This window comes from Wolbachia endosymbiont (group B) of Chorthippus parallelus (assembly GCF_947251815.1).
Taxonomy (GTDB): domain Bacteria; phylum Pseudomonadota; class Alphaproteobacteria; order Rickettsiales; family Anaplasmataceae; genus Wolbachia.
This window is the reverse complement of the sequence record NZ_OX366390.1, coordinates 922,745-980,415: the sequence shown is the minus strand read 5'-3', so window position 1 is coordinate 980,415 and position 57,671 is coordinate 922,745. Positions and strand designations below refer to the sequence as shown.

Here is a 57,671-nt window from a genome sequence, read left to right as displayed (position 1 = left end):
AATTTTTGAGTTGCATTGGGTAAGTAGTTAAGTATGTTTTCTATAGACTTTCTATCCAAATCTTTCACTATGGCTACTATGTCTTCTATATCAAGAAGCATTAGTAACTTTGCTGTATTTTCTATTCCCAATATTTCTATGATCTCTACTTGTAAATCTGGTACTACATGTACTAAGGCATCACTTAACAAATGTTGATCGAGGATATTAACTAATTTCTCCCTGTGATCACTGATCGAAGTAGATAAAAAATAAGCTAACTGAACGCTATCTATCGTTTTTACAATATTACGAACACTTTCTAATTCTTGATTATCGAGAGACTCTATTAAATCATCAATAGCCTTTTTGTCTAAACCATAATGAGAACTTGTTTTAATATTCATTACTTTACCTTATTTTTTTAATAAATATACACACTTGATTTTATTGAACATTCAAGTATAATAAAATTATTTTGAATTAACTATTATATGGTTAAATTTCTATTTTGTTTGCTGTTATTGTTAGTGATAATAAATATATTAAAGTCTAAAGTATAATGAAAACCCATCCAGAAATCCTTGAATACTTTCAAGGCTTAAATAAAAGTATTTCTCTTATCAGGAGGTGTCTTTGACATAGAAAAATTGAAGTTGCGTCTTGAAGAGCTGGATTCTCAAGCATCGAATGATAATCTGTGGCAAGACAATCAAAAAGCACAAGAAATTTTAAAAGAACGCTCTAAAATTAAGCATGACATAGAATCGTTTTCAAAGCTAGAAAGCGATTACAACGATGCTATCAGCTTGATGAAATCTGCTATTGATGAGAATGATGAAGAATTTTTTTCTGAAGTTAAAGGTGAGTTAGTAAAGCTAGAGAAATTAATCAAACTTAAAGAGACAGAATCTTTATTTACTGGTGAAGCAGATAACAATAACTGCTTTTTAGAAATCCACTCAGGAGCTGGTGGAACAGAGAGCAATGATTGGGCTGAGATGCTCATGCGCATGTATACAAGATGGGCAGAAATTTATCACAATTTTAAAGTTGAAGTTGTAGAAAAATTAGATGGTGATGCAGTTGGTATAAAATCTACAACAATAAAGATCATCGGAGAAAAAGCTTACGGGTGGGCAAAAAGCGAAAGTGGAGTTCATAGATTGGTTAGAATATCACCATTTGATGCAAATGGTAAACGTCATACCAGTTTTGCAAGTGTAGGAGTAACTCCAGTGATTGAAGATTCAATAGATATTGTTGTGGATGAAAAGGATTTAAAGATCGACACTTACCGTGCTTCTGGAGCAGGTGGTCAGCATGTAAATAAGACTGAAAGCGCGGTACGTATTACACATATTCCAACAGGCGTTGTAGCTCAATGCCAAAATGGTCGTTCTCAACATAAAAATAAAGATGAAGCACTTAAACTACTTAAAGGACGTTTATATCAAATTGAATTGGAAAAAAAAGAACAGAAAATGGCCGAAGAATATGGCAAGAAATGCGATATAGGTTGGGGCAGTCAGATCAGATCGTATGTTATGCATCCGTACCAAATGGTAAAGGATTTAAGGACTGGACATGAAGTTGGCAATATAAATTCCGTTTTTGATGGCAATATAGATTGTTTCATAGTTAGTGTATTGGAGTTAAAATGAGATTTATTAAAAAGCTAAGTTTTATGCTCTGCTAATAAGGAGAAAAGAAAACCAAAACCTATTGAGAAAAATGGAACAATTTTGTGAATATATCTATTATCCAAGTAGCTGATGAAAATGGCAACTCGTTTCTTATGGGCACAAAAATGTAATATGAAGAGAAATCTTCGTACATTAAGTTGTAGCCGCGCAACGTCTGCCATTGATGATTATTTCACCTACTGTAACTACTGCTAAAATAAAGCAGTAATACACTTGTGTTAACAAAGAAATAGGTGAGATAGAAGCAATGCTACCTGCTAGCAGCAGCTGGGAACCATAAGGCAAAATGCCTTTTGTAACGCAAGCAAAAATGTCTAACAAGTATGCACTACGGTATGACGGAATATTATGCTTTTGCGCGAGCCTTTTTGCAATATCGCCACTTAATAAAATAGCAATGGTATTATTAGCAACTAAAACAGTAAACATAGATGCTATACCCGCTATTACAAATTCAGCTTTAGTTTTTGTGATATTGCTTTCATCGATAAGTTTGTGTAATGCCTTTTGACCCTGCTTGTACATTATATGACTCAATCCGCCAATAAATAGAGCAAATATCACTATCTCGTTTACTTTTTTGAACCCGTCATATATGTCATGAGAGAGTTGAATGATAGTATAGTCAAAAAAAGTCATCCCTAATACACTAGCAACAATTATATTTATAGTTATTGTTACTAAAGTAGTAACTTCAAATAACCCCATGATTATTAAAGAAATATAAGGAATAATCTTTATTATTGATAAATAATCTAAATTTGATGTAGGAATAATTTTTGTACTATCTGCCATAATTGCCAGATAGACAAGCGTTATAATGCTGGCAACAAATGCTACTTTAGAATTCACTTTAAGTTTATCCTTTATCGTGGCCCCCTGTGAAGAAACAGATGCAATAGTAGTGTCAGATATCATTGAAAGATTATCACCAAATACGGCACCTCCAACTACAGTTGCAGTTCCTATTTCAAGACCAAAAGCCCCACTTTTTGCTAAGTTAACAGCTATTGGTACCATTAATACAACAACTCCCATAGACGTACCAATTGCAGTTGATATAAAAGCGGAAGCCAAAAATACTCCAGGCAGTAGTAATTTTGCTGGAAGGAAATTGAGAATTAAATCAGCAACAGTATCTGCACTACCAATTGATTGAGTCACCACAGAAAATGCTCCAGAAAATAGAAAAATTAAACACATAGTAAGGGTGTTTTTATCACCCATACCCTCGATGACAGTATCGATGTTACGTTGAATTTTACCTGCACTGCATGCAACAGCAAAAAATAGCGCCGGTAGTAGGCAAATTACCGGTGAAACTTGGCGAAGCGGATTATCAATTCCAATAAAGGAAAAATAGACACCACTTCCAAGGTATAAGATTAAAAAAATAACCAAAGGAAAAAAAGCTGTCATTTTACTGCCTTAAAACTCATAACTATAACTAGTTAAGTAGTTTTAAGCAAGTTTGGTTTTCTGTAAGTTAATACCAGTTTTTTAGACTCTCAAGTATTACGCTATGGAAAATGCGTTGACTATTGTACCATAACATATAGTATCAAAATGTTTTATAGTATGAGGTAAAGCTATGGTAATGTCATATGAGCAATGGGAAATAATACTAGGTATAGTTGATCAGAAGGAAGATTTAAGCAAAGATAATGTAATTGAAAAAATAAAAGAGCTACTAAATAAAGCAAGGATACTGGAGAGAAAAGAAGTATTAAGAATGTTAGAAGGGGTATCGCATAAATTAGAAATATCAAACGAGATTCCAATAGTGCAAGAGACACCAGAGCCATTAAAAAAGAGACTAAAAGTGCAACATATACCACAGACATTAGAGAAATCAGAAAAAATACTAAAAGAGCAAGGAGTATCAGATGCACAAAAGATATTAAAGAGAGTACTAAAAAAGTTAGGTGTACAAGAGACATCAGAAAAATCAAAAGCAGTGACGACAGAAGATGTACTGAATGTGCGAAAAACATCAGAGAAAATGCCAGTGATGTTAGATACACAAAAGATACTAGAGGCAATAGAGAAGCTAAAGAAAGCAAGTAAAGATGTGTATCACGAGTGGAAGAAAGCTAGATTTAATGTAAATTATTGGTTTACATTAAATTACGATATACATAGTGGGTATGATCAATACGCATTATTGTGTTTAGCTATGGATTTTAACTTGATGAATGTATTCAATGCTCTGTGTAAAGCAAAAGGAATCAATATTCACTCAAAAGGGCCATTTTCTCAATGGAATGTTTTACATTGGGCTACTGAAAATAGCAATGCAAAAATGGTATCAGAGCTAATAAAAAATGGAGCAAATGTTAATAGTATGGATTCATCTCAACGGACTACTTTATATCAGCCAGCTGCAAATGGCGATATAGAAATAATAAAAATCTTAGTAAAAAATAAGGCAGATGTTAATGCAGAGGATCTAGCGAGATTGACTGCTTTATATGAGGCTGCCGGTCATGGCCGTAAAGAAGTAGTAAAGTACTTAATGAAGAATGGAGCAGATGTTAAGAGGAATGGGGCGCTTAAACTTACTCCTTTACATCTTGCTGTTGCAAATGTCAATAAAGAAATGGTGGATTGTATAATAGAAAACGATGAGAATATTGGCAAAAATATTGAGACAGTGGATGTATTTGGATGGACTTCTTTATATTGGGCTGCTGCAAAGAATGATACACCAATATTAGAGAGCCTATTACACGCCATATCACGATGTAGAGCAAGTGTTGATATAGAGGATATGTTATTGGGGCGAACTCCCTTACATATTGCTGCTGCGCTTGGTAATTTGGAAGCAGTAGAGCTCTTAATAAGCTATGGAGCAAATGTTAACCATAAGGATGCATGGGGATGGACTCCTTTTGATTGTGCCTTTGCAAAGAATGATGTGCAAATGATGAATGTCCTGATAGGACATGGAGCAACTATTGCTATAAAGGATTTATGTAAAATACTGCCTACTATTTGTCCATGTAATTTTTTTGAAATACAACATACCCTAGTGCAACTTGAAATATATGATGAGGTAATGAAATTAGCTGGAGCTGAAGTTTTACGTTATGCTGCCAAACATGGTAATATACAATTGGTATGCACTCTATTAGCACTTGGAGTAAATGTTAATGCAAGTAACGATGTAAGATTAACTGCTTTACATCAAGCTGCCAAGTATAACCATCCGGAAGTAGTAAAGATCTTAATTTTATATGGAGCAAATGTTAATGCGCAGAATGACTTAGGGGAATCTCCTTTAACTTATGCTGTCGAACGTAGAAACTGGATAGTAGTAATAACCTTACTATGCTATGGTGCAAATCCTTCATTGCCTGATAATTGTTATGAAACTGTAAGGGATTTAGCTGAACGTCAAGGCATAAGTAATCTTCTAGTGGAAGCAGAACAAAGAGCATCAGCTATACTTATGCAGATTGACTCAGAATCAAGTATGCTCACAAAAAGAGCATTACATATGCAACACATAGCTCCACATATGTTGAGAGAAATACAATTACATCTATCTATCACCTTTGAATCTATGATAAGATATCAAGCTAATCAAATTGAACAATTACAGTATCAAGCTAAACTTAATGAAAAAGAAGTAACATTTATTACTGGCCAAATTGGAAGTCTAAAGTTAGAGCCTAACACTGAAGAGTGTCCAGGCCCTAGTACTAAAATGAATGGAATAAAAGAACAAAGATATAGTCCTTACAGGCGGACATGTAACACTACAAATGTTAATGTAGAAAAAGCAACACCTTTAGCTAACAACATTGAGTATACGAAGTTAGGCCCTAGTACTTACCTCTCTAAGATGAAAGAAATATCATTAATATCTTCCTCGATTATAGGAAAGTATTCGGCTATTATAGAAATTCCTTCAAGTTCGTTTTAAACAATTACGCTCGAATGATAGATGTAGAGGTAACAGACACTGAAAGTACATTAGGTAAGATTGTGTGCTATTAGATTTCAGTGTACGCTACTTTCATTATAAGATTTCTGTAGGTAAGATGTCAGAAGGTATCAAAACCATATTAGTAGAAGATAATAATGTTAGGCTTGATAGGTACATTAGAAGAATTTTTCCCAATCTAAAGCAATCTACAATCGAAAAATCTTTAAGGAAAGGATTAATCAAAGTCGATAATTGCAAGGCAAAATCCAGCAATAAAGTGAATTCTGGGCAAACTATAACGATAAGATACTTAGATTATATAGAAAACACTAATTCTGATCGTAAATATAATGAAAAGCTAGTGAATCTACTAAGAGAGAACATATTATATGAAGACGAATATATATTAGCCATAAACAAACCCGCAGGAGTAATCGTTCAAGGTGGTGTAAAGGTAAAAATTAGCATTAGTGATTTGCTTGACCAAATAAGAGAGGAAGAAACATTTAAAATTGTCCATAGGCTGGATAGAGATACGAGTGGAGTAATAATATTCGCACGCAATGCCAGCGTTGCCAAATACCTTATGGAAGAATTTAAAGGACGGAGGATAAAAAAAACTTACCTAGCATTAACTTCTGGTGTACCGAGCAAAGATAATGGAACAATAGACTATCCGTTGGTGAAAAAATATATTTCAGGGCAAGAAAAAGTAGTCGTTGATGAAGATTCACCTCAAAATGCCACTACGCATTTTTCAATTATAGCAAGGTTAAAACATAATGTTGCTTATTTAAAATTACAACCAATTACTGGCAGAACTCATCAATTACGTGCACATTTAGCTCATATAAATTGTCCTATTCTTGGTGACGGTAAATATGGCGGTAAAAAAGCTTTTATTGATGGAGTAGCAAATCAGATTCACCTACATTCATATTCTTTGTCTTTAAAATTGCCAAATAATAAAGAAGTCACTATTACTGCTCCTGTCCCTAAACATATCGAAAAATCTATTGAAGCGCTATCTTTTGACTAAAGCGATTTCACCAATCAATTTTTTTGTCTTTGGCTTTAATTTGAAGTACAGATATTAGGCTAATCAATGCACAAACAGTAAGGTAAATCCCTGCAGCAAGTTTTGTTTCGGTTTTTTCTATAAGCCACATGCATACCGATGGAGAAAGGCCGCCAAAAATACCTGCAGATATGTTATGTGCGAGGCTAAAGCCGGTGCACCTAACTTTTGTTGGAAATAACTCGCAGGCAAGAGAATTATATATTCCAAAAGATGCACCTATCGGCACACTTATCAACAGAAAAGAGAGCGTGACAATATAGTGGTTATCATTTGATAATAGCGAAAGTACCGGCAAACCAGCGCAAGCTAGAGCTACTAATGTAGGAATCATTACATTTTTTCTTCCAACTTTATCAGACAGTATTGCAAATAGCACTGCGGACGTTCCAAATGTAATTTCAACTATAATCCTTACTACATTTTTAATATCAATACCTGACAGAGTAAGCGCTTTTACAGATATGTTATAAAACATTATTACCGAATAAACGATTGCATTTTGAGCGATACCAAGCCCAATTGCTAATATAAATGCTTTTTTGTAGGTTTTGATTAATTCTAAAAATGGAGAATCAGATAAGCTTCTATTTTGATCATGAATTTTATATGCTAAGCTCTCTTCCATTATATATCTTGTTAAAAAGCCTATTATGCCCATAATGAAGCAGAAATAGAAGGGCAACCTCCAGCCCCAAATTTCATAATTTTCACCTGTAAACTTTTTGCAAATAGCTATCATTACAAAGCATGTGATAGAACCGAGAGCACCACTAAACGCTTTCATGCTCCCTAAGAATCCTAGATTTTTTTTATCGCTTGAATGCTCTATTAAAAAAGCAGAGTTAACACTTGTTTCTCCACCTGCTGCCATTCCTTGTACTATCCTACAAAACAGAAGCAGTATAGGAGAAAATATTCCTATTTCTCTAAAGCTTGGTATAACCGCAATTGCAGTAGACGATATCGAAGCTAATATTACGGAAGTCAGTAAAATTTTCCTCCTGCCATACTTATCTCCAATGTAACCAAAAATAAACGCACCAAGTGGTCTAAATCCAAAGCCAATTGCAAAACTGCCAAGGAATTTGATTTTTTTTATGTAGTCGCTTTCTGATGAAAAAAAAACGTCACTTATTATATGCGTCAAAACTCCAAACAGAGTTATTTCATACCATATAATCATATTGCAGATTATACTTGATAGTATTGCTTTTTGAATATCGTTCATAACTTCCAGTTTACCACACTCCGCTATAAAAATTTTTATTCAATAACCTTCAAGGATAATTCACGTAAATGCTTATCATCTACTTTAGAAGGAGCGCCCATTAGAACATCTTCTCCTTGCTGATTCATAGGAAAACAGATTACTTCACGAATATTCGGCTCATCTGCAAGTAGCATAACCATTCTATCAACCCCTGGCGCTATTCCACCATGAGGTGGCGCTCCAAACCTGAATGCACGCACAAGCGCGCCAAATTTTGTATCAACTTCCTCTTTACTGTAGCCTGCAATGGCAAAAGCTCTGTACATAATATCTAGTTTGTTATTACGAATCGCCCCACTTGAAAGCTCTATTCCATTGCAAACGAGATCATATTGATAAGCAAGGATATCTAGTGGATCTTTGTCTTCTAAATCCTTCAAGCCACCATGTGGCATGGAAAATGGGTTATGAAAGAAATCTATTTTTTTGCTTTTATCATCATATACAAAATATGGAAAATCGATGACCCAGCAAAACTTAAAGATATTGTCATCTATAAGACCTAGTTGTGATCCTAAAAGAGAGCGAACTTTCCCTGCAATTATTGCTGCTTCATTTTCCTTATCAGAAGCAAAAAATACACTATCTCCAGGCTTTACATTTGTTATTTCTTTTATAGAATTTAACCTATTGTCATCAAGAAATTTAGCAATTGGTCCTTTTGCAATGCCGTCCTTATCAAATGTTATATACCCAAGACCTTTAGCACCTAATTCTTTTTGCGCATGTTCTATTTTTTTATCAAAAAAGCTGCGTGGTTCCTCCGCTGTTTTGGGAGCAGGAATGGCTCTGACTACCATACCTCGCTCAATATTGCTTTTGAAAATATTGAACTCTGAATTACGGAAAATTTCTGTTACATCGCTGATCAATAGTGGATTGCGCAGATCTGGTTTATCAGAACCGTATTTGAGCATTGCGTCTTTGTATGTAATACGTGGAAAATCTTTATCAACTGATTTGCGAGAAAATTTGGCAAACACTTTATATAAGGTAGATTCAATAACCTGAAATATATCTTCTTGAGTTACAAAAGACATTTCAAGATCTAGCTGATAAAACTCCCCAGGAGAACGGTCAGCCCTTGCGTCCTCATCACGAAAACAAGGTGCAATTTGAAAATATTTATCAAACCCTGAAACCATAAGCAACTGCTTAAAAATCTGTGGAGCTTGTGGTAATGCATAGAATTTACCAGGATTTAGTCTGCTTGGCACTAAATAATCACGTGCTCCTTCAGGAGAAGAGGCAGTAAGTATGGGAGTTTGAATATCTAAGAATCCTTGCTCTATCATGAGCCTCCTGAGCTCTGAAATGATCTGTGAACGTAGAATAATGTTATTACGAACCTTTTCACGTCTTAAATCAAGAAAACGATATTTAAATCTCATGTTTTCTGGGTATTCTTGCTCACCGGCGATACTTGCTAATATACTCCTTTCTTCTTTTGCTATTTCTTCATCACAGTGGAACTCAACTTCAGATTCAACTTGTAAATTACTAACTATAACTTCAATTTCTCCTGTGGAAATAGAGCTATTTACCGTATCTTCAGTTCTAGCTTTGACTATTCCTGTGACAGTAATCACACTTTCTGATTTTAAATTCGAAATTTCATCAAAAAAATCTTTATCGTTATTGAATACCAACTGAGTAATCCCATGAAAATCTCTTAAATCAACAAAGATTAGGTTACCATGGTCACGTTTGCGATACAGCCAACCAGAGAGAATAACTTCCTTTTCTACATCATTCTTCCTTAATTCATTACACTCGTGAGTTTTATAACAGTTCATTTAATTGAAATTTCTAGAATACAAAAAGATTATAAAATAAATTAACCTTTGGGCAAGATAATATCTAAAGATCCTTTACAAGCAATTCTGATTTAGATATACTTTTTTATTATGTGTGTTGAGGTGTATTTATGAACCCTGAAGAATTAAAAGAAATTTTAGCTAAAAAAGAGAGGGTGAATGCTGTAATAAAAGATCTTGTTGATACTGTTACCAAAAATGATTTAGAAAAAGTAAAATCAATTTTTGAGAAAAACAGCTCTATTATTAAAGATGTTGTTGCTGAGATTAATTCCCAAAATGGTACAAATTTATTAGGTTATGCTATTGATAGTAAAATGGCTAAATATCTAATAGAGCAAGGTGTAAAATTCGTCACTGCAGTCGGAAAGGCAGTTATGAAAAAAGATTTAGAGTTAGTCAAATCAATCTGTCAGATGAATAAATCAATAGCTAAAAATGAGTTATCACAAAATCCTGAGCCACTAGAATCTGCAACTTATGATCACAAATTTAATGATAAAATTGCAAGGTATTTGATTGAACAAGGTGCAAATCCTAATGCAACTGATCATCTTGGTCGTTACTTACTTCATCTGCAAACTGCAAAAGGCAATTTCGAAGGAGCTAAGGCTTTAATAGAAAACGGTGCGGATGTAAACATAGTAAATCAAGAACAGGATGGCTATTGGAGACCAGGCATAGACGTTAATGCGCTGAAGGGTCAAACTGCATTGCACTTTGCAATTAGAGTATACAGAAATAATAAAGACCTAAATCCTGAAAAAGCTAATAGAGCTTTAGGATTTATAAGTTATTTAATAGAAAAAAAAGCAAACTCAAATATCAAAGATTGTAATGAAAAAACTCCTCTAGATACTGCTATATTTTTTGACACTCCAGAGATAGTAGAATTATTAATAAAAGCTGGTGCTGATCTTAATGTTGGAAGGGAAAAAGCAGAAGGTGTTTTAAAGTATGCAATTACTGAAGGGCATATAGATATAGGGAAAGCTACAATTCGATATATTTTGGAACATGACTCACACTGGTTAACAACTTCAAATAAACCAGATCTTCTCAATGACCAACAAGAGTTATCAAACTATTGGGATGAATATAAAGCTCAAGTTAAAGAGCTTCATGATATAGTGGGAGATAGAATTTACTTAACTGGTGACCGCTCTACCCGTCCTATAATGAGAACAGTGAGTGGCTTTTTAGATCATGAAAGTAGAAAAAATCTAGTAAAATCATCATTCATATCTAGTGCTGAGGCACCAGAAAATTTTTGTCCGAGAAAGCTGGCTGTTATAAGTGTAGCTGCAATAACTTGCGCTTTAGCATTATATTTTCTTGCTCCATTAATCATTGGGTCTTCTGCTGGAATTGGTACTCAACTAGCATTAGGAGCTGTAGGTGCAGTTGTAGGTGGTGGAATTGGAATCTTGACCAATGTGGCAATAGATCAATGCTACGTTAATTCAGCTACTCAGAAAGCTGACTAAAATTAAAGCGCCATAGATTGCTAAAACTCCATAATTGTGGAGTAATATAATGTTACTTTCCTCAAGCCTTTAGCTCCTCAAATACTTCTCTTGCTCTGTTTAAAACAGAATCAGGAAAACCAGCAAGTTTTGCTACATGTATTCCATATGACTCATCTGCAACGCCCTCAATTACTTCATGTAAAAAGATGACTTCTCCTTTCCATTCTTTTATTTTCATACAAAAACATTTCACATTTTCTAAGTATTCACCTACTTTAGTCAATTCATGATAATGAGTTGCAAAAATGGCGCGGCACTTATTTATGTTGTGAATGTGTTCAATCACCGCCTGTGCAATAGATAATCCATCATATACCCCTGTGCCCCTACCAATTTCATCAAGTATCACCAAGGAACGATCTGTTGCCTGATTTACTATCGTTGCTGTTTCGATCATCTCTACCATGAAGGTAGAATAACCAGCTGTTATATTATCCGTTGCGCCAACCCTGCTGAATATCTTGTCAATCACTCCAATATGCGCACTCTCTGCTGGCACAAATGACCCCATATGAGCTAAAACTGCAATGAGAGCGTTTTGCCTCAAGAAAGTGCTTTTTCCAGCCATATTAGGACCAGTAATTAGATGTATACCAGCTAAATTGATGCTATTTGCAATGAATTTATCGTTAACTTCAACCACTGGATGTCTTCCGCTACAGATATTGAACTCTTTGCTGTCATCAATGATGGGTTTTACGTAATTATTTTGCACTGCAAGCTCTGCAAACGCGGTTCTAATATCAAGTTTTGCCAAAGCATTTGCAGCAAGAGCAATTTTTTCAGATTCTTTAGCGACTTCACTACACAGTTCACTAAAAATTTTCATTTCTAAGCCGATTGCAGCATCACGTGCCGTAAGAATTTTATTTTCTAGTTCTTTCAACTCATTAGTAGTGTAGCGCATGCTATTTGCTAAGCTTTGTCTATGAATAAATATATCCGAAGTTATTTTGTGATTTGCCGACACTTCAACGTAATAACCGAGTATGTTGTTATGTAATATTTTAAGTGCGGCAATACCAGTTAGGTCGCGATAAGATTCACGGAGTTTGGTTATTAGTTTATTACTATTATTTAATATGTAGGATAACTCAGATAATTCTGAGTTGTATTTTGAGTGAATAAATCCTCCTTCTTTCACGGAACTGAGGTTATTATCAAGTATAGCACTATTTAACAGTTCAAATAGGTCTTTATGATTGCCAAGGCTTTTATGTATTGTGCTTAGTTCACTTTCGTCACTACTTATCACCTGAGTAGTAGACACTGGTTCCTTTTCTCTGGTCAAGCACTGGAATGACATCTGAGAGTTAATTTCTGATTTTTCACTTAAACAATAATTATGCAAGGTAGACAGAAACTCAGACAATTCTAAAGTCTTTCCTAGGCCTATTTTCAATAGGTTCATATCCTTTGGTGAACCACGCCCTAGTATTAAGCGCGATAAAGACCTTTCAATATCCGGAATGTTAGATAATATCTCTCGTATTTTTCTGCGTGAATCATGATTATTTACAAAAAATTGAGCGGTGCTGAGCCTCAAATTAATTGCCTTAGAGCAAGCAAGGGGTGAAGCGAGCATTTGTTTGAGCAGGCGTCCACCAGAAGCTGTAACTGTATGATCAATAACTGAAATTAGTGAACCTTTCTTTTCACCAAATTGAGTTGAAAACAACTCAAGATTTCTCCTTGCTGAAGCATCAATAAGCATGAAATTTTGTTGCTTATAGGTTTTTGGGAATTCAAGCCTTGGAATGGAGCCCCTTTGCGTTACTCTGACATATTCAAGCAGTGCACCACACGCCATGATTTCTACTTTGCTGAAATTTCCTATACTCCCAAGTTCCCTGATTTTATAAAACTCGCATAATGTTCTGTGAGATTTACTATACTCAAAAAAGCTCTGTGCGTGTTGCGTAATTGATATTTTATAATTTTTTAAAATCGATCTAATTTTTTCATCCTCAGTGAATTTTTCAGAAATTAATAATTCTCTTGGTGATATACGCAATAAATCACTATCTAGAGCTTTCAAACTCGTTAAAGTGTGAAAAAATTTTCCCGTCGATAATTCAAGCCAACTAATAGCATATTCGTCATTTTGTTCAACTATGGATGCGAGATAATTATTGCTTTTATCCTCCAGTAGTGAATCTTCTATAATTGTACCTGGAGTTACAACTCGCACTACATCACGCTTTACTATGGATTTATAGCCCCTCTTTTTTGCTTCATCAGCAGTTTCTAATTGGTCACAGATTGCTACTTTGAATCCTAAATCTATTAGCTTGTGTAGGTAAGATTCGCTACTGTGTGCTGGCACTCCACACATTGGTATTTCTTGCCCATTTGAATTGCCCCTCTTGGTTAGCACTATATTCAGCAATTTCGCAGCTTTAATAGCATCATCGAAAAACAATTCATAAAAATCGCCCAGTCTATAAAACAATAGATGATCCGTGTATTGAGCTTTCAAATTTAAATATTGCTCCATTACAGGGGTATTTTTTTCTCTTATTAAGTTCATAACATTTTTAAATATGTTAGCAGCAAACCACTTACTCTGGTGTTGGTTATTTTATTATGGATCAATAATTTTTTTTTAGCTATAGTACAAAAACAAATAGTTTGAGGTAGAATTATGGAATATGAACGGTTGTTAAAAATATTAAGGACAATAAGTGACTTAAATGAGAACAATATAATCGAAAGGGTAAAAGAGGAATTGGAAAAAGAAGATCCAGACACGTATAAAAAGTGGCAAGATAATGGATTTAACATAAATTATACATTCGATGATCAAAGTACATTGTTACATATAGCTGCTAGAAATGATCTTGTAAAGATAGCAGAGCTTTTAATAAAAAAAGGGGGTAATGTTAATACAGCAGATCAAGATGGATGGAATACTTTACACTTTGCTGCTGCAAGTAGCAGTATAGGAGTGGTAGAGATTCTCATAGCAAACGGGGTTAATGTTAATGTAGCAGATCAAAATGGGTTTACTCCTTTGCATTGTGCTGCTCACAATGAAAATAAAGAGATAGTAGAACTCATATTAGACAAGGGGGCTAATGTTGATGCAGTAAATCAAAATGGGTGTACTCCTTTGCATTGTGCTACTATCAATGGACATGAAGAAATAGTAGAACTCCTATTAGAGAAAAGGGCTAATGTTGACGTAGCGGATGAATACGGCACTGCCATTAAGTTAAGGGAAAGAGAAGTTAAGATTGGACAAAAAATTTGAAGTGATTGATAATTATGGTAAATACTAGGGTGAATTTTTAAGAAAAGGGAGTCTGAAAAGTGCAAGTTATTTAAAAAAGTAATAATTGCAGGTTATTTTGCAAAGAATGTACTAATGCAATGATACTGAAAAGATATCTTGAATTTAAAACACATGTTTTCTAGCTCTTTTCTGGTAGTTGAGTGAACGAATATCAGATATCTTATGACGATCAACTCTTCTCCCTTTTCTCACCACTAAAGTGTTCATCAAAAATAACTGTGATAGTCGATCCATAATGCAGTCTATGTCTGACTCTGTAGAAAAAATATCAAAGGCTAAGTTTTTAATCGCATTAAATGAGACAGATTTATTGATGCTTTTTTTTAGTTTACTATTCTGTGCGCTCAATGTCTCTTCATCATCTTCTATCATGATACTTTCTAGATTACTGATGAAGATAGTTAACCAAAAATCCTGCTTGATAGTTTCAATACTTTTTCCTGTGAAATTCTCTAAATTTAATCTTCCCTTCAGCCTAGAAAAAAATGTTTCTACTCCCCAGCGCAAGTAATATAATCTCTCAAACTCTTCAACTGTAAAACGTTTCTCATCTAACAGAGATGTTACTAACACTTCAACTTCGCCAGAAGAAAGTATTATTTTGACTAACCTGAATTTCATCTCATCAGGTAATCCTAGCTTTCGTAGCTGTCTTGCTACTTTAATAGGTGCGGTAGACACTACCACCGTACTAGATGGGCTTTCCGGCTTAAACATAGCGTTTATTTCATTGAAAGACGAACTTGAACAGCGAATTATATAATTGATTTTCCTTCCTGTAAGCTCAGCAAGAAATCGATAAGATACGTATCCTCTATCACAGATTAACAAATCGTCTGATTTTATGGATTCAAGCATACCGATTGCTAAATCAACCTCATAGCTGTCACCTCTACTTAGCACAGATTTTATTGCAATATTATTTAGCACATCGTAGCAAACTTCAAAGGTTGCACTTGTATAGTCTTCAAATCTCTGGATTCCATTCCATACTGCTCTTGAGCCAAACTCACCTATTATTTTGTCGCTCTTTGGCAGAATCAGTATTGAAGCATCAAATGCAAGTACTCTGAAGCCATGGTGGGTATAATGCACCCCATAAACTAGACCAAAAAAAAATGGTTGATCCGAGTAGGAAGGTAAAGGGGTAAAAGTATGGCAACAAAAAAATATGAACCAGAGTTAAAAGCAAAGATAGCTTTGGAAGCAATAAAAAATCAAAAAAGCACATCTGAGATATGTAGTGAATATAAAATACCATCAACAAATCTATATGATTGGCGTGATAGAGTATTGGCAAGGTTAAAAGACCTATTTGTTGAAGAAAGTGAAAGTGCGAGAAAACAAAGAATCTTAGCGCAAGAAATAGAAAGTTTACATAAAGTAATAGGAGAATTGACAGTGGAAAATAGTTATTTGAAAAAAAAATTACTGAAATAAGCAAAAAAGATAGAGTAAGGTTTATAGAAAAAGATTCTGATCTATCAATTAGGAAACAGGCTGATTTACTGGGGATTTGCAGATCTAGCCTATATTATAGGCATATAATTAATAACGAAAGTGAAATTTGATTCAAGAAGTATATTTGGCTTCTGATTGCCGTTATGGATATCGTAAAATTACTGCTGAAATCATAGCGAGTGGAGTAGTAGTCAATCACAAAAAAATCTTAAGAATTATGAAAAAAATGAAGATTAGTGGGCTGTATTGTAGAAAAAGATGTAATACAAGTATTAAAGAAAAAAAGCATAAAATATATCCTTATTTACTCAAAGATTTGATTATTTGTAGAGTTAATCAGGTATGGGCTACTATATATTATGGTAGAAGGTAAGTTTGTCTATTTTGTGGCAATAATGGACTTGTATAGTCGCTATATTATTGCTCATTCATTATCACCATATCTCGATGCTGGATTTTGCCTTTATACTCTCAAAGAAGCTCTAAAACAAGGTAAACCTGAGATTTTTAATAGTGATCAAGGAGTGCAGTTTACTAGCTACAACTTTATTATGGAATTAGAGCGTGCTAATATTAAAATTAGTATGGATCATAAAGGACGTTGCTTCGACAATATATTTGTTGAGCGTTTATGGAGAACTTTAAAGCAAGAAGCTATATATTATTATAGACCAAATAGTATCAGAGATTTGAATCTTATAATAAACGATTTTGTTGGTTGGTATAACTATAAAAGGCGACATCAGACTCTACATTATAAAGTTCCTGCTGATCTTTATTATCATAAACAGTAAATGAATATATTGATAAATACTTTAAATGTGTGTCGACGTATTTATCAACATATTCATTTTAAAAATCGGATCACTTTGAAAAAAATGGTCTAGACAAATGGGTGCATTATAGGGTTTTAAATTCCTGATCTTGGTAGTATAGGGAAACTATATCATCATTTAACTCTGAAAACGCAGTATGCTTTAGCTTCTTTCTTGCTTGAGTAAATGCACTTGCCGTAATTGTATAATCTTTTCTTGTATGCAGAACAAACTCATTAAGCATCACTTGTAATGACTTTACACTCTTTCTAAAAATCAGGAGAAATACATTAACGAAGGGCAGCTTTCTTTTTCGTGAGAAGTCTTTTGAGGATGCTCTGTGTGCGTTTATAAAGTTTAAACTCATCAATTTATTTTTTATAAACATGATTATTCTTTTTTTTACTCATGTCATTACTTCTTTTAATTTGTGGATCTTACCTGATTTTATAATACAGTTCATCACTTTTCCTTAACTTAATGGCAGTGATGAATACGGGCGTACTCCGTTATGCTGGGCTATTAGAAATGGCTATTCAGAAATAGCAAGAATTCTACTTGAAAACAAAGCAGATCCTTTATTGGGACATAAAAGTTTTAACACATTAAAGCTTTTGATTGAATTAATAAAAAATGATTTTAAGCACTCTAAGAAAGCAGAAGAAACACAGCAACAAGAAGATGATGAATATGAATTGATTAAATACTCGTTGCTACTTCGCAATGACTGCTCCTTAACGGATGTTGTCGAAAGAAGTGCATTTGGCAAGCTGATATCTACGTGGCTTGTTGACATGTCCAACTTAACAGAGAGTCAGAAGGAATTGAATAAAAAATTCTTAAGTACTTTTAAAGACTTTCCACATGTTACTTATAAGGATTATAAGAACGATGTTGAAAAAATTAAAAAATTTTTACTAGATCATAAAAGTAATCAAGATCTAAAAACCATTCTCAACCTTAAAAGAGGAGAATCTAAACTGACAATACTGCATATTCTATCAAGTATGGAATGTAGCAATTCAGAAGAATGCATAGATTTACTGTTGAATTCAGGTGCTGATCCTAATGAAAAGGACGACACAGGAAGGACGCCTTTGCATTATGCTACTCGTTCTGGTCATTGTGATACAATTATCAAATTGCTTCTAAGGAAAGGAGCTAATCTTGATATAAAGGATAAAAAAGGTAAAACCCCAATAGAATTTGCAGTTAATAACCCCCACCTTAATATTAAAGAGTGCTTTTTAACTGATGATGTTATTTATGGAACTTTTCGTAAAAAAACACAAGCTGACTATAATGGAAAAAAGTATTTGCGCAAAAGTGTAAATCTATGGGGGGAAGATTTTCTACTAGATGAGCAAGATCCAGATAAATATTTTTGTAAATTAGATGAAGTTCAAGACATAAATCAGCTAGAACAGGTTGTAAATGAAGCTATAAAATCTAGGGTAAGGTTCAATCTTACTTGTGAGGGAAATATATATGAAAATACTTATGAGAATAAGTATAATTTTACAGATTATGTAATAAGAAGAATTAGTGAATTAAAGATTTTTCAAGTTGAAAGGGACATAGAAGTTGCTAGTCGCATAGTATGTAATTTGGTAAAAAGAGGTGCAGTATTTGAAACTTTAAGTAGTATAATTGTAATTGATAAACTAGAGAAGTTTAAAGACCACAAAGCTAATCTGAAAGAAGCACGTAAAAGCTATATACATTATTCTCTAAGGTTTTTGGAAGCTGCAAAAAACGCAACTACTGGTAAGGTAAAAGAGGCAAAAATGGACAACTTCACTTTCTACTTGAAATATTCAAAGAATAGTATAGTCGAGGTTGCAAAAATCATAAATGGAACAGATGAAAGCACAGAATTTCGAAGAGACGTGATAGCAATAGGTGAAAGCGAGATAGAAATTTTAACGGAAGGTGGGGTAAGAAATTATACTGACCTTATAGGTAATATAGTACTGACTTTTCATACTGATTTGGGAAAAGTAGATGCTAGATTGTATTCTGATGTGCAAGATGAAGGAAAAATTATAGTAGAAGTGAGTAACAAGGAGGAAATATTGGAAAAGTTTAAAAATTATAAAGAAGAGTTAGGTGAGAACTGCTTGCTTGGTGGTTCTTCTGTCTACGACGCTATTAAGCAGGGATATTTTAAAAGGCCTGAGGAAGTAGATTCCATATATCATGTAAGCTCTTCATTAGAAAATATATCTTTATTGCCTATTGTACAACAGAACATAGAGAAAATTCGCTAGCAAGGTTAGTGTTGCTTAGCTTAAGTTTAAATTGCCAAAAAATGCAAACTTTATGATACTGAAGGAACTACTTTTTTGCTAGAAGGCAAAGCAGCAAGGAGCGAACCAAAAGCAATAAGAAAGGATCCAAGCCAGATTATAGACATTCCAGGTTTATAGTGCACTTTAGCTGCGATTTTGCTCTTACTCTTATCAATCTCTCCAATTACAACATAAATATCAGAAAATAAATTGTGGTAGATACTGCTTTCAACATTTTTCTGACCTTCCGCAAGGTAAAATCTATATTCAGGAGTTACATCACCTATTACCTTACTATTAAGCAAATTCCTGATATCCATTGTACCCCTCACTGCATGAAAATTTTTTTCTTTTATTAGCTCAATATTTCGTAAAGTAACTTTAAATTTATTGACTGTTATGCTGTCTCCTATTCCCAAGTAGTTTTCTTTTTTCTCCTGCCAACCAACTGAATAAGATATACCAAGCACTAGAATTGCCACTCCAGCATGAGCAAGCATCATTGCATAGTAGGACTTAGAAACTCTTCTTGCGAGTAAAATTGATTCACCAAACGCTACCTTAAACAAACAAATTCTTTTACTATATGCTTCTAAAACAAAGATTAATAATGCTATGGAGATGGTAATTGATAGCACAATCATTAGTTCCATGTAAAAGATAAACGGCAAAATAGCTGCAGCACTACAAAATGAAAATCTATATTCACGGAATATTGGCAATAGACTATTTCCCTGCCAACTGCAGTATTGCCCTATCATGGTGAGCACTAGAATAGCTAGTGCAATAGAGTTAAATAAAGAATTGTAATATGGTGCTCCAACTGAAATTAATTCACCAGTTAAATACTCAAGCACTGTAGGGTATAAAGTGCCAACGAACACGATGAAAAAGGCAGTGATGAATAATAAATTGTTCATCAGCATCATCGTAAGGCGTGAAAAGAATCTTCTACCCTCTGTCACTTGAGTAGCAGATTTCTTTTCAGATTCCAATATCGAATACTGGAAAGATGTGTGATTCTTTCTCGTAAACACTACAAATATTACTAAGCTACTGACTGTAATTACACCAAGTAGAGCTAATATATACAGTCCATATCTTGGGTCATCTGCAAACGTGTGCACTGAGGTAAGTATTCCTGAGCGGACTAGAAATGTTCCAGTCACACTCAATATAAAAGTTGTGAGCGTAAGTAAAATAGTAAAGTTCCTTAAAGTATTGAAATTTCGTACAACGAGCAACAAATGTGTCAGCGCCACTGCAATTAGCCACGGCATCAAAGAAACGTTTTCCACTGGATCCCAGAACCAAAATCCACCCCAACCGAGTTCACGATATGCCCACCAGCTACCCAAGCTGATGCCCAAAGTGAGCAGCGACCAAGAAATAAGTACCCAAGGCCTGACAATTTTAGCCCAAACATTTCCTTCAGTATTTGCAATTAATCCAGCTATAGAGAGCGAAAAAGGAACGCTAAATCCAAGGTACCCCAAATATAATATCGGTGGATGAATAGCAAGGCCTATATCCTGCAATATCGGATTAAAACCAAGACCATTTGTTTCGATGCCTGGCATTTTAGTGAAGGGATTTGATTCAAGTAAAGTGAAGAGTAAAAAACAAAAGCAAATCAGTCCATGAATGATAAGAGATATTTTTTTTAATTTACTACCATTAGTTCGTTCTGGTGTCATTCCAGTACTTGACACTGGACTCCCGATACAATGTTGAACACTTTTTTTTTGCCTTTCGAGAGCGAGTTCTTTCAGCCGAAACACTACATGCACGTTATCATCATCAACTTCAATGCGTTGAACTAATTTTCTTATTATATCAAGTTTAGTTTCCCAATCCGCCTGATTAAGTTCCAACTCAACCTCAGAGGAAAAACTTTCTACACTACTTGTGATAAAATCTAATTCCCTCTGTAGCCTCTTTTCATCGACCATTTCTTCCCTTTGATCTCTAATTCCTTTTAACTCCTTTGCCATGCTCTCAACTTCTAAGTCATATTTTTCCTTCGTTATATGACCTCTTGCATATACATAAGCTAATCTTTCTATACCTTGTTCTATTTTATTTGCACGCTTTTCAAGTTCATCCTTTGCCTCTGTACTTTCATGTTTCACGAGTCTGAGCTGATATTCCTTAGTCATTGCTTCTGGTTCTTTGAGTACCATCTTTACTTCTTCCCATACTGCTTCTTCTAGTATATCAACTTGTATTGATTTGCTGTTACACACTCTATTCCCACCAAAACGATTTGCATCCGTTCCAGGGCATCGATAGTAACTTCTTCCTCCTTTAACATTACTCATTCCATAATAAATGTATTTACAACACTGACACACCATTAGCCCTTGTAATAGGTACCTTCTCCCACTTCGTTGCATTCTTGCTCTTTTTCTATTTTCAGATAGTTGCTCTTGTACTATATCAAATTTCAACTATATTTGGTATTTCTATATGAATCCAATTCTTTTTCTCAGTTTGATAAATGGAATAACTTTTTTTCCTCACTTTCCATATTGCTCTCACTTCTTTTTTTATTGATTCGTTTTACCAAATGCTGCTTGTCCTTTGTATGCTGGATTCCTCAACATTCTACACACTGTACCTGAATGCCAATTTCTTCTGCCCTTTGGAGCAGTAATATGCCTTCTTGTAGTTTCTTTTAAGCTCTGACCTATCCACTCAAACAGTATAATGCACCCCATAAACTAGACCAAAAAAAAATGGTTGATCCGAGTAGGAAGGTAAAGGGGTAAAAGTATGGCAACAAAAAAATATGAACCAGAGTTAAAAGCAAAGATAGCTTTGGAAGCAATAAAAAATCAAAAAAGCACATCTGAGATATGTAGTGAATATAAAATACCATCAACAAATCTATATGATTGGCGTGATAGAGTATTGGCAAGGTTAAAAGACCTATTTGTTGAAGAAAGTGAAAGTGCGAGAAAACAAAGAATCTTAGCGCAAGAAATAGAAAGTTTACATAAAGTAATAGGAGAATTGACAGTGGAAAATAGTTATTTGAAAAAAAAATTACTGAAATAAGCAAAAAAGATAGAGTAAGGTTTATAGAAAAAGATTCTGATCTATCAATTAGGAAACAGGCTGATTTACTGGGGATTTGCAGATCTAGCCTATATTATAGGCATATAATTAATAACGAAAGTGAAATTTGATTCAAGAAGTATATTTGGCTTCTGATTGCCGTTATGGATATCGTAAAATTACTGCTGAAATCATAGCGAGTGGAGTAGTAGTCAATCACAAAAAAATCTTAAGAATTATGAAAAAAATGAAGATTAGTGGGCTGTATTGTAGAAAAAGATGTAATACAAGTATTAAAGAAAAAAAGCATAAAATATATCCTTATTTACTCAAAGATTTGATTATTTGTAGAGTTAATCAGGTATGGGCTACTATATATTATGGTAGAAGGTAAGTTTGTCTATTTTGTGGCAATAATGGACTTGTATAGTCGCTATATTATTGCTCATTCATTATCACCATATCTCGATGCTGGATTTTGCCTTTATACTCTCAAAGAAGCTCTAAAACAAGGTAAACCTGAGATTTTTAATAGTGATCAAGGAGTGCAGTTTACTAGCTACAACTTTATTATGGAATTAGAGCGTGCTAATATTAAAATTAGTATGGATCATAAAGGACGTTGCTTCGACAATATATTTGTTGAGCGTTTATGGAGAACTTTAAAGCAAGAAGCTATATATTATTATAGACCAAATAGTATCAGAGATTTGAATCTTATAATAAACGATTTTGTTGGTTGGTATAACTATAAAAGGCGACATCAGACTCTACATTATAAAGTTCCTGCTGATCTTTATTATCATAAACAGTAAATGAATATATTGATAAATACTTTAAATGTGTGTCGACGTATTTATCAACATATTCATTTTAAAAATCGGATCACTTTGAAAAAAATGGTCTAGACAAATGGGTGCATTATAAACTTTGCTTCTTCTCTGACTACATGCTTTATATAGCGGTATCCATAAGCCCATTACACTTATACACCCTTTCCTTGCTGCATGGAGTTTTCCCCTTCGACTTCTTTCCATTATCTTTGCACATTCGTATTCTGAGATTAATCCTTGTACTCCTAGCAATAATTTTAACTCTGGATTATTTTCAGTCTTATAATTTAGGAATATTACTTCTGCTCCTTCTTTCTCAAACTCTTCAAGTAATATCATCTGGTGCGAAGATTTTCTTGATAGGTGAATGAATGTAAATTTTATTAATTTCACCTTCTCCTACTTTATCTCGTAAACCTTCTCGTTTTAAATTCCACCCACTAAAGCCATTGTCCTTAAATTTATTCTCATTCAATAATTTATGTTCATCTGTAGCAATTCTACGCTCAAGCTCTACAACTTGACTCTCTATTGTATTGTTCTGTTCTTGTTTCCTCGATGAAACTCTTGCATATAAGGCCACTGTTGTCATTCTTTTCCACCTCTTTTTTATTTAAAAATTCCTTTTTCTTTCTTTCCATTAATCGTTTTAGTAGTACTCCGTAAGCATCTGATAAACACTTGTCTGATAACTTACTTGGTTCATAATGACGATGAATAGTAAACGTTCTTTCTCGCATATTTTTCTCCTGTAAATGCTTTAGTATAGTATTTTCTAAAATGGATGATAAAGTTCCATTATGGCATTACCAACCAAAAGTTGTAAGTCTGTATATTTATACATTAGAGGTCTGAGACGGCTTTTGATGTTATGCCAACAGTGTTCTATGGGATTCAAATCTGGTGAATATGTTGGAAGATAGAGCAAATGACAGCCAAAAGATTCTATTAATGACCTTGTTGTAGGAGTCTTATGAAATGTAGCATTATCCATAACTATGGTTGTACCAGGTTGTAACTGTGGAAGTAATATCTGCTCTAACCATGCATTAAATACTTCTTTGTTACACCCTCCAGTAAAAGTTATTGGTGCAATAAATCTCTTTCCAATCCACCCGGCTACTATACTGATTCTCTCTCGCTGGAATATCTTCATAAATTTTCTTTCCTCTTGGAGCGCGCCCATACTCTCGGTATAATCTATTGTCAACTCCTGCTTCATCTATATATAAGGTGCTAGAATGGTCTATTTTTGAGATTTTATCGGTAAATTGCTGTCTATCTTCTTGATTGCGCTCTTGATATAGTGTGACTTTTTTTTAAAGTAATTCTTAGCTGTTTTAGTCTATACCAAATTGAATGTATTCCAAATCCAAGATTTCGTTTCATCTCTGCCAGAGTATGATCTGGATTCTTTGTAACATATTCTTTGAGTATTTTTGGGTCTATTTTTCGAATAAAGCTGCCGTTTTTAGATGGCTTTAGGCTTTCACCAGCAGCTTTCTTTTTTAACCAGCGGTACAGAGTTGCTATTCCTATCTCCATAAGCTCTGCTACCTCAATCTTCGTCTTCCCTTTTTCTATCATCAATACTGCCTTTTCCCTTAAATCCACACTATATGCCATTATAACTTAAATACCTTATTATATCTTTATCATTTACTTTAGGAAATACTATAGTGCAGGAAGCCTTGCCACTCCCTTTTTTTCCATCAATCCATTTACCTTTGCGAAAAAGACCAATTGTTAGCTTTCTACAGCCCTTCAAAATTGGTATTAAAGACTGTTTTATCTTCTTTTATAGCCACTTTTATCAACTCTTCCTTCGCTGCCTCCGCTTTTCAAATAACTCTTCAATTCTGTCTGTTTCTTTCTTCAATACTTCAGTTACTTCTTTACTATTTTTTGCATAATCCATTGCTGTCATTCCAAATTCATCCTCTTGCTCTATTTCTCCTCCAGCTTTTACTAGCTCCTCCACTATTTCTTTTTCTGTTATCTAAGTGGAGAAAGTCACCTCTCCCCACTCGACTGCAGAACCGTACGTGACAGGTTACCGTCATACGGCTCCTCTGCAATTTGGTGCTTGTCATGCACACTTCCTGTGTAAAATATCGTGACAATGTCCATGTAATAATAATAAATTTTTGATCATATTATTTTTCCTATTTTGGTCTTTATGGTGTATTTCTAGAATATCATCACTCTTGAACCAAAGTTGACATTGATCACATTTGCCTTGTTGTAACTTCAACAGCTTTATCACTCTCGGTGATTTATCTAGTATTCTATTAAGACGATTCCCCCAGTAAACCCAATCACCATCGTATGGAGATTTGGTTCCTTTCACTTTGATATGTCGCTTAATAACATGATCTCCGTGTCTTATAAGATTCACTTCGTTACTTGTCATAAATCGCCAATTATCATTACCATACTTCTTGAAGTACTTTCTTTTGATCCAGCATTTTCCTTTGTTTGGGTGTTTATATAACGCCCACTTCCAAAGTTTTCTGAACATTACACTGTCGATAAGATTAAATGTTTCACTTGAAACTACACAAGAGTAATATTGACTCCATCCTCTAATAATTGGATTAAGTACTTTAATTACTATTTCTTGTGTTGCTCCCCTCAATTTTCTAATCTTATGTTTGATAATGAACTTATGTTGTTTCATAGATTCACGACTTGGTTTGATTAATAACTTGTAACCTTTCTTGTTATTTCTTGCTAGGTAGTGTCTTATTGAAAATCCTAGAAAATCAAAGCCTGGTTTATCCCCATCTAAGGTATGGGAAATCCTTGTTTTTGAAGGTTTTAGTTCTAATCCAATGATTTTTAACCATTCTTTGATTAGTACCTTTGTCTTAATAAGGATCTCCTCACTCTCATGTATAACAACAAAATCATCAGCATAAAAAATTATACTAAGAGCTTGTTGTGCCCGTTGCTGCGATGCTGTACCATACTTTCTTCTTCTATATAGAAAAAGTTCACTTTTTAATGCTTCTTTAATATATTGTTCCATACCGTGTAATGCTATACAAGCCAATAATGGAGAGATAGTTCCTCCTTGAATTGTACCACTCTTAGTTGGCTGGAAAATTCTATTTTCTATTACTCCTGCTCTCAACCATCCTTTTATTGTTTTTCTTAATGTTGGTGTGGTGTTGAGTTTTTCAAGCAATGCATAGTGTTTAATATTATCGAAACATCCTGAAATATCAGCATCTAAACAATATGCTGTTTTCTGACTTAGTGCATTGAATATGGCCTTCATAGCATCGTGGCAAGATCTACCAGGTCTAAAACCATACGTGTTCGGCTCAAATTTTGCTTCCCATTCAGGTTCCAATGCCATTTTTACAAGTGTTTGTTTTGCTCGACACGATATAGTGGGAATACCAAGGGGACGACGCTCCAATGGCTTGCCAGGTTTTGGTATCCAGACTCGTCTTGATGGTTTTGCTCTTCCTCTTAAATCCATAGAATTTGCTAATTGCATTCTTTCTTTTTGGTCGAGATTGGCTTTCCCATCAATACCTGCAGTCTTTTTCCCTCTATTGTCCTGTGTTACTCTTCTAACTGCGAGCATCCTTGCACTTGTTGATTTGAGTAATAATCTCTGAAGATTATGCATCTTTTTGATATCATTACATTTAGAAGCTTGGTAAATTCGTTTTTGTAGCTTAAATGAAGATTTCTCCAGCTTACGCCAAATTCCATTCATACCTAACATTTTGTTGGCTCATAACATGTTCACTACTACTCATAACTTTACCTTCCAAATTACAGTGTTTACGTCTGCATATCCCAAATATTACTTTGGGCGTTAGCTTCTTAAACAATCCTCCCACATAGAAGCTTACGGTTGGCTACCTACTTATATCTAAATAAATATAAGAGCATCTATGCGGTTACTCCGTTCCATGATTTTGTTTCATGTTGGACTTAGGTTCTTACTTTTTGCCGGAAGCTGAGAACATCCATAATCAAGTGGTAGGATCTTGATTCCTCTTTGCGCTTCTACCATTTTGGTCTATGCGTATCAGCCTTATTTCGCATATTCATGTTGACGACAATTCAAACATAAGTTCCTTTCGTAACCTTATCCAACTCTGTTCGCAGGGATTTACCATAAGGTTTAGTATTACCTGCTTTTGTCTCATGCTTGCACCCCAGAAGTTGCCACTTTCTAAAATGTGAGACATACTTTATCCCTGATGTTTAGGGAAGATGGAATTTAACCACCACAAAATCACGACTTTCGGGTCGCACCCTACCATACATGCAAGGTGCAGCAGTGTGCATTTACTGCCATACTCTTCAGCATTTACACTTGCTCCTGACTTTATCAATTCTCTAACTGTTTCTAGATGTTTCTCCGTTATCGCTAGATGCAGTGCTGTATGTCCTCTTACATCTGCTGCATTCACATTCGCTCCGCAGACACACAAATAAAAAGTACATTTTATCCATTGACGTAGGTGGAATTAGAGGAATAATCTCAGCAATTGTTCTAGTAGAAATAGAAAAAAGAACAAGAAAGAGGGTAGCTGAAATCTTTGATCTTATGGTAGGGACCTCAACCGGTGGAATTGTTGTAGCAGGATTATGTAAAAAAGATGAGTGAGGAAATCCTCAATATTCAGCCAATGATTTAGTTGAGCTTTATCAAAAATACGGTTCATATATTTTTAAATCTTCATTCTTCAGGCGATCAATATTATCTTGGTTTAATTGTTCACAATACCCACATAAAAATATTGAATCTGTACTGGATAAATATTTTGGAAAGGATATTCTAAAAAATACATTAAGTAAGGTACTGATAATAAGTTATGATATTAACAACAACTATCCTTTCTTTTTTAAGAGCTGGAAAGAAGATAGAAATTTTATCCCTCAAACAGAATAAGATCTGATTTATTAATTAAGTAATATAGTTAGTAATTACATAAATTTGACATATCATTAAAATAGTATTAAACTAGATGCATAAAGCAATTAATTAGGGGGTTTTAATGTTCAGTAATATTATAGAATCTGGTGCTAAATCATTAGCTAAAATATCTAGTAACAAGAAATTTTGTAAACCATCCAATTTCTGTACAGAAAATAAAGACTATCTGTTAGATCTGTCAGTTCTAGAGCTGGTTCAAAAAGGTACAGTGTTTCTGCCAAAAAAATACTACCTAATGATGTTAGTTGGAGTGTTTTCAATTTTACTTATCAAAAAGATCCTTTAATGTTACCAATTTTATTGAGATACTTCACTCACAAAAATTTACTTCAAGAAGCAAAAGATGATTTGAATAGAATAAATCGCAAATTACAAAGTGAAATGAATAATGATCTAAAAAAGCTACGAGACAAGCAAAAGCAATTAGAAAACGAATTAGCTAAATTACTTGATAAAGAAATGAATGCTAAACATGCTAAAGTACTCGCTACAAATAGTAACACAATAGCAAAAATTGCATCTAGAATTGAGGAAATTGAATTACGTAAAGGGAAGATAAAAGAACTATTCAGTAATGAAAAAGCGACAGGTAGCACTTTTTCTGAGGAGGAGAAATATTATTTTATGCTAAGAGATGAGCTTACAAAAATGATGAAAAAAGAACTAAAAGCTTATATAAAGGGTAATAAGGATGATGTTGAAAAAACATATCAGAATCTTAACAGTAAAGCGAAAAAGATTATAATATTGCATCATCTAAAGAAGTGCTCGCGGGTGTGCTTATTAGGCTTTTTTTTATTCTCGATTCTTTTTGTAATGTTTATTATAGTATCATTTCTCACTCCTGTGCTTGTAGAATATACTGCTGTTATCAGCTTTATGCTTTTTAACTTTTGTCTCCCTATATTACTAATGTTACCAATTCTACTGCCAATTGTTATTACGCTACTTGTAGTAGTAGGTGTAATTCACTTAGTAAATAGGCATTATGAACAAAGTTTTGTGAAGGAGATGGAAGACTTTATAAAAGGATCAAAATATGTAGATAAAACAACTAATACTGAAAATATAGAAGAACTAAAACAAGAAGAAAAAGAGCAGACGGTGAAAGACTTAATAGATCTTTCTTATAATAATGATGAATGTGAAGATCAAATAACACCTTCAGCACCAACATTGGAGGAAATAGCGAAAAGATCGTTCTTGTATCCAAATCTTGAAAGATACTTGCCTTCTTCCCCTAATATAATGGAGTAAAGAAAGTAGATTACAGGGAGGCTTTGTTGCATGGCTACTATAACTAACCAAACAAAGCTTTCCTGAATTAAGTTTTAATGATAGTAAAAGTACATTAAAATAAATTAGAGAGGGAAAATGCAAAAACCATACAGTGAAGACCTGAGAGAAAAAGTATTAAAAGTGTTTGATGCGGGAGAAATGACAATAATAAAAAAAGTTTGTGAAACGTTTAACATTGACGAAAAAACGTTGTATTGGTGGAGGAAAAGGAAAGAAGAGGCCGGAAGTGTTAAACCTGCATCTGGGTTGTATATTAAATCAAAGTCGCAAGACTATGACAAGCAAGGAGTGATACTGTCAACTGGGTTGATTGGTAAAAATCGTAGGGACCTTAGTACACTCCTAGCTTAAAATAATGTAGTACGAACGGTAGAAGGATCTAAAAGATCGAATTACAACCCTGTATAGCATTTACGTTATTATTTGATTATATTTATAGGTATAAAAATGGCTAGAATAGTTTTTATGGGTATTGATGTTTCAAAAAAAACACTTGATATCTCAATCGACAATAAACATCAGCGTATAGAGAATGAAGAAAGGGCTATATCTGAGTTTATAAGATCAAGAATGACTAACAATATATTTGTTAAGTTATGTGCAGTAGAATCAACAGGCGGTTACGAAAAACTTGTCATAAAATTGTTGCGAGAACATAACATAGCTGTTCATAGAGCTCACCCAAACCGGGTATATGCGTTCGCAAAAGCCTGCAACCACTTTGCAAAAACAGACAAATCAGATGCAAAATTGCTAGAAAAGTATGCCGAATTTATCACGAAAAATGATGAGGTAGTAGAATACATAGTTTCACAAAAGCAAGAAGAACTAAAAGAATTAAGGGCAGTTGAGCGCAACCTAAACGACGATGTTCACGCAAATATGTGTCGTTTACATAAGGTTACAGGGAAAGCTAGGGAATATATAGAAAAACAGGTAGAATTTGCCAAAAAACAATTAGAGCAAATTAGACAGGATATAGAAGGTATAATAAACTCTGACCCTGATTTGAAGGAAAAAAGCAAACTGCTAACTAGCTATAAAGGTGTTGGACGAAAAATAGCAAGTATCCTACTCATAGAGGTACCTGAGCTTGGCAGGCTAGATAATAAGGAAATAGCTTGTCTAATTGGAGTTGCACCAAAAACCAATGAAAGCGGAAGGAAAGTGAGTAAAGCTCAAATCATAGGTGGCAGATTTTATGCTCGAAAAGCATTATACATGTCTGCCGTGGTTGCTATTCGTCATAATAGGAAAATGAAAGCACTTTACCAGCGTTTGGTTGACTCTGGTAAAGCCACTAAGGTTGCATTAGTTGCTGTGATGAGAAAAATCGTCGTTTGTTTAAATGCCATGATAAAAAACAACAATTTTTATCTTGATGCTTAAGACGGTAGGTACCAAAAAGGACATGGTCATAAGACTAAAGACTTAGACAGCTTTAATCAATTATATTTTGCCATTTTATAGATTAAAAAAATTTAACTTATCCTTTTCAAATAATATTAGCATGACTTACCTTTTTTTGGGGTCTAGTAATTCTCTAGTAATTCTCTAGTAATTCTCTTCTTGAATTCTATGGTATTTTGTTTAACATTGACGCATGAATCTGGGATCCAGGCCTTTTTTTCTCCAGGTTCCAGCGTCACGTGCTGCAATGACATTGATAGGTTTGATGGAGGTGAAATCACTGGAACATCAAAATAATCACGTTTTTTATAAATAGAAGGGTAGTTTGCATTCATGCATAGCACTTCAATTTTTTCTTTAAATATCGGCTGTAAGTATAGTTTTTTCCTCTCATATAATGCTCCATATTGAATAACTAGATCATACCAAGAGCCCTTTTGCACTGGCTCTTTGCCTAAAATGTATAATTCATCTTCAGCACGCGTAAGTGCCACGTACAGCAAACGCAAATATTCGTTATAATCCTCTAGTTTTTTCTCTCTTTTTACTTGATCACAATAAGCATTATTATTTTTGCCACACCAAAATGGTGCTTCCGTTGTATCAAACAAAATACTTTCGCTGTTTCTTGGCACTGTATTTGTGTCAACTAAAAACACTATTGGAGTTTGTAGACCTTTTGATTTATGAATTGTCATTATTCGTACAGCATTGCGTTCTGATTGCATATCATTTTTAATCTCAGGATTATTTTCTTTGATCCACTGAACAAATGCTTGAAGAGATGGGTGCTCAAATTGCAATACGAGGTTCATAAATTCGTCTAGAATCTCGAAGCACTCAAGACCTAGCCTTGCAGCAAATTTCTTTTTGCCTGTGCGCAATATATGCGTGAATAGTGTAAGAGGGGATTCTGTCTTAGATAAATTAATCAGATAGTTTAATTCATTCGAGGTAATCTCATGATAATCATGAAGTTTTTCCCACAACGACTGTTCTTTACGATCATATGCAATCTTGAATAAATCATCCTCAGTAAAGTTGAATAGCGGTGATTTTAAAACATTTGCAAGAGCCAGATCATTTGCCTGAAGGAGGAGGAATTCAGCCAAAGCTATTAAGTCCTGCACAGCTATGTAATCCATAATTCTAAAATAATCTCGGCCTATAACTGGTACATTTACTTTTTTTAGTTCACTTATTATGTAGTCAACTAGCGCATTTCGTTGCCGTACCAAAATCATAATGTCCCTTGGTTCTATATTGCGATCTTTGGCGACTAAAATCCGCCCTTCGTTTAACCAATTGTGAATTCTTTGGGCTATTGCCTGAGCAAGTAATCGATCCTTTACTACATAATCTTTCCTCTGTGTTAAATGAATTTGTAAGGCTTGCTGCTCTTCCTCTTCATATCCTGGCAGTAATGGCCAAATTTCAATGTATCCTTGATCGTTTTCTCTATGTGGAATATGTTTTATCTCGTTATCATCAAAAGATATTTCTTCACGAAAATTGTTGAATATTTTGTCTACAAGCATCAAAATTTCTGGAGTTGAGCGAAATGACTTTTCAAGTTGACATAATATCCAATCTCTACCACCAGTTTTTGTGTGAAAATACTGCTGCATGTAATTAAATAGATGGGGATTTGCTCCTTGAAATCTGTAAATTGATTGTTTTACATCACCAACAACAAATAAAGTTCTCTTTTCATCACCGCCGGTAAAAAATTCATTGCAGAGATTTGTTATAATTTTCCATTGACTAATACTATTGTCTTGTGCCTCGTCAACAAGAATGTGGTCTATTTTTTGGTCTAGATTAAACAATATCCAATCTTTATCGCCTGGATTGCTAAGGAGATTTGTTGCTAAATTGATGATATCATCATAATCAAGCAGTGCATTCTTTGATTTTTCATTATTATATAGATCAACATATACTTTAAATATACTAAGTAAACTACTGGTTCTTGCGAATATTTGATAAGAATTTATGTCCTTCACATGGGTAAACAATGCATTTTGAATGCTTTCTATCATTTGCTCTACGTCTTCAAATTTTTCCAAAGCACCCTTTGTTATAATGGATGATATGCTCTTTTTTTCGTACGATTCTGATTTGAGAAATACTTTAGCTAAGTTCTCTATCTTGTTGTCATCCCAGTGCTTGACACTGGGATCCATATTTCTTTTTTTCTGGATCCCAGTGTCAAGCACTGGGATGACAACATTTGGTACGGACGATTTTGTGCTATTACACCAATCATAAAGTATCGCACTGTAACTCTGATCTCTTTTGCTGCCCTCACTTAATATTTTAGCTAATCTTTTTATCTGCTCAATCGTTTCACTCTGTAAATCGTGAATCTTATCTGGGGCACTTAGTTTATCTTTGATATACCCTAAATTATTTTCTAGAGCTGATCTCTTTATACATAAGGTATAGAGTAAATCACTCAGCTTGTTTTCATCAATTTCAGCTGCAATGATATTTATATCGTCCTGCACAGTTTCATTATGAAGCGTTTTTTCAAATACGATGGAATGCAATTCTTTACATTCGCTCAACGTACAATTTGGAGCGATACCAGCTTCTGTAGGAAAGCTGGAGATTAATTTGTAACAAAAGGCGTGTATAGTTTGAATATTAAGACCAATATTTTCCAGTTCAGAAAAAAGCCTTCTTGCTCTTGTTAAATAATCTTTATTTTCTCTGGTCACACACTGGGCTAATTGTTCTAAATCTGTGACCAATATACCCTCTGGACATATTGCCCACTTACTAAGTGTACTGTAAATGCGATCCTTCATTTCATTTGCTGCAGCATTGGTAAATGTTAAGCAGAGAATATTTCTCTTATTCTCTAATAGAAGTCTTAATACTCTGTCTATTAAGATCTTTGTTTTACCTGTACCAGCTGATGCACTTACCCATACAGAGAAGTTAGGATTTATGGTATTTGATCTCATTAGGAGTGTATAAAGTTTGACTGAAGTGGCATTTCAAGTATAGTAAATAAGATAGTGTTAGTGAAGATATACAGATGGAAAGTTTTTGTGTAAAGGCTCCTGCAAAGATCAATCTTTTTTTACATATTATAAATAGAGAAGAAAGAGGGTATCATTTAATTGAAAGTTTGGTTGTCTTTGCTAAACTTTCTAATTTTTTAGAGATAAAAGTAGGAGAAAAAAACTTTAGATATGATAACTCTACAGTTCAATTTGTAAACTCTGAGTTTAAAATAAATTATCGATATAATACTATAACGAAAGCATTGAGTCTACTGCTTAGGCATGCTCCTGTACGCACTAAAGTCACTGTGAAGGTTGTAAAAAATGTACCAATTGCTGCGGGATTTGGTAGTGGTTCCTCAGATGCTGGAGCTGTGATACGCATGCTGGGAGAGCTTTGGAACATTGATAGGCAAATTTTAAATGATATAGCTTTAAGCGTTGGTGCTGATGTGCCTGCAAGTGTAGATAGTAAGCCAGTTTTTGTTAGAGGTGTTGGTGAGGAATTATGTCCCATTAAACAATGCTCTTTACCCATAAGTCTGGTACTTGTGAAACCAAAAAAAAAGTTTTTGAATACATCAGAAGTATTTTCCAAGTATAAAGAGGATTTCTCTAATCCAATTAAGTGGAGTGATAAAACTGAGGAGAATTTGTTAGAGCTTCTTAAAGAGACAAAAAATGACCTGCAAGAAGCAGCAATAAGTCTTGTACCTGAAATTCAGAATGTAATATCAACACTAGAGTCACAAGAAGGCTCTATACTTTCTCGTATGTCAGGTAGTGGTGTAGGGTGTTTTGGAATGTTTGATAGTGAAGAAAGTGCAAAAGCTGCAGCGGCAAATATCAAAAAGGAATATCCAGAATGGTGGGTGTGCGACACGGAATTAATGGTTTGATTTATGCCCTTAATTTCCAAGAAGAAAAATCTTATAGATGGTTACAGGGAAGAAAGATTTTGGGTAAATAATCAAGAATATCATGGCTCAATTATAATTTTTCCTGAAAAGGTGATTAAATTGAAAGAAAGTGATATAAATAACAAGGAGTATTTTAAATCTTTTTTAACAGAGGAAATAGAGATTTTGATAATAGGTACTGGTAAGATACGCGATTGTTCAATGAAGTCTTATCTTATGGAGCAAAAGAATTTAAATTTTGAATTTATGACGACGGGTTCTGCATGCAGAACCCATAACGTTTTAATATCTGAAGATAGATTTGTTGTCAGTTATCTGATAGCATGTTAGAGATATTTACACAGAGTTTTTTTATAAACAGTCTAATTGCGGTAATTATGATTAGCCTAGTCACAGGAGCTCTAGGGTCATTTATGATATGGCAAAGGTTATCGTATTTAGGTGATAGTTTGTCCCATTCTTCATTGCTTGGTATTGCACTTGCTTTGATCTTTAATATCAGCCCATCGGTAAGTATAATGCTCATTGCAATTATGTTTGCTATACTACTTTCTCTTAATTTTAATAAATTATACTCTGCTGATACGATATTGAACATAGTTACCAATGTAGTTTTATCATCGAGTTTAATACTTATGTCTTTTCTTCCATCAGGTAATAATAGTATTATTAGCTCACTTTTTGGTGACATATTAATGATTGACCAAAGTAATATAATATCAATTTTTCTAACCTCCGTAATAGTTACTTTGATATTAATATTTAGATGGCGCTATTGGCTGATGATTTCGATTAATCAAGATTTGGCAACAGTTGAGAAAGTACATGTTAATTTTGTTAGGCTAGAATTTTTGATTATACTCGCTATCTTTATTGCAATTTCTGCTCAATTAATAGGAATATTACTCATTGCTGCATTTTTGTTAATACCTGCTGCATCAGCAAGACTCATTTCAAAAACTCCAATGCAAATGATTATTGTTGCAACAGTTTTTTCTGTGATTTCTGGAGTATCAGGTTTGATATTATCTGCAAGTTTTGACTTATTAACTGGACCTGCAATTATACTTATCGCAGCTGTGTATTTAATCATTGCTTATTTTATAAGATTGGTGTTAAGTAGATCGACTTAATTTTGGTCTCGGAAGTTCATAATTCATTAACAAATGAGTGTAACTATCTGAGCGTAAAGTAGTTTTTGCTACGTTGTTTTATGTGCTAATTGTTAATTTGTGGAGTGAAAGATATGGCCGAAGGATTTTTTTCTAGATATATAGGACAGCCTATAAAAAATTTTTATAATTATGTTACGGGAAAGAAAGAAGTGTCTGATGATATGCAGAATACAGCAAATCAAGAAAGCTCAGAATTGTTGGAAACTGATGTGCAATCAAATGATGTACCACCAAGTAGTGATAATATAATATAGATGGCATGAGAATCACGCCATCTAAAGTTAAAAAATTCCTTGAGAAACCCGATACTTTAAGTGGTGTATTAATTCATGGGAGTGACAATAGTAAGGTCGATATTTTTGTACAGGAAATAATTGCCAACTTGAATGAGTATTCAGTTCAGGTGATGGATTTTGCAGTAGTGAATAAGTCGCCTGGCTTGTTATTTTCCGAGTTGGCAAACATTTCGATGTTTACTAAAAAAAGGTTAGTTAAGCTGATAAATGTCAGTGGAAGTATATCTAAAGAGTTAAGAAACATATTGGATCATAATATAGGCGATCATTATATAGTAATGATAGCAAATGATCTTCCATATAGTTCTACAACTAAAAGTTATATGGAAAGCTCAAAAATTTTCGGTGTCATTACCTGCTATAAGGACAGCGGTAGTAATCTTTGTGATATTATATCAAGTTACTTGAAACAAAATGATATAGAGTGCACAAGTGAGATAATCTACCACTTGCAGTCTTATTTTAATCATAGCAAACTGCCTATATATTCAGAGCTTGAAAAATTAGTTTTATATCTAGGAAAAAGAAAAGATCTTAAACTTGCTGATATAGATCTATGCTTTTCAACCTCCGGCAATGATTATGTTACACTTGATAATCTGTGCTCTGCAATAGTGAGTAAAGACATGGGACAATTCATCAAAATTTCCGATGTATTGATATTACAAGAGAATTTTTCACCGATAGCATTAATCCGTATTATATCAAATTATTTTCTACGGCTAGAAAGCGTTTTGCTGTTAATACAAAATGGAATGAATGAACAAGCTGCAATTGACCAGCTGAGTCCTCCATTGTTCTTCAAACAATTGCAGAGTTTTAAATCTCATTTGAAAAGTTTGCAACTTTCAGAACTTAAGAAGATCTTAGAAAATTTGATGAGCTTGGAAGTGACTTGTAAAAGAACTGACTTGGACCATAAAATGATCTTTCAGCATGAGATTAACTATTGGTGTTATTCGTTCAGCAGAGTAGTAAAATAAGGTAGACGAGAAAAAACAACTAAATGTTGTCATGAAAGTAGCTGACACTGGGATCCAGAAATATGGGATATGTGTAGAAGTTATTTTAAAATACAACGTTTTGGCAAGATTATGGATTCCAGTGTCAAGCACTGGAATGACAGGAGCAGAAACTGGAATGACAAGAAATCTAATATTTTCACATTTCCTGAACAATGCTTATTGGTGTCATTCAAATACATTCGGTGCATTTAAACCTTTTGTATGATTTTCTTCTAACCTTGCAACAATGCTCTCTCTACCGATAAAAATTAATAATTTAGCGAGTTCTGGACCTGTTTCTGTTCCTGTTAAAGCGAGGCGCAACTGCATAAATAGATCTTTTGCCTTTATATCAACTGTCTGTCGAATATTTTTAACCCACTCTGATAATGTGTTTTCATTACAATCACCTTTAGGCAATGAACTTAGCGCTATTTTTATAAACTCTTTATTAAGAACCACAGGCTCTATACCGGATTTGCATATTCTCCACCATTTAGCCACCTCAGAAAACCTTTCTATATTGTTCCTTATAAAATACCAAAACTCTGAACCAATTTGACTTAAACGATCTTGCACCATTTCAAATGGCATTTTTTGCAGCACTTTGCTATTTAGCTTATACATTTCACTCAAGCTGAATTGTAAAGATGCTGAGCTAAATTTTTTGATATCAAATGAGTCAATTAAAGGCTGCATATCAACATGAGCTTCTATTGGATCAGATGTTCCAAGTTTTGCTAAATAGCTAGTTAGCGCCATTGGTTCAATCTCATCTTCTCTTATGGACTTGACATCCAGCCCGCCTTTCTGTTTCGATATTTTGCTATCATCAAAATGTAGTAGAGGAAGGTGAGCAAAGATAGGAATTTTCGCTTTTAATGCTTGAATCATTTGAATCTGAACTGCGGTATTAGTTACATGATCTTCGCCACGTACAACATGGGTTACATTAAAGTCAATGTCATCAATAACAGAAGGTAGCATGTACGTATAAATTCCATCTTCTCTTTTTACTACAGGATCGCTGATATGAATTGTTGCAATATTTATTTCGCCTTTAACTTCATCATTCCATTTTACAGTTTCATTTCTATCCAATTTAAATCTGAAATGTGGTTTTCGTCCTTCTTGCTCATAACGAATTTTCTCTTGCTCAGTTAAAAGCAACGCACCTTTATCGTAAACAGGGGGAAGACCTTGTTTTAATTGCAATTTTCGTTTAGTGTCTAATTCTTCTCTTGTTTCATAACATGCATAAATATGACCTTCTTTCATTAACTGTAAGAACACCTCGTTATAGCGCTCAAAACGCTCTGATTGCTTAAAACTTGAATTCCAATTTATGCCAATCCATTTTAGGTCTTCTATGATATTATCTACATATTTGATATCTGAACGCTCAAGATCAGTATCATCAAAACGTAGTAAAAATTTTCCATTTTGATTACGTGTGTACATCCAACAAATGAGTGCAGTGCGTATGTTTCCTACATGTAGGTAGCCAGTTGGGCTTGGAGCGAATCTTGTTAGCATTTAAATGATTACTTTAGTTTATTTTAATTTTATATAAATGTACTGCTAAAGCAAGATTCTTCTTTGTCTTGGTGTTAGTTGCTACAAAGTACAGCGAACATGAAACCTTTTTGTTAGAGTTCCATGATCTGCCTGAAATACTCTGAAAGCACGGCTTTAGTTATTTACTCTAAATATATTATACGTATACTTGTTATTAAATTAAATTTGAAATGATAAGAAATGAGTGAATTTAAATCAATCCGCAATATTGCAATAATTGCACACGTTGACCACGGAAAAACTACTTTACTTGATAACATGTTAAAACAAAGTGGCACTTTTCGTGAGAATCAAGAAGTTCAAGAACGAGTGATGGATAGTGGTGATCAAGAACGTGAACGTGGGATTACAATACTTGCAAAATGTACGTCAATAATGTGGGGTGATGAGAAAATCAATATCATTGATACACCAGGACATGCGGATTTTGGTGGAGAAGTGGAAAGGGTGCTCTGCATGGCAGATGGTGTATTACTACTGGTTGATGCTGCAGAAGGTCCAATGCCACAGACTAAGTTTGTGTTGTCAAAAGCACTAAAGGCAAATTTAAAACCGATTGTGATAATCAATAAGGTTGATCGACCAGACAGCAGAATTGATGAAGTACTAAATGAAATATATGAGTTATTTTTTAACCTTGATGCAACCAACGAGCAACTAGATTTTCCAGTACTCTATGCTTCAGGTAGAAATGGTTGGTGTGCTAAGGAGCTATCTGATGAGAGAAAAGATTTAAGCCCATTATTTTCAACGGTGATAGATTACATAAAACCTTCCGTTTATGATCAAAATGCACCTTTTGCTATGCTAGTTACTTTACTTGAATCTGATAAATTTCTTGGCAGAATATTGACAGGAAAGATCTACCAAGGAATTGCGCAAGTTAACTCAGATCTTAAGGTAATTGATCTTGATGGTCAAGTGGTTGAGCGAGGGAGATTAACTAAGTTACTCTCATTTTCTGGTTTAAAACGCGTTCCAGTAGAGCAAGCTGTAGCTGGTGATATCATTGCCATTGCAGGACTTGAGAAAGCTTCAGTTTCAGACACTATAGCAGCACCAGAAGTTACAACTGCGATCAGCTCAACTCCAGTTGACCCGCCAACAATGGCGATTACTATAAGCGTGAATGACTCACCTTTTGCTGGGCAAGAGGGAACAAAACTTACCTCAACTGTTATAAAAGATCGTTTATATGCAGAAGCAGAAACAAACGTTGCAATTACTGTAACTTTGGCTCCAAGTGGTGAAGCATTTGAAGTAGGTGGACGTGGTGAGTTGCAGCTTGGGGTACTGATTGAAAATATGAGAAGGGAAGGTTTTGAACTTTCAGTTTCACGGCCTCGAGTGCTGTTTAAAGAAGAAGATGGCAAAAAACTTGAACCTATAGAGGAAGTAGTAATTGATGTAGATGATGAGTATAGTGGAATCATCATGGAAAAACTTAGCTTTCGAAAAGGTGAAGTAACTGACATGAGACCTTCTGGTAGTGGCAGAACTAGGTTGACATTTTTAGTGCCATCAAGGGGATTAATTGGCTATCAAGGAGAATTTTTAACTGATTCTCGCGGCACTGGTATAATCAACCGTTTATTTCACAGTTATGCTCCACATAAAGGTTCAATTTCCGGAAGGCGTAATGGGGTTTTAATTTCAACAGACAAAGGCGAAGCAGTAGCGTATGCAATTTTCAATCTGCAAGATAGGGGAATTATGTTTGTTAAGCCACAAGATAAGGTATATTGTGGTATGATTGTCGGTCAGCATAGTCGTGACAATGATTTAGAAATAAATGTACTTAAAGGTAAGCAATTAACAAACGTAAGAGCTTCAGGTAGCGATGAAGCTATAAAGCTTACTCCACCAAAAATAATGACACTGGAGGATATGATAGCATATATAGACGATGATGAATTGGTAGAAGTAACTCCAAAATCTATACGTTTGCGTAAGAAGTTCCTCGATCCAAATGAACGTAAACGTGCAGGAAGGGCGAAGAATAAAGAGTAATCAACGTTCCTGATAAAAATCTGGATTCCAGTGGGCTTTGTTGCATAGGTCAAATAAAAAGAGCTGGCAGTTACTGACAAAATTCACTATAAGACAAGCATTTAACCTACTAAAGAAAAATATGCCACAAAAAATGAGAGTCAGTAACTGCCATGAATATAACAAATTTCTCCAAGAGAGGGTAAATATTTTTTATTACGTCAATGATGCCATAGAAAATTGGTACGAAAAAGGTCCAAAAATGGCTGTTGGCAACTATATTTATAGCGATAAGTTCGTGATTCTGGTTCACATAATAACTTATTTATTTAGAATAGGTCTGAGACAAACAGCGGGATTTATAGCAGGGTACCTTGAGCAAAACTTGCAAGTTATTACAGGCCTCAAGAAGGCTTAAAAAACTTAACATCAAAATTGAAGACATGATAAAAATAATACAGAAGATATTGAGATTGCCATAGATAGTACAATAATATTCCAGGTCATAGCAAGGCAAATGGTACAGATAGAAAGTATCGCCGCTATGAGCAAACAAGATGTAATGCTAGAGATAGGTAGCAAAAAAGTTATAGCAGCAAAATACAGTGGCGGAGTTTATTCTGACCACTATGGAGCATGTGATCTTATTGCAAGGATTGATGTTAAATATAATATAAGCACACTATATGCAGACAGATCGAAAGAAGTTATACAAACTGTGCGATGAGCTTGACATAAAGACAAGGATTCCTCCGCAAAATAATGCAGTAGAGCATCCAAAGTTGGATTATATGGATGAGAGAAATTCTACAATCAAGCTCATAAAGTCATATGATGAAGATGGTATGAAGAGGTGGAAAAAAGAGATAAATTATGGGAAGAGATCTTATATAGAAAGTTTTTTCTCGCGACTGAAGCAAACATTTTGGTTTAGTTTTAGAAACAAATCTGAGGTTAATCGTGAGAGAGCTCAAGTGTTATTTGCTTAACAAAATTACTGATATAGGCATGGCTAAATTTGAGATAGCTTCATTCCACGTTACCTATTATCCGAAGAGTGATGCAATAAAGCCATTCCAGTGTCAGCTATTTGAATGACAATAAGGGGTTCACTTGAAACTGATTTTTCTTTGCACTCCAGTTATGCAAGAAATCTATTATATAATATTATTGTCACTCTCTTGATAGTTTTTTAGCTCCTCTCCTCCTGAGTTACTCGGTGCAATTATTTGATCAGATTCAGTTGATGATTCATCAGATCCAAACAACCATGAAAAAAAACCACCAAAAAATGATGCAATTAAAGAAAAGGGCTTCATAATTATATTAAGCAAATTATCAAAAAAAGAGCTCGGCTGTTCTTCATTTGTTGATGATTCACTTCGTGGATTAACACCATTTTGTGTAAGTGCTATGTCAATAGAATGTCCATTATCAGCATCTTCAATTTGTACATCACTGACTTCTTCTACAATGATTTCCTGTGATTTTTCCTCTACTTGTATCACTGGTTGCACATTACCTTCTTGCTCAGTATCTTCCTCTTGATCTCCTTCACTATCTGTCGATGCTGAACTGTCATCAGTTTTTTCTATGATTTGTAATAATAGAGCTTTTATTTCTTCTGTTTTAGCTAAATCAAAAGGAGTTTTTTCATCCTTGTCTTTTACATTGATATCGATTCCGTCTACTGCTAATAGAATTTTTACTATTTCTATATGACCATTTTTAGCAGCATAATGTAAAGGGGTCTTTTCACTTTCATCTATTGCATTAACATCTGCCCCCTTATCTAGATCATCTTCTAGCTGCTGAGAAAAACTGTCCCCAAGCTTAGCAAATAAGTGTAAGGGAGTCGCTTTATATAATTCTAATTTAATTTCATTAACACCATTGGGTTTGTTAAAATATATTACAGAACTAAATCTTGTTTTATTATTTATATCGGTACCAATCTTTATGAAGTCTAAATCATTTTTAACAAAATCTTTTCCTGATGATTGGTAATGGTCAATGACTTGCTTTTTTATTGACTTATGAGATCTTTTAATATTTTCTATAATTTTATTTACTTCTTCTTGTGAAAAGCTGAAAGCTAAAGGTTCATAATCTTTATAATCATCAGAAATTGTCGCTTTGAAAAGGGTATAAACTTTATTGATTTGTCTTGAAGATATTTCTTTTTGTGAAAAGTTGAAAGCTGGAGGATACACACTGTAATTAAAACCTTCATATTTAAACTCAAGTGGCCCAGTTCCAATAAATTTTAGATTATGATCCTTTGTTAGTTGTGATAGAAAATTTTTCCATTTACTTTCATCAAACTCGTTGTAACGAGGCCATGAGTAAATTAATACTTTATCTCCAACATCTCCAAATTGTACATGAATACTGTTTGGTTGTTTGAATATATCATTATATTCTTTTCCAAAATCATAGGTGTTAAGAACCTCAACTGACATATTATGAACATCATTGCTGATATATTTTAAGAAGATTTCCCTAACTTTGTGAGTCTTTTCAGCTAATCGAACTTTCTCACCCTGATTTAGGGAGCTGTTAAAATGTGTGTAATCAATAAAATTGCCACTCATCTGCACTTTTCTATAGAAATTGTATTATCATGGTACAGTTGCTAATAATCAATGAACTCTGCAGATAAAGTTCTCTGGATGCCAGCACCACATACCGAAATTACACCTTCATAAGGTTATATAAGAAATCTATTGTAATCAGCCTTCTCTGTGTTTTTCAGTATATTTAAGTAAACTATATATAAGAATTGCAATTATAGAACATGCAACTGTTAACAGTAAATTTGGTAAAATACTATAGTGAAAAAATTTTCCTACTATATATATTCCAATAGCTCCAAACATCATATTGCAGAATGAGAGGACTGCACTACCAAGCCCTATACCCTTGATTGTTTCTAAAGCAGAAGTTACGTTATTGCTGATTACGAGTGCAAGCCCGATATTGCTCGGAATCCAAAGAACTTGAAGAATAAGTACACTTAACTTGTTTGTGAGATAAAAATATACCAATAAACCATCCGATATCATCGGTAATACCAAACCTATTATTAACATCTTGCTCACTCCTATTTTTGGTACGTACCTTCTATTAATTAAAGTTCCAATTATGTAAAATATAACTATGATTGATATGAGATAGCCAAAATATTGTACTTCAACGCCCATTGATTCAAATATGAACGGGTAGTTAGCAATGTATGCCCAAAGCCACATGAAAGTTAATCCATGAATGGCTGAAAACCCAAGGAAACGATAATTCTTAAATATTAATATATACTGCTTGAAGATATTAATACTGGCTTTACTTTTATTTACGGTCAGCGTTTCTTGTAGCTTCAAGTAAATAAAAATGAGCATAATAATTGCGGCAAGTGATATGATAAAAAACAAAAACTTCCAACTATAACCATGTGAAATTATATAACTGCCTACCACTGGAGCTATTCCAGGTGAAAGTGCTACTATCATATTTAACTTTGAGATTACTCTTGAGTATTCACTACCTGAGTACATATCCCTGATTGCTGCATATCCGACAACGCCTGCAACACCAGCTCCAGCCCCTTGTATAAACCGGATTAATATTAAAAGTATAATATTATCAGCTATACAACATACAATACTTGCTAAAGTAAAAATTGTCATACCAATCAGCATTATTAGGCGCCTGCCATAATAGTCTGACAATGGGCCATAAATTAATCCAGATATTGCAATTCCTACTAAATTTAAACTGATCGTAAGCTGCGCTATATTACCTTTCACCTTAAAATAGTTGGCAATACTTGGCAATGCAACTGAGTATAAGTCTGTTGCCATATCAACAACTGCTACAGATAATATCATAATAAGGGAGATGATATTTTGTGAAAAAGCTGTCGACACTAATGATTTACTGGATTAAATATGTTTAATTGTAGTATATTTTTCTCATTAGTATATTAATTTAACTGCTAAAGTTTAAAATAATTATGTAAGCAATCTCTATATAAAATATGGATAAATCACAACTAGTTAAAGAGGTTTTCGATTCTGTAGCAAATTGCTACGACATCATGAATGATATAATGAGCCTTGGAATGCACAGGCTATGGAAAGAGAAGATGGTAAGTAGTGTGAATTTTAAAAAGCACTCCAAGGTTTTGGATATTGCTGGAGGAACAGGAGATATAGCTATAAGAATAGCAAGAGGGGAGCCAAGTGCTCAAGTTACAGTATGTGATATAAATCAAAACATGCTGGACAAAGGGCGTGATAAAGCTATAAATTCAAATCAGCTAAATTTCAATTGGGTATGTGCAAATGCAGAGAGTTTACCATTTGAAGATTCCGAATTTGATTATTATACAGTAGCTTTTGGTATTCGAAACTTTTCCGACCGTAAGAAGGCTTTAAGTGAAGCATATAGGGTACTAAAGCCAAATGGACAATTTGTCTGCTTGGAATTTGCCCCTATGCATTATCAAAATGAGATATTCACCAAATTTTATGACTTATACTCATTTAAAGTAATTCCTAAAATTGGTAGCATAGTTGCTAAAGATAAGGGTTCTTATGAATACCTAGTAAGAAGCATAAGAGAATTTCCAACTCAAACTAATTTTAAAATGGAAATTGAAGAGGTAGGCTTTAAGAATGTTGAGTTCTATAATATGAGCTATGGAATAGTGGCGTTACACATTGGAACAAAATAAACTCTGGTCTATTCAGTAGTTTTTTTGCTAACTTTCTGTAATTTCGCAGCGTTTTTCCTTGAGTAGAAATCAAGCTAAAGTTTCTTGAACGTATTGTTCTAACGAAGTACACTGTAGACTAATATTGTAACTTTTTCCTGAAGCTAAATACTTAACTTTAAAATAAAATGCGATCTAACATTAAGCAGCTATTTTACTATATAAAACCTAGTCTACATTATTTTAGCATAGCTTTTATTGCAGTTCTATTTTCAGCTTTAACGATTCTTCTTTTTGGTAGGGGCTTAAGCAACATAATTGATTCTGGTGCAGAGCATAACTTTACTACCAAGCTTGTAGTTGCAATACTGATAGTTTTAGGCATTTCTTTCACTGCATTTATTCGGTTATATTTCATTGGCATTGGCAGCGAAAAAGTTGTCGCAAGAATCAGATATGACTTATATAGCAGTATTACTGATTTACAACCAAGTTTCTTTGAGAATACAGGTGTGCAAGATGTTATCTCAGCACTCATTACTGATACCTCTGCATTGCAATCGATAATAAACAGCAGCTTATTGACAATATTGAGGAATTTTGTGGTACTGACTGGTAGTGTTGCAATGCTGTTATACACAAATCTACATTTAACCGCATATGCAGCTGCAATAATACCCATACTGCTCATTATCATGACTTCACTTGGAAAAAAAGTTCGCAATTATGCACGCTTTGCTCAGGATAAATTAAGTGAGCTTGCATCATTTAGTGAGGAAAATTTTAGATCTATAGTAACCATTAAATCATTTGTACTAGAAGAAAATGAAAAAATTCGTTTTCAGAAACATCTAAACTCAGTATCAAAATCATACGTAAAATTAGTACTCTTGCGTGCTATTTTAGTAACTCTAGTTATCACGTGTGTGATAGGTTCGCTAGTTATTTTGCTTTTTTTTGGAATAAAAGAAGTCTTAAGTAATAATATGACCATTGGAGAACTCTCCTCATTTGTGTTTTATTCAGCGCTTGCGGCAGGAGCTATAAATAATTTGAGCGATAATATCAGTGATTTACAACGAGGTCTTGGAATTGTAGAGCGTTTGTTTGAGTTTACGAACATGAAAAGCTCTATAGTAAATGGCGAAAATCCTATAAGAATTAATAGTATTCAAAAAGAAATTGCGTTTAACGATGTAACATTTTTTTATGCTGATAAGCCAGCATTAAATAACGTATCATTTTCTATAGAGGCAGGCCAATCAGTATCAATTGTTGGACCATCTGGCAGTGGCAAGAGCACCATTTTAAAGCTTCTGCTCCGTTTTCACGATCCAAGTGAAGGCAGTATTACTATCGATGAACAGAATATTAAGACAATTGCGCTAAATGATCTAAGATCGCTGTTTGGCTTAGTACCACAAGATCACATGATATTTTCTTGCTCAATAATGGAAAATATACTATACGGCAAACCGGGTGCTGAATATGAGGAAGTCAGGCAAGCAGCTATCAGTGCGTATGCGATGGAATTTATTGATAAGCTGCCGGATAAATTTGATACATTTGTAGGAAAAAGAGGACTGAAACTTTCTGAAGGGCAAAAACAACGCATCATAATAGCAAGAGCAATACTAAAAAATCCTCAGGTTTTAATACTTGATGAAGCAACTTCCGCTCTTGATTATAAAAGTGAGAACTTAGTGCAAAAAGCACTTAGCAAATTAATGCAAAACAGAACAACAATTATAATTACGCACAGGCTATCAACTGCACTCAAAACTGACAAGATTATAGTGATTAATTGCGGGAAAGTGGAAGAAGTCGGTACTCATGATTCTCTAATGAGTAAAGATGGGCTGTATGCAAAATTGGCGAAGATATAGTAAAAACTGAAGGAAAATTTGAGTCATACTTGTTGGTTGTTATGCTAAATTTGGCAATCTGGTTATTAAATCTTTAATTATTTTGACCTATAATAGTTCTATAATATTTTTAGAGGATTATTATGATTCATATTCGTAACGCTTTGCCAAAACAGCATATGACTTCTTATGCGTTAAAAGCACCAGCATTCTCGCATATGCAGTCTCATATGCTTGCACATGCACCTAATTTACACCATGGCCAATTTGATTTATATCATAATCATTTTGGTTTGCATAATAATTATCATGATACATTCCACAATTATCATGATGGATTTGGTTTTCTCTATTAGAGAATTATTGACTCATGTTCCAATAAGCTTACTTAAAGATATGGCAGACTGTCCAGTTTATAATAAGTTTTTTTATTTGGTTTTATTTAATTTTAACATAACCATTTCAGGAGGTTTATATGTCTCATAACTCACATATCAACATATTATCTAATAACGATATTAAAAGTGGCAACAATACTGATAAAAAGAAATTTACATTACATGTAGATCAGTCCGTCTTAGATAAGACCTACCGTCTTAAGCATCAAGATAAAAATTGTTGTTTTTTATCATGGCATTTAAACAAACGACGATTTTTCTCATCACAGCAACTAATGCAACCTTAGTGGCTTTACCAGAGTCAACCAAACGCTGGTAAAGTGCTTTCATTTTCCTATTATGACGAATAGCAACCACGGCAGACATGTATAATGCTTTTCGAGCATAAAATCTGCCACCTATGATTTGAGCTTTACTCACTTTCCTTCCGCTTTCATTGGTTTTTGGCGCAACTCCAATTAGACAAGCTATTTCCTTATTATCTAGCCTGCCAAGCTCAGGTACCTCTATGAGTAGGATACTTGCTATTTTTCGTCCAACACCTTTATAGCTAGTTAGCAGTTTGCTTTTTTCCTTCAAATCAGGGTCAGAGTTTATTATACCTTCTATATCCTGTCTAATTTGCTCTAATTGTTTTTTGGCAAATTCTACCTGTTTTTCTATATATTCCCTAGCTTTCCCTGTAACCTTATGTAAACGACACATATTTGCGTGAACATCGTCGTTTAGGTTGCGCTCAACTGCCCTTAATTCTTTTAGTTCTTCTTGCTTTTGTGAAACTATGCATTCTACTACCTCATCATTTTTCGTGATAAATTCGGCATACTTTTCTAGCAATTTTGCATCTGATTTGTCTGTTTTTGCAAAGTGGTTGCAGGCTTTTGCGAACGCATATACCCGGTTTGGGTGAGCTCTATGAACAGCTATGTTATGTTCTCGCAACAATTTTATGACAAGTTTTTCGTAACCGCCTGTTGATTCTACTGCACATAACTTAACAAATATATTGTTAGTCATTCTTGATCTTATAAACTCAGATATAGCCCTTTCTTCATTCTCTATACGCTGATGTTTATTGTCGATTGAGATATCAAGTGTTTTTTTTGAAACATCAATACCCATAAAAACTATTCTAGCCATTTTTATACCTATAAATATAATCAAATAATAACGTAAATGCTATACAGGGTTGTAATTCGATCTTTTAGATCCTTCTACCGTTCGTACTACATTATTTTAAGCTAGGAGTGTACTAAGGTCCATACGCGTCAAGTTAAAGCAAATTTAGAGAAGTTAAGGTGGATACCCTAGTTTTTCTGTACTTGTCTTTTAATGAAAATTGCGACCAAGTTATGGTAAGCTTTTTGAGAAAAATATTTAAGCCTTTAATTTTATTATTTAGTGCTAAAAATAACTCTCTAACCCGTCTTTTTAGCTCAATAAATGCCTTTGTTAAGCTAAGCTCCGTATTTTTTTTCAGTTCTGTGCAACCCACTATTCCATGAAATATAAGAATTGCACACAATTTGGCATATAGCTCACATAATACTCTGTATGGCTTTCCTCTCAGCTTATCAAGCCTTATATTACTCTTATATAATTTGAACAATAATTCAATTTGCCATCTTATTCGGTAAACTACTAGTATTTGCTCAGCATTAATCTTACTTTTTGGAACATTAGTTATAAATATCGACCAATTTAGTAACTTTTGGTTCCTTTGAGAAGATGTGTATCCATGTGATCTTGCTAACCTATTAGCCTTTCTTCTTCTAGCCATAGCTTGTTCTTCAGTTAGTTTTTTAAATATAATTCTTACTTTAACCCTTGTCTCTTTTCCTAACAATACCTCCTGTTCTAGAAAAGATCGATCTCCCAAATGTTCTAGTAAATCTATTTTTTGACCTGTCTCTATATCATATATGTTAGTATCGGATTTATAACGACTTATGAAATAAGCTCCTATTTCATTGATTTGTTTAAAAGAACTTGGCACAAAATAACCCAAATCAGATATTAGTAAATCGTTGTTCGATATATTGCTTAAATGGCTTCTATAACCCTGATCTGACCTTATTCCTTCAGTTATATTAAGCTGGTCTAATGTCTGATTTAGGTAGTCAAAAACTAATTGTAACTTTATTCCAGACTTAGTATTGCTTTCATAACCACTGTAGCTGGTACCATAACCTTTATACATGTCTTCCATACTGTTAGGTAAGCTAATATAGCTGCTGTCTAATAATTTAACACCTCCAAAGTGCTTCAAGATTCTGCAATCAACTTGTAAGGTATTTTTAAGTAACGTTAAAGATTCATTATACATTCTTTTCATGAATTCCACTGCTTCCTTGGTAAATCTAAAGTCCAGACCTTGTTTTGTTATATTTATCGAGTCTTCATTCAATAATTGACACACTGTCTCTATACTACAATTATCAATCCCTATATTACCCAAAACGATGGCTTTTATGAACGACGAGCCTTTTAGCTTCCTCTTTCTTTTTATGAACCCTGTTGTAGCTGAGATTTTATCTGCTTTTTCATTAAAAAATTCTTTGAGCTTTTTTGAGATGCAAACTATTCTTTTCATTGTATAAGTTCTCCGTTTTCTTTGTTAAATTTAAGAGAACTTATATCTTCTTTTTCTCTTCCTTACACTAAGTTTATTACCACAGTTCCTTAACTTGACGCGTATGCTTTTTTGAACGTTCCCGTTTTATGTTATCAATATTTTTTTGGTAAGCAATATGCATACTATCAAAAAAGGTCTGCATAGCAGTACTTACCGGAATGAGGTCTAGTTCTGTTGTAAGAATGCAGCCAATCTAACTGAAGCTCCTCCAAAGTACTATAAATCTTTTTCCTGAAGATAATATTGTAACATTCATCTTGCATAGTTCTATGAAACCTTTCACATATACCATTAGTCTGTGGAGAATAAGCTTTGGTTCTAGAATGATCAATATTTTCTACTCCCAAATATAACTGGTACGCATGATTCCCTGGTTTGCCACAATACTCTGTACCCCTATCAGTTAAAATGCGTAGCAATGGAACTTTCTGTTCATCAAAAAATGGTATATTGAGAAGATCTGCAGCTGTGATAGCAGTTTTCTCCGTATAAAGCTTAGCGAAAGCCACTCTAGAGTAGGTGTCAATAAAAGTTTGTTGATACAATACCTTTGATATTGCCTACATAATAGGTATCTTGACTACCTAAGTATCCAGGGTGTTGTGTCTCAATTTCGCCATTGGCCTCTTTAATTGTTCCTTAGTTTTTTCTAAAGCAGCAACTTGCTCCTCTGTCAAAATTATACCGTCTTGGACCACCTTCGCTTCCAGCGCCTTCAACCTCTTTTTAAAATTTTCGAGTTTGCCATATTGACCTTATCCCACTAGCAGATATTAGAATTCCTTTTTTCTTTAATTCATTAGCTGCTCTTTCTTGTCCATATGCTGGAAACTCTACTAACTACTGCTTCTTCTGTATCCTTTGGTACTCTATTGGCAAGTAATGGTTTGCTTTTGTTTATCTCGTATAATGCTTTTTCCCCTCCTGTTTCATACAGCTCTTTGAAGCGGTAAAATGTATCCCTTCATTACTCTACACGCCTGTGATACATTTCCTAATTGCTTTGCAAGTTCTAGCAACCCCAACTTTGGTTTTAGTATTTTTTCTTGTGTTTTACTCATATCTGACACTCCTTTAAAATTTATTTATATTTTTATCTTACTTTGTTAATCTGTCAGATCAAGTCTAAACTATTACAACCTTAATAAGTTAAAGACCTTGCTTGAGACTACAGAGGTATAATATTGGCTCCAACCCCTAATTATTGGATTAAGCTCTTTTATTACAGCTTCTTGTGGTGCTGCTTGCAACTCTTTAAGCTTATGTTTAATAGATAACAAGTGTTGACTTATAGATTTACGACTTGGTTTACTTGTAACCTCTCTTATTTTGACGTGTTTGATAATGCCTTATTGAAAATCCAAGAAAATCAAATCCTGGCTTTTCCCCATTTAGGGATTTCAGTGTATGTACAATTCTTGTCTTTGATGACTTTAATTCTAATCCAACGGGTTTTAGCCATTTTTCAATTAGAACCTTTGCCTTCATCACAAGTTCCTCGCTCTCGTGTAAAACCACAAAATCATCGGCGTACGTAATTACACTAACTGAATTTTGCGCCTGCTTGCGAGACGCCCTACCATATTTCTTTTTCGCATATTGGAAAAGTTCTTTCTTAAGCTCTTCTTTGATATTCTGTTCTAGTCCATATAGTGCTACACATGCAAGTAATGGAGAAATTATTCCACCTTGAATTGTGCCACGTTTGGTGGGACTAAACTTTCTATCTTCGATAATGCCTGCTTTCAACCATCCTTTTATAATTCTCTTTAGAGTTGGTGTGGTATTGAGTTTTTCTAACAGTGAGTTATGATCGATGTTATCAAACGATCAATCACCTTAATACCCTCTTCAATAATCAAGTAACTAAGGAAATTACAGTTACAGATTCAACACATCCACTATTTGGCAGAACATTTCCAATATCTTCTGTCAGCTCAAAAGTCCACAATGTATTTGTTACTTATCGCAATTACATCATTCTACGTATTCCGTTTTCTGCTACCAACTTAGCTAGTAAGCAAAACTTTCTCACCAGCAAGTTAACGTGGTCTTCATTATACGAATTTGTTTCTCTAGCAAAGGAGTATAAATTATGCCATGTAAACCATGTCAAGTGTGGCAGAAAATGTCGCAACGTTTCAAGTCAGAAGTTTTAGAAAATATATTATTAGTGTCCAAAGAGGTTATCTATGAGTACATCAGAGCTAATTACAGCACAGCATTTAGCACGCGAAGCAATAATTTATATCAGACAATCAACACCTCATCAAGCATTGAGCAACCAAGAAAGTTTGGAGTTACAGTATGCACTAAAACAAAGAGCAATTGACCTTGGATGGAAAGCTGATAATGTTGTAATCATTGATAGTGATCTTGGTTTAACTGGTGCTAGTGCTGAAAAGCGTGAAGGGTTTAAAGAGATTGTCACTAAAGTCACTTTATCAAAGGTAGGAATTATTCTCTCCTACGATGTGACTCGCTTATCACGTAATTGTTCTGACTGGTATCCTTTACTGGATATATGTGGCTATAAACAGTGTTTAATAGCTGACCGGGATGGTGTTTATGATCCTGGTACTATTAATGGTCGGCTGTTACTTGGTCTGAAAGGGCAACTTGCTGAAATGGAGTTATCTACTATAAGAGCTAGACTAAATGCTGGACTATTAAATAAAGCAACCAGAGGTGATTTAGCCTTATCTCTCCCAGTTGGTCTTGTTCGTAACATTGATGGTTCTGTGAACAAGGATCCTAACCTTGAAGTTCAGTCTCGTATCAATCTTATTTTTGAAACTTTTCTAGAAAAACGAACAGCATCAAAGGTTTTAAGACATTTTAATGATCATCAACTAACTCTTCCTAGATATAATAATTTCAAAGAACTACAGTGGAAAAAGCCAACTGTTGCAGCAATTACCTCAATACTAAAAAACCCAGCCTATGCTGGAGCATTTGTTTATGGGCGTTCCCGTACTACATACCATAAGCCATCTTCTGCTGACAAAACAACAAAAAAATTACCAATGGAGGAATGGAAAGTTCTGATCAAAGGTAAATACTCAGCTTACATAGATTGGGAAACTTTTACAAAGATTGAGATGATGCTAAAAGATAATTATGCAGAATACGATCGCAATAAAACACGTGGTATAGCAAGACCAGGTGCAGCATTATTACATGGAATAATTTATTGTGGAGAATGTGGACATAAAATGTTGGTACAGTATAAAGGAGGAAATCGTTATTTATGCAACTATCTACGTCAGCAGTATCGTGTACCTGTATGTCAGCTTTTACCAGCTGATATTATTGATAATGAAGTAGTTCCCAAATTTTTTGCTGCACTTGGTCAAATTGAGCTTGATGCTTATACTCAGGCGATTAACTCACAATTGCAATCTGAGCAAGCAATTAATAAAGCACATTTACAACAATTAGAGCGCCTAAAGTACCAAGTTAGATTGGCAGAAAGACAATTTAATCAAGTAGACCCTGACAATCGTCTTGTAGCTGCAGAACTTGAAAGACGCTGGGAGAAAGCATTGAAAGAACTCCAACAAGCAGAAATTATGTTCGAACGTCAGCGTCCAAGTGATCCAACACCTCAATTACCTGAAGAACTGAAAACAGTATTTTTAGATGTAGGCAAAAGATTACCTGAAATTTGGTATAAATCAATTCTATCACGTCAACAACAAAAGTCCTTTCTTCGTTGTCTCATTGATAAAGTGGTAGCACACAGAATCAGACGCGATTGTCTTCAGGTACGCATTATATGGCATGGTGGCGAAACTACTACTTCTCATGTTCCCATTCCAGTAAACTCTTTTCGCGAGTTGACTAAAGCAAAAGAAATGGAACAGTCTATAATAAAGTTGAGTAAAGAAGGTAAAACTATAATGCACCCATTTGTCTAGACCATTTTTTTCAAAGTGATCCGATTTTTAAAATGAATATGTTGATAAATACGTCGACACACATTTAAAGTATTTATCAATATATTCATTTACTGTTTATGATAATAAAGATCAGCAGGAACTTTATAATGTAGAGTCTGATGTCGCCTTTTATAGTTATACCAACCAACAAAATCGTTTATTATAAGATTCAAATCTCTGATACTATTTGGTCTATAATAATATATAGCTTCTTGCTTTAAAGTTCTCCATAAACGCTCAACAAATATATTGTCGAAGCAACGTCCTTTATGATCCATACTAATTTTAATATTAGCACGCTCTAATTCCATAATAAAGTTGTAGCTAGTAAACTGCACTCCTTGATCACTATTAAAAATCTCAGGTTTACCTTGTTTTAGAGCTTCTTTGAGAGTATAAAGGCAAAATCCAGCATCGAGATATGGTGATAATGAATGAGCAATAATATAGCGACTATACAAGTCCATTATTGCCACAAAATAGACAAACTTACCTTCTACCATAATATATAGTAGCCCATACCTGATTAACTCTACAAATAATCAAATCTTTGAGTAAATAAGGATATATTTTATGCTTTTTTTCTTTAATACTTGTATTACATCTTTTTCTACAATACAGCCCACTAATCTTCATTTTTTTCATAATTCTTAAGATTTTTTTGTGATTGACTACTACTCCACTCGCTATGATTTCAGCAGTAATTTTACGATATCCATAACGGCAATCAGAAGCCAAATATACTTCTTGAATCAAATTTCACTTTCGTTATTAATTATATGCCTATAATATAGGCTAGATCTGCAAATCCCCAGTAAATCAGCCTGTTTCCTAATTGATAGATCAGAATCTTTTTCTATAAACCTTACTCTATCTTTTTTGCTTATTTCAGTAATTTTTTTTTCAAATAACTATTTTCCACTGTCAATTCTCCTATTACTTTATGTAAACTTTCTATTTCTTGCGCTAAGATTCTTTGTTTTCTCGCACTTTCACTTTCTTCAACAAATAGGTCTTTTAACCTTGCCAATACTCTATCACGCCAATCATATAGATTTGTTGATGGTATTTTATATTCACTACATATCTCAGATGTGCTTTTTTGATTTTTTATTGCTTCCAAAGCTATCTTTGCTTTTAACTCTGGTTCATATTTTTTTGTTGCCATACTTTTACCCCTTTACCTTCCTACTCGGATCAACCATTTTTTTTTGGTCTAGTTTATGGGGTGCATTATAGTTAGAATCCTTATGGATTTTAAACATGGTAAACTCAACAATCCAAATTTTTTATAGGAGTATCAATATGCATAATCAAAACATCCGGAAATATCAGCATCCAGTATAAATGCTGTTTTCTGACCAAGTGCGATAAATATAGCTGCTATTGCATCATGACACGATCTTCCAGGTCTAAAACCATATGTGTTTGGCTCAAGTTTTGCTTCCCACTCTGGTTCTAGTGCCATTTTTACAAGTGTTTGTCTTGCTCTACAAGATATAGTAGGAATACCCAACGGGCGATGCTCCGATGACCTACCAGATTTTGGAATCCACACCCGTCTTGATGGCTTTGCCTTTTCTCTTATATCCAAAGAGTTTGCTAACAGCAATCTTTCTTTTTTATTAAGATTGGACTTTCCATCAATACCTGCTGTCTTTTTCCCTCTGTTGTCCTGAGTTATCCTCCTAACTGCGAGCATTCTTACACTTGTTGACTTTAGTAATAACCTCTGAAGATTATGCATCTTTTTGATATCATTACATTGTGAAGCTCGGTAAATTCGTTTTTGTAGCTTAAATGAAGATTTCTCTAGCTTGCACCAAATTCCATTCATACCTAACATTTTGTTGGTTCATAACATACTTACTACTATTCACAACTTTACCTTCCAAACTACAGTGTTTACGTCTGCATATCCCAAATATTACTTTAGGCATTAGCTTCTTAAACAATCCCTCCACGTAGAAGCATTTAGTGGGCCACCTTCTTAGTTATCCTTTTTAAACAAGGGATAATAAGAGCTTCCATGTGGTTACTCCGTTCCATGAAATCGTTTCACATTAGACTTAGGTTCCTACTTTTTGCCAGGAGACAGGAAACATCTTGATCAAACATAAAAATTTTGATCATCCTATATTTCTCCATACCTTTTGGTTTATGCGTTTCAACCTTATTTCGCATATTATGGGTTATGACAATTCAGACATGGGTTTCTTTCGTAACCATATCTAACTCTTCTTGGAAGGATTTACCATAAGGTTTAGTATTACTCCCTTTTTATCCATGCTTGCACCATGTGAAGTTGCCAATTTCACAAAATGTGGATAACGATTTCAGCCAGATGTTATGGCGGATGGGATTGAACCATCACGATTTCACGACTTTCGGATCGCACGAGAACTTTTCGTTTTGGAATGCATTGGCCTACCACGTGATCCATATGAACTTTTATTTATAATCACTTTGTTATACCTTATAACTAGCCATAATAGACTACTTTAGTCAAATTTAGATATGAACTGATCGGCTTAGCTTTGTTACAAATTTTACACTTTTATTTGCACAACGCTGCTTTTATTTAAGCCGTTCTCGCAAGGATACGTACCTTTTTGCGATTTTAGGAAAAGTAAATAAGTAAATTTTACTTGATGCTAAATGAGATGCATGTTTTAAAATGTTTCTCTGAAAAGTTTTACAGCTTCTTCTTTGAATTCTGCTGTATACTCTCTTCCATTTGTCATATTACACCCCTTTATAAAAACATTTTTTACTAAAAACGTCCCAACTTTTTCTCCACTTTTTCTGGAAGGTCAGTATCTTTTCAAGAAGAGAAAATATAAAAAAACACTAAAATGAGTAAAATTATACTTGCATTAGGTTTTTTATTTTACATAACATATAATGTCTTTTTGTAATGGTGGAAAGTCAAAGGTATCTTTAATCCTAAATAAGTTTCTGATACAAAAATAAGTCCATCATCTAGAGAGTTACACTGTTGTGAAAATGTTTTAATAAAGAATGTAATGTTTACAGGTAAATTTCAGGGCTCTTTTTCTCAAGAGCGAAATAATGAAGATTCATGGAGTTCTTCATATATTCCAGATGGAAATGATGATGTAGGTGATTGGGGTTTAATGGATCTGACATCTTCAGATGATAATTCCCTTGTCAAAAAGGGTGGTTTTTCTGAATATCTTCCAGATGGAAATGATGATGTAGGTGATTGGGGTTTAATGGATCTGACATCTTCAGATGATAATTCCCTTGTCAAAAAGGGTGGTTTTTCTGAATATCTTCCAGATGGAAATGATGATGTAGGTGATTGGGGTTTAATGGATCTAACATCTTCGGATAATGACTCTCTTATCGAAGATGATGATTTTTTTGACTATGAAGAAG

At 34.1% G+C, this 57,671-nt stretch carries 40 protein-coding genes and 13 pseudogenes (2 of these 53 running past the window's edge); 25 read left to right on the top strand and 28 right to left on the bottom strand.

Translation table 11 applies throughout. The annotated features are described in order from the left end of the window. On the bottom strand, positions 1 to 386 hold the beginning of the coding sequence (gene mgtE, locus OPS21_RS04475; protein WP_264337232.1) for a magnesium transporter. The gene continues 976 nt to the left of window position 1, outside the view; 386 of the gene's 1,362 nt are visible here — the first part of the coding sequence; it begins with the start codon at positions 384 to 386; its stop codon lies beyond the left edge, outside the window. Positions 387 to 541: 155 nt separating this feature from the next. On the opposite strand from mgtE, the gene prfB reads away from it, so the two are divergent. Further along, a protein-coding gene (gene prfB, locus OPS21_RS04470) for a peptide chain release factor 2 (protein WP_264330491.1) occupies positions 542 to 1,643 on the top strand; the annotation gives its coding sequence in 2 pieces (ribosomal slippage) (positions 542 to 607 and positions 609 to 1,643; 1,101 coding nt in all). A 174-nt stretch (positions 1,644 to 1,817) separates the two neighbouring features. Here prfB and OPS21_RS04465 read toward each other — a convergent pair. After that, entirely contained in the window at positions 1,818 to 3,104 is a 1,287-nt protein-coding gene (locus tag OPS21_RS04465) for a Na+/H+ antiporter NhaC family protein (RefSeq protein ID WP_264337231.1), read from the bottom strand. A 178-nt stretch (positions 3,105 to 3,282) separates the two neighbouring features. On the opposite strand from OPS21_RS04465, the gene OPS21_RS04460 reads away from it, so the two are divergent. Beyond that, positions 3,283 to 5,613, top strand: coding sequence for an ankyrin repeat domain-containing protein (locus tag OPS21_RS04460; protein WP_264337230.1), 2,331 nt, complete (start codon positions 3,283 to 3,285; stop codon positions 5,611 to 5,613). Between the two features lie 118 nt (positions 5,614 to 5,731). After that, a complete protein-coding gene (locus OPS21_RS04455) occupies positions 5,732 to 6,655 on the top strand; it encodes an RluA family pseudouridine synthase (protein ID WP_264337229.1) in 924 nt (307 codons plus the stop codon). Between the two features lie 7 nt (positions 6,656 to 6,662). On the opposite strand, the gene OPS21_RS04450 is transcribed toward OPS21_RS04455, so the two are convergent. Together OPS21_RS04450 and aspS are read right to left on the bottom strand one after the other, a co-directional pair. After that, entirely contained in the window at positions 6,663 to 7,925 is a 1,263-nt protein-coding gene (locus tag OPS21_RS04450; protein ID WP_264330494.1) for an MFS transporter, read from the bottom strand. Positions 7,926 to 7,960: 35 nt separating this feature from the next. Then, positions 7,961 to 9,763: an aspartate--tRNA ligase gene (aspS, locus tag OPS21_RS04445; RefSeq protein WP_264330495.1), complete on the bottom strand. Its 1,803-nt coding sequence runs from the start codon at positions 9,761 to 9,763 to the stop codon at positions 7,961 to 7,963. 131 nt (positions 9,764 to 9,894) lie between these two features. Between aspS and OPS21_RS04440 the strand changes: the two genes are divergently transcribed. Further along, entirely contained in the window at positions 9,895 to 11,271 is a 1,377-nt protein-coding gene (locus OPS21_RS04440) for an ankyrin repeat domain-containing protein (RefSeq protein WP_264337228.1), read from the top strand. Between the two features lie 61 nt (positions 11,272 to 11,332). On the opposite strand, the gene mutS is transcribed toward OPS21_RS04440, so the two are convergent. Next, positions 11,333 to 13,843 carry a DNA mismatch repair protein MutS gene (gene mutS, locus OPS21_RS04435; protein WP_264337227.1) on the bottom strand — a complete coding sequence of 837 codons (2,511 nt, stop codon included), beginning with the start codon at positions 13,841 to 13,843 and terminating at the stop codon, positions 11,333 to 11,335. A 114-nt stretch (positions 13,844 to 13,957) separates the two neighbouring features. Between mutS and OPS21_RS04430 the strand changes: the two genes are divergently transcribed. Next, complete coding sequence (locus tag OPS21_RS04430; RefSeq protein WP_264337226.1) at positions 13,958 to 14,566, top strand: ankyrin repeat domain-containing protein; 609 nt, start codon at positions 13,958 to 13,960, stop codon at positions 14,564 to 14,566. A 144-nt stretch (positions 14,567 to 14,710) separates the two neighbouring features. Here the strand turns inward: OPS21_RS04430 and OPS21_RS04425 are convergent. Next, a pseudogene (locus OPS21_RS04425) lies at positions 14,711 to 15,697 on the bottom strand (IS4 family transposase); the annotation flags it as partial. 66 nt (positions 15,698 to 15,763) lie between these two features. On the opposite strand from OPS21_RS04425, the pseudogene OPS21_RS04420 reads away from it, so the two are divergent. Further along, positions 15,764 to 16,863, top strand: a pseudogene (locus OPS21_RS04420) (IS3 family transposase). A gap of 112 nt (positions 16,864 to 16,975) precedes the next feature. Here OPS21_RS04420 and OPS21_RS04415 read toward each other — a convergent pair. After that, positions 16,976 to 17,272 (bottom strand): annotated as a pseudogene (locus OPS21_RS04415) (IS4-like element ISWpi18 family transposase); the annotation flags it as partial. 97 nt (positions 17,273 to 17,369) lie between these two features. On the opposite strand from OPS21_RS04415, the pseudogene OPS21_RS04410 reads away from it, so the two are divergent. Next, positions 17,370 to 19,154 (top strand): annotated as a pseudogene (locus OPS21_RS04410) (ankyrin repeat domain-containing protein); the annotation flags it as partial. 50 nt (positions 19,155 to 19,204) lie between these two features. Here OPS21_RS04410 and OPS21_RS04405 read toward each other — a convergent pair. From OPS21_RS04405 to OPS21_RS04400, 3 genes and pseudogenes are all read right to left on the bottom strand, one after another. Next, a pseudogene (locus OPS21_RS04405) lies at positions 19,205 to 20,854 on the bottom strand (heme lyase CcmF/NrfE family subunit); the annotation flags it as partial. 564 nt (positions 20,855 to 21,418) lie between these two features. Next, positions 21,419 to 21,496, bottom strand: a pseudogene (locus OPS21_RS08160) (hypothetical protein); the annotation flags it as partial. Between the two features lie 228 nt (positions 21,497 to 21,724). Beyond that, complete coding sequence (locus OPS21_RS04400) at positions 21,725 to 21,895, bottom strand: recombinase family protein (protein WP_264337223.1); 171 nt, start codon at positions 21,893 to 21,895, stop codon at positions 21,725 to 21,727. Positions 21,896 to 21,950: 55 nt separating this feature from the next. Between OPS21_RS04400 and OPS21_RS04395 the strand changes: the two are divergent. After that, positions 21,951 to 23,050, top strand: a pseudogene (locus OPS21_RS04395) (IS3 family transposase). Between the two features lie 21 nt (positions 23,051 to 23,071). Here the strand turns inward: OPS21_RS04395 and OPS21_RS04390 are convergent. The 7 genes and pseudogenes from OPS21_RS04390 to OPS21_RS04360 all read right to left on the bottom strand — a co-directional run. Further along, positions 23,072 to 23,407, bottom strand: a complete 336-nt coding sequence (locus tag OPS21_RS04390; RefSeq protein ID WP_264337222.1) for a recombinase family protein — start codon at positions 23,405 to 23,407, stop codon at positions 23,072 to 23,074. After that, positions 23,394 to 23,660: a recombinase family protein gene (locus OPS21_RS04385; protein WP_264337221.1), complete on the bottom strand. Its 267-nt coding sequence runs from the start codon at positions 23,658 to 23,660 to the stop codon at positions 23,394 to 23,396. The genes OPS21_RS04390 and OPS21_RS04385 overlap by 14 nt, the downstream gene beginning before the upstream one ends. A 183-nt stretch (positions 23,661 to 23,843) precedes the next feature. After that, a complete protein-coding gene (locus OPS21_RS04380) occupies positions 23,844 to 24,290 on the bottom strand; it encodes a transposase (RefSeq protein WP_265027564.1) in 447 nt (148 codons plus the stop codon). 56 nt (positions 24,291 to 24,346) lie between these two features. Continuing rightward, entirely contained in the window at positions 24,347 to 24,694 is a 348-nt protein-coding gene (locus tag OPS21_RS04375) for a transposase (RefSeq protein ID WP_264336275.1), read from the bottom strand. 187 nt (positions 24,695 to 24,881) lie between these two features. Beyond that, positions 24,882 to 25,067: pseudogene (locus OPS21_RS04370) on the bottom strand (ankyrin repeat domain-containing protein); the annotation flags it as partial. Positions 25,068 to 25,157: 90 nt separating this feature from the next. Then, positions 25,158 to 26,810, bottom strand: a complete 1,653-nt coding sequence (ltrA, locus tag OPS21_RS04365) for a group II intron reverse transcriptase/maturase (RefSeq protein WP_264337220.1) — start codon at positions 26,808 to 26,810, stop codon at positions 25,158 to 25,160. 538 nt (positions 26,811 to 27,348) lie between these two features. Further along, a pseudogene (locus OPS21_RS04360) lies at positions 27,349 to 27,516 on the bottom strand (ankyrin repeat domain-containing protein); the annotation flags it as partial. Here OPS21_RS04360 and OPS21_RS04355 point away from each other — a divergent pair. The 5 genes and pseudogenes from OPS21_RS04355 to OPS21_RS04335 all read left to right on the top strand — a co-directional run. Continuing rightward, positions 27,498 to 27,962: pseudogene (locus OPS21_RS04355) on the top strand (patatin-like phospholipase family protein); the annotation flags it as partial. The pseudogenes OPS21_RS04360 and OPS21_RS04355 overlap by 19 nt on opposite strands. Positions 27,963 to 28,095: 133 nt before the next feature. Then, entirely contained in the window at positions 28,096 to 28,320 is a 225-nt protein-coding gene (locus OPS21_RS04350; RefSeq protein ID WP_265027563.1) for a hypothetical protein, read from the top strand. Between the two features lie 62 nt (positions 28,321 to 28,382). Next, the gene (locus OPS21_RS04345; RefSeq protein WP_265027562.1) at positions 28,383 to 29,291 is read left to right on the top strand and encodes a hypothetical protein; all 909 of its coding nucleotides are present in this window, start codon (positions 28,383 to 28,385) and stop codon (positions 29,289 to 29,291) included. 117 nt (positions 29,292 to 29,408) lie between these two features. Next, positions 29,409 to 29,684 carry an IS630 transposase-related protein gene (locus tag OPS21_RS04340; protein WP_265027560.1) on the top strand — a complete coding sequence of 92 codons (276 nt, stop codon included), beginning with the start codon at positions 29,409 to 29,411 and terminating at the stop codon, positions 29,682 to 29,684. A 96-nt stretch (positions 29,685 to 29,780) separates the two neighbouring features. Continuing rightward, a complete protein-coding gene (locus OPS21_RS04335) occupies positions 29,781 to 30,722 on the top strand; it encodes an IS110 family RNA-guided transposase (RefSeq protein WP_264336543.1) in 942 nt (313 codons plus the stop codon). A 143-nt stretch (positions 30,723 to 30,865) separates the two neighbouring features. Here OPS21_RS04335 and OPS21_RS04330 read toward each other — a convergent pair whose 3' ends face one another. Beyond that, on the bottom strand, positions 30,866 to 33,715 hold the full coding sequence (locus tag OPS21_RS04330) for a UvrD-helicase domain-containing protein (RefSeq protein ID WP_264337218.1): 2,850 nt from the start codon (positions 33,713 to 33,715) through the stop codon (positions 30,866 to 30,868). A 74-nt stretch (positions 33,716 to 33,789) separates the two neighbouring features. On the opposite strand from OPS21_RS04330, the gene OPS21_RS04325 reads away from it, so the two are divergent. The 5 genes from OPS21_RS04325 (at position 33,790) to holA (ending at position 37,131) form a co-directional block, all read left to right on the top strand. After that, positions 33,790 to 34,656 (top strand): 4-(cytidine 5'-diphospho)-2-C-methyl-D-erythritol kinase, encoded by an 867-nt coding sequence (locus tag OPS21_RS04325; RefSeq protein ID WP_264337217.1) that lies wholly within the window; start codon positions 33,790 to 33,792, stop codon positions 34,654 to 34,656. Positions 34,657 to 34,659: 3 nt separating this feature from the next. Beyond that, a complete protein-coding gene (locus tag OPS21_RS04320) occupies positions 34,660 to 35,007 on the top strand; it encodes an Mth938-like domain-containing protein (protein WP_017532635.1) in 348 nt (115 codons plus the stop codon). Then, positions 35,001 to 35,810, top strand: a complete 810-nt coding sequence (locus OPS21_RS04315; protein ID WP_007302687.1) for a metal ABC transporter permease — start codon at positions 35,001 to 35,003, stop codon at positions 35,808 to 35,810. Before OPS21_RS04320 ends, OPS21_RS04315 begins: the two co-directional genes overlap by 7 nt. 113 nt (positions 35,811 to 35,923) lie before the next feature. After that, complete coding sequence (locus tag OPS21_RS04310; RefSeq protein WP_015588477.1) at positions 35,924 to 36,106, top strand: hypothetical protein; 183 nt, start codon at positions 35,924 to 35,926, stop codon at positions 36,104 to 36,106. Positions 36,107 to 36,111: 5 nt separating this feature from the next. Further along, entirely contained in the window at positions 36,112 to 37,131 is a 1,020-nt protein-coding gene (gene holA / locus OPS21_RS04305) for a DNA polymerase III subunit delta (protein ID WP_007302689.1), read from the top strand. Positions 37,132 to 37,338: 207 nt separating this feature from the next. Here holA and gltX read toward each other — a convergent pair whose 3' ends face one another. Then, complete coding sequence (gene gltX / locus OPS21_RS04300) at positions 37,339 to 38,688, bottom strand: glutamate--tRNA ligase (protein ID WP_264337216.1); 1,350 nt, start codon at positions 38,686 to 38,688, stop codon at positions 37,339 to 37,341. Positions 38,689 to 38,910: 222 nt separating this feature from the next. Between gltX and typA the strand changes: the two genes are divergently transcribed. Both typA and OPS21_RS08155 read left to right on the top strand, forming a co-directional pair. Next, positions 38,911 to 40,740, top strand: a complete 1,830-nt coding sequence (gene typA, locus OPS21_RS04295) for a translational GTPase TypA (RefSeq protein WP_007302691.1) — start codon at positions 38,911 to 38,913, stop codon at positions 40,738 to 40,740. A 121-nt stretch (positions 40,741 to 40,861) separates the two neighbouring features. Next, positions 40,862 to 41,751 (top strand): annotated as a pseudogene (locus tag OPS21_RS08155) (transposase); the annotation flags it as partial. 125 nt (positions 41,752 to 41,876) lie between these two features. Here OPS21_RS08155 and OPS21_RS04275 read toward each other — a convergent pair. Together OPS21_RS04275 and OPS21_RS04270 are read right to left on the bottom strand one after the other, a co-directional pair. After that, positions 41,877 to 43,313, bottom strand: a complete 1,437-nt coding sequence (locus OPS21_RS04275) for an ankyrin repeat domain-containing protein (protein ID WP_264337214.1) — start codon at positions 43,311 to 43,313, stop codon at positions 41,877 to 41,879. A 138-nt stretch (positions 43,314 to 43,451) separates the two neighbouring features. Continuing rightward, complete coding sequence (locus OPS21_RS04270) at positions 43,452 to 44,576, bottom strand: Bcr/CflA family efflux MFS transporter (protein WP_458694673.1); 1,125 nt, start codon at positions 44,574 to 44,576, stop codon at positions 43,452 to 43,454. A 176-nt stretch (positions 44,577 to 44,752) separates the two neighbouring features. Between OPS21_RS04270 and ubiE the strand changes: the two genes are divergently transcribed. The 3 genes from ubiE (at position 44,753) to OPS21_RS04255 (ending at position 47,651) form a co-directional block, all read left to right on the top strand. Continuing rightward, the gene (gene ubiE / locus OPS21_RS04265) at positions 44,753 to 45,451 is read left to right on the top strand and encodes a bifunctional demethylmenaquinone methyltransferase/2-methoxy-6-polyprenyl-1,4-benzoquinol methylase UbiE (RefSeq protein ID WP_264337213.1); all 699 of its coding nucleotides are present in this window, start codon (positions 44,753 to 44,755) and stop codon (positions 45,449 to 45,451) included. A gap of 167 nt (positions 45,452 to 45,618) precedes the next feature. Continuing rightward, on the top strand, positions 45,619 to 47,316 hold the full coding sequence (locus OPS21_RS04260) for an ABC transporter ATP-binding protein (RefSeq protein WP_264337211.1): 1,698 nt from the start codon (positions 45,619 to 45,621) through the stop codon (positions 47,314 to 47,316). Positions 47,317 to 47,438: 122 nt separating this feature from the next. Further along, positions 47,439 to 47,651 carry a hypothetical protein gene (locus OPS21_RS04255; protein WP_264337209.1) on the top strand — a complete coding sequence of 71 codons (213 nt, stop codon included), beginning with the start codon at positions 47,439 to 47,441 and terminating at the stop codon, positions 47,649 to 47,651. 240 nt (positions 47,652 to 47,891) lie between these two features. Here the strand turns inward: OPS21_RS04255 and OPS21_RS04250 are convergent, their stop codons facing one another. The 5 genes and pseudogenes from OPS21_RS04250 to OPS21_RS04235 all read right to left on the bottom strand — a co-directional run bounded on the left by OPS21_RS04250 (position 47,892) and on the right by OPS21_RS04235 (position 52,131). Further along, on the bottom strand, positions 47,892 to 48,833 hold the full coding sequence (locus OPS21_RS04250) for an IS110 family RNA-guided transposase (protein WP_264337207.1): 942 nt from the start codon (positions 48,831 to 48,833) through the stop codon (positions 47,892 to 47,894). A gap of 133 nt (positions 48,834 to 48,966) precedes the next feature. Next, positions 48,967 to 50,286 carry an IS4-like element ISWosp7 family transposase gene (locus tag OPS21_RS04245; RefSeq protein ID WP_264336711.1) on the bottom strand — a complete coding sequence of 440 codons (1,320 nt, stop codon included), beginning with the start codon at positions 50,284 to 50,286 and terminating at the stop codon, positions 48,967 to 48,969. Between the two features lie 76 nt (positions 50,287 to 50,362). Continuing rightward, positions 50,363 to 51,389: pseudogene (locus OPS21_RS04240) on the bottom strand (IS481 family transposase). A 72-nt stretch (positions 51,390 to 51,461) separates the two neighbouring features. Next, positions 51,462 to 51,578: a group II intron maturase-specific domain-containing protein gene (locus OPS21_RS08065; protein WP_406719366.1), complete on the bottom strand. Its 117-nt coding sequence runs from the start codon at positions 51,576 to 51,578 to the stop codon at positions 51,462 to 51,464. A 58-nt stretch (positions 51,579 to 51,636) separates the two neighbouring features. Continuing rightward, on the bottom strand, positions 51,637 to 52,131 hold the full coding sequence (locus OPS21_RS04235) for a reverse transcriptase/maturase family protein (protein ID WP_265027747.1): 495 nt from the start codon (positions 52,129 to 52,131) through the stop codon (positions 51,637 to 51,639). A 389-nt stretch (positions 52,132 to 52,520) separates the two neighbouring features. Here OPS21_RS04235 and OPS21_RS04230 point away from each other — a divergent pair, with 389 nt between their 5' ends. Further along, positions 52,521 to 54,248 (top strand): recombinase family protein, encoded by a 1,728-nt coding sequence (locus OPS21_RS04230; RefSeq protein ID WP_264337205.1) that lies wholly within the window; start codon positions 52,521 to 52,523, stop codon positions 54,246 to 54,248. An 89-nt stretch (positions 54,249 to 54,337) separates the two neighbouring features. Here OPS21_RS04230 and OPS21_RS04225 read toward each other — a convergent pair. Together OPS21_RS04225 and OPS21_RS04220 are read right to left on the bottom strand one after the other, a co-directional pair. Next, positions 54,338 to 55,437 (bottom strand): annotated as a pseudogene (locus OPS21_RS04225) (IS3 family transposase). Between the two features lie 132 nt (positions 55,438 to 55,569). Further along, a complete protein-coding gene (locus tag OPS21_RS04220; protein WP_265027559.1) occupies positions 55,570 to 56,115 on the bottom strand; it encodes a reverse transcriptase N-terminal domain-containing protein in 546 nt (181 codons plus the stop codon). Positions 56,116 to 57,295: 1,180 nt separating this feature from the next. Between OPS21_RS04220 and OPS21_RS04215 the strand changes: the two genes are divergently transcribed. Further along, positions 57,296 to 57,671, top strand: partial view of a hypothetical protein gene (locus tag OPS21_RS04215; protein ID WP_264337201.1) — the 5' end (the start) only. The gene runs 1,157 nt beyond the window's last position; the window shows 376 of its 1,533 coding nt (coding positions 1-376); the start codon lies at positions 57,296 to 57,298; its stop codon lies beyond the right edge, outside the window.

What these genes read in the sequence shown, in the direction of transcription:
- OPS21_RS04465 (WP_264337231.1), bottom strand. Translation starts at nt 3,104, where the DNA reads ATGACAGCTTTTTTTCCTTTGGTTATTTTTTTAATCTTATACCTTGGA.
- OPS21_RS04460 (WP_264337230.1), top strand. Translation starts at nt 3,283, where the DNA reads ATGTCATATGAGCAATGGGAAATAATACTAGGTATAGTTGATCAGAAG.
- OPS21_RS04455 (WP_264337229.1), top strand. Translation starts at nt 5,732, where the DNA reads ATGTCAGAAGGTATCAAAACCATATTAGTAGAAGATAATAATGTTAGG.
- OPS21_RS04450 (WP_264330494.1), bottom strand. Translation starts at nt 7,925, where the DNA reads ATGAACGATATTCAAAAAGCAATACTATCAAGTATAATCTGCAATATG.
- aspS (WP_264330495.1), bottom strand. Translation starts at nt 9,763, where the DNA reads ATGAACTGTTATAAAACTCACGAGTGTAATGAATTAAGGAAGAATGAT.
- OPS21_RS04440 (WP_264337228.1), top strand. Translation starts at nt 9,895, where the DNA reads ATGAACCCTGAAGAATTAAAAGAAATTTTAGCTAAAAAAGAGAGGGTG.
- mutS (WP_264337227.1), bottom strand. Translation starts at nt 13,843, where the DNA reads ATGAACTTAATAAGAGAAAAAAATACCCCTGTAATGGAGCAATATTTA.
- OPS21_RS04430 (WP_264337226.1), top strand. Translation starts at nt 13,958, where the DNA reads ATGGAATATGAACGGTTGTTAAAAATATTAAGGACAATAAGTGACTTA.
- OPS21_RS04400 (WP_264337223.1), bottom strand. Translation starts at nt 21,895, where the DNA reads ATGGGGTGCATTATACTGTTTGAGTGGATAGGTCAGAGCTTAAAAGAA.
- OPS21_RS04390 (WP_264337222.1), bottom strand. Translation starts at nt 23,407, where the DNA reads ATGATATTACTTGAAGAGTTTGAGAAAGAAGGAGCAGAAGTAATATTC.
- OPS21_RS04385 (WP_264337221.1), bottom strand. Translation starts at nt 23,660, where the DNA reads ATGACAACAGTGGCCTTATATGCAAGAGTTTCATCGAGGAAACAAGAA.
- OPS21_RS04380 (WP_265027564.1), bottom strand. Translation starts at nt 24,290, where the DNA reads ATGAAGCAGGAGTTGACAATAGATTATACCGAGAGTATGGGCGCGCTC.
- OPS21_RS04375 (WP_264336275.1), bottom strand. Translation starts at nt 24,694, where the DNA reads ATGGCATATAGTGTGGATTTAAGGGAAAAGGCAGTATTGATGATAGAA.
- ltrA (WP_264337220.1), bottom strand. Translation starts at nt 26,810, where the DNA reads ATGTTAGGTATGAATGGAATTTGGCGTAAGCTGGAGAAATCTTCATTT.
- OPS21_RS04350 (WP_265027563.1), top strand. Translation starts at nt 28,096, where the DNA reads ATGTTCAGTAATATTATAGAATCTGGTGCTAAATCATTAGCTAAAATA.
- OPS21_RS04340 (WP_265027560.1), top strand. Translation starts at nt 29,409, where the DNA reads ATGCAAAAACCATACAGTGAAGACCTGAGAGAAAAAGTATTAAAAGTG.
- OPS21_RS04335 (WP_264336543.1), top strand. Translation starts at nt 29,781, where the DNA reads ATGGCTAGAATAGTTTTTATGGGTATTGATGTTTCAAAAAAAACACTT.
- OPS21_RS04330 (WP_264337218.1), bottom strand. Translation starts at nt 33,715, where the DNA reads ATGAGATCAAATACCATAAATCCTAACTTCTCTGTATGGGTAAGTGCA.
- OPS21_RS04325 (WP_264337217.1), top strand. Translation starts at nt 33,790, where the DNA reads ATGGAAAGTTTTTGTGTAAAGGCTCCTGCAAAGATCAATCTTTTTTTA.
- OPS21_RS04320 (WP_017532635.1), top strand. Translation starts at nt 34,660, where the DNA reads ATGCCCTTAATTTCCAAGAAGAAAAATCTTATAGATGGTTACAGGGAA.
- OPS21_RS04315 (WP_007302687.1), top strand. Translation starts at nt 35,001, where the DNA reads ATGTTAGAGATATTTACACAGAGTTTTTTTATAAACAGTCTAATTGCG.
- OPS21_RS04310 (WP_015588477.1), top strand. Translation starts at nt 35,924, where the DNA reads ATGGCCGAAGGATTTTTTTCTAGATATATAGGACAGCCTATAAAAAAT.
- holA (WP_007302689.1), top strand. Translation starts at nt 36,112, where the DNA reads ATGAGAATCACGCCATCTAAAGTTAAAAAATTCCTTGAGAAACCCGAT.
- gltX (WP_264337216.1), bottom strand. Translation starts at nt 38,688, where the DNA reads ATGCTAACAAGATTCGCTCCAAGCCCAACTGGCTACCTACATGTAGGA.
- typA (WP_007302691.1), top strand. Translation starts at nt 38,911, where the DNA reads ATGAGTGAATTTAAATCAATCCGCAATATTGCAATAATTGCACACGTT.
- OPS21_RS04275 (WP_264337214.1), bottom strand. Translation starts at nt 43,313, where the DNA reads ATGAGTGGCAATTTTATTGATTACACACATTTTAACAGCTCCCTAAAT.
- OPS21_RS04270 (WP_458694673.1), bottom strand. Translation starts at nt 44,576, where the DNA reads ATGGCAACAGACTTATACTCAGTTGCATTGCCAAGTATTGCCAACTAT.
- ubiE (WP_264337213.1), top strand. Translation starts at nt 44,753, where the DNA reads ATGGATAAATCACAACTAGTTAAAGAGGTTTTCGATTCTGTAGCAAAT.
- OPS21_RS04260 (WP_264337211.1), top strand. Translation starts at nt 45,619, where the DNA reads ATGCGATCTAACATTAAGCAGCTATTTTACTATATAAAACCTAGTCTA.
- OPS21_RS04255 (WP_264337209.1), top strand. Translation starts at nt 47,439, where the DNA reads ATGATTCATATTCGTAACGCTTTGCCAAAACAGCATATGACTTCTTAT.
- OPS21_RS04250 (WP_264337207.1), bottom strand. Translation starts at nt 48,833, where the DNA reads ATGGCTAGAATAGTTTTTATGGGTATTGATGTTTCAAAAAAAACACTT.
- OPS21_RS04245 (WP_264336711.1), bottom strand. Translation starts at nt 50,286, where the DNA reads ATGAAAAGAATAGTTTGCATCTCAAAAAAGCTCAAAGAATTTTTTAAT.
- OPS21_RS04230 (WP_264337205.1), top strand. Translation starts at nt 52,521, where the DNA reads ATGAGTACATCAGAGCTAATTACAGCACAGCATTTAGCACGCGAAGCA.
- OPS21_RS04220 (WP_265027559.1), bottom strand. Translation starts at nt 56,115, where the DNA reads ATGTTAGGTATGAATGGAATTTGGTGCAAGCTAGAGAAATCTTCATTT.